Here is a 57,432-nt window from a genome sequence, read left to right as displayed (position 1 = left end):
GAGAGCCGGTCCTACCCATCCCCAGCGACCTCTACAACGAGATCGGCGAACTCGGCGACCGCGTGCGCGAGCTGCGCGAGGACATCGCCCGAATCCGCGGCCAGTACGCGCTGCTGGTGCAGTCCCCGAACTCCCTGCGGGTCGACGAGCTCGGCGCGCCGACCGACCCGCGCGAGGCCGCCATCCTCACCCACCAGGGATTGCGGGTCATGGACCGCGACCTGGAAACCGTCGAGAAGAGCATCAGCTGGGTCCGCGGCCCCGCGAGCCGCATCAGCCTCACCGACGCCGCCGCCGAGCACCGCGACCAGCAGCTCGCCGCGCAGCAGCAGGCATCGATCGAACGCACCCGATAACCCAAACCCTCTATCCCTGAAAGGAATTCATCACCTCATGTCCGAAATCGATGAGATCACCCAGCAGACCGGCCGCACCTTCCGCGACGTGCTCACCGTCGCGGGCCAGTGGCTGCGCACGTTGCGTGGCGCCGACGGCCGCACCCCGAAACTGACCCGTAAGCAGCGCCGCGAGTTGGGTGAGCAGATCATGGCCCAGGTCGGCGCCGAGAAGGTCAACGCCGCCTACTACACCAAGCGGGTCGCCGATTACCGCTCCGAGCACGCCGTTGCCCGGTTCCGGCGCGAGAACGACCCGCTCTACACCGACCACGACGCCGCCGCCGAGATCGAGCGTCTGGAGGCGATGCGGCTGCGGATCGAGGAAGGTCTGGGCACTTCGGCGCTCGGGATCGAGCAGCGTGGGCAGGTCGTGATGGCGTTGGACCGCGCCACCCGCGCCCCGTACACGATGAACGCCTCCATGGCCGCGGTGTTCACGCCGATGACCGAGCACGACCGGCGTGATGCACGTGCGGCTGCGGTCGAGTCTGAGCAGTGGGTCAGTGCCCGCACCCAGGAATGGGACCGTCGGGTGGCGTCGATGACCGTGGACCAGCCCGCCCAGCCGACCCGGTCCCCGCAGCCGGAGTTGACCCTCCAGCAGGAGGTCGCGATCGATCGCGATCATGCCCGTGCCAACGCGATCCAGGACATCCGGCACGTGCAGTACACGTGGCTGCGCGACCAGGCCAGCGGCCGCGGCCGCGACCCCCACGGTGAACTCGCGCGACGCCAGGCTGCCGAGCAGGCCCAGCGTGCGGGGATGACGACTGAGCAGGTGCGGTGGGAGTTCGCCAACGCCGAGGCCAATTCCCGTTGCCAGGTGTCGTTGGCCGCAAGCTCTCCCGACGGGTCCCGGCAGCTGATGCGCGGCTACTTCGCCACCGAGGCCGAAGCCGCTGCCTGGACGAACGACGCGGTCCGGTTCAACGACTGGAAGCCGGGAAGCTCGCTGACCGTGCGTGCCCGCGAGACCGGCCGCCGCTTTCCCTTCTACATGGCTGAGGGCAACCAGGTCGACATGGCCGCCAGCGTCGAGGGCTGGCACCGTGACCTCACGCCGGACAAGCCCCAGCCTCCCGACAAGGCCAGAACCAACGAAACCAGCACTCCTGCACAGGGTTCCGAGGATATGGAGCGGCGGGTGCTGATGTTGCAGCGTGGCCTGGACGCGGTGACCGCTGACCGCGACGGCCACAAGCAGCAGCTCGACGCGGTGCGCGGGGAGCTGGAGGCGATGAAGAACACGCAGCTGGGCCTGAACAAGGACTTGCGTGATCTGCGGGGCGACCTCGACGCCGCGCGCGCCGACCGTGACCGGTACCGCGGTGAACGCGACGAGGCCGTGCAGAAGATCCGGGCCGACCGCACCAGCCGTGAGCAGGCCACCAACGGTGCGGACAACCCGCGCCCGCAGATGAGCCGGTGATCATGCACCGCGAACACGAGGAAGCGATGCGGGCGGACTTCTCCGACCGTTTCGCGATCAGCCTGAACGCTCTGGCGCCCGGGGTAACCGACGAACAGGCCGACGAGATCCGCCGGCGGGTCGCCGAATACGACCAGCGGTGGCAGTCGGGACCGCACGCGCAGGAGTGGGCTTTCCTGCACGCCGCCTACACCGACTGGCGTGACTTCCCCGAGGACATGGGCGTCTTCGTCGAGGAGCTGCGCACCAATCCGACCGTCTACGCCGACTTCGGGCCTACCGGGGTGCAGATGCGCAGCCTGGACCAGGCCCTCAACATCGCCCGCGAAATGCGCTGCGCCCGACCGGCACCGACACCGTCCACACAGCGCGAGCCGATCAGAAGGGACCGGTGAGCAGCAATGCAGTCCGAACACGAAGAAGCCATGCGTTCCGACTTCCGCGAACAGGCCGCGTTGCAGCAGCGCACCTACCAGGCGGACGTGACCGAGACCGAGATCGGCGAGTGCTTCAGCAAGGCCCGTGAGATCCACTCCCGCTGGAACGACGGCCCCCACGCTGACCAGTGGCAGTACCTCAACGGCGTCTACGCCGACTTCCGCGACCGCCCCGACACCATGGACCGGTTCCTCGACAACGTCGAGCACAACCGGGCTCAGGGCTGGGACGGCGGACTCGACGACGTCCAGCGCCGCAGCCTGCACCAGGCCAAAGCGCTGACCGAACCGCATCGGGTCCGCTCGCGCGGCCAGGTGCAGCGGGAGCGCTGATCGGCATGAATCACGATCCGGCTCAGGGGCGTTCGTGGCAGCTGATCACCGCTGCCTTGACCGCCACGATGGGGCCGGGCCGGGACCGGGCACGGTGGACAGTGTTCCTGTGCCCGGTCCACGAGGCCGACGGCCAGCACCATGACCCCTCACTCGGGGTCCGCTACGACCCCGCCCAAGGCAAAACCATCGTCCGATGCTTCGCCCGCTGCGACGACAAGGACGTCCTCGACAAGGTCGGGCTCCGCGTGCGGGACATGTGGGATCGATTGCCCGAGCGCAACCCGAACCAGCCCTACCACCGCGCGCCGCGCCGCCCGCCGTCCCAGGCCCAGCAGGCCCAGCAGCAGCGGGTGTCGTTGGTGGACAAGGCAATCGACTACGCGCGGTTCGCTATCCGATCCAAACCCGATCTCGGTGAAGCGATCGGGCCGCCGCAGAACGTGTGCACCTACGTCTACCGGCACGCGGATGGGCGCATCGAGGGCGCGGTCACCCGCAGGTCGACGCCGCACGAGCTGGGGGACAGAAAGTCGTTCACCCAAGGTCGGTGGAACGGAACCGATTGGGAACACACCGGTTTCGCGCCGCTGCCCTACCGGCTGCCCGAGGTCCTCGACGCTGTCGGCAGTGGGCGGGAGATCTACGTGTGCGAGGGCGAGAAGGACGTCACCCGCGCGTTCGAGGCCGGTCAGATCGCCACCTGCAACGCCATGGGCACCGGCAGCTGGACTGCCGAGCACGCGAAATGGCTGCACGGGGCGGGGCGGGTGATTGTGGTCGCCGACCGCGACCGCCCCGGATACCTGCACGCCGCCAAGGTCGCCGACACCCTGCACGGCCGGGTCGGCGAAGTCCGAGTGCTCCAGGCCGCTGCGGGCAAGGACCTGTCCGACCACCTCGACGCCGGCCACGGCTTCGCCGACTTGGAGATGGTGCCCTACCTCGACCGTCACTACCGCCAACCACAACAGCAGCAGCGCACTCGCAGCCGCTGACCTCACGCAACCATCAACCACACAGGAGAAATCCAGTCATGAGCATCAACTTCGGTCAGCGGTTCATCAACGCCGCCAACAAGATCCCGTCCGCGTTTGCCAAGAACACCACGCCCGGCACCACCGTGTACGGGCGGATCACCAACATCGGCGAGCAGCCCAAGCTGAAGTTCGACGGCGCCCCCGGCGAGGTCGCCAAGGACCGCTACGGCAACACCATCATGCAGATGTTCATCACCATCGAAACCCCCACCGGGGCAAGGAATCTGTACCCGACCAGCCGGATGGAGCAGGCGATCGGCCAAGCGATGGCCACCGCCGGCGCGGCCAGTTTCGATGTCGGCGCGACCTTGTCGGTCACCTACACCGGCCCCGACCCCGACAACGACAAGGCCCGCCTCTACACCGCCGTCTACACCCCCGCCACGGTGCACGGCGGCAAGTGACCGGCAACGCCGCCGGACCGACCGTGGGGCACAACGGTGTGCCCCACGGTCGCACCCACCCGGACCCGGCGACGACCACACGAGGAGGGACCACGCCATGACCGCCACCGATACCAGCCCCGACCCGAAGCACCGTGTCACCGCCGACCATCTGCCCGCCGTGTCCTCGGCCGGACACGTCGACCCCACCCCGTGTCCTTCCGGTCCGGTTGGCGCGCAGCAGGACACGGACGCCGCCCGCCAGGACACACCCGCGCGAGCGGAGGACACATCGAACCGATTCCAGGAAACGGTGCGGGACACAGCGGGTCAGAACCGGCCCGCCCGCGATCATGTCGAGACCGCGGCGCTGATCGCCGTGATTTCGGTGTTGACCGCCGCGAGCGGATGGTCGGCTATCGCCCTGCACGGGCTCGCGCAGGCCGCCGGCATCACGTCGTGGCTGGCGTGGGGCGCCCCGGTCATCGTGGATGGGCCACTGATCCAGGCCGCTATCGCCCTGGTCGTACTGAAACGCCGCGAAAAGGGCGGCGCGACGATCGAACCCGGTCAGCGCGCGTTCTTCTGGTGGATGCTGGCCATGTCGGAGCTGGTCAGCCTGGTCGGCAACGGCGCCCACGCCTGGATGTCGACCACCCGCACCGTCGAGGGCTGGGCGGCGGCGGTCGTGGCGGGCGCGGCGCCGATCGCGGCCATGGCCGTCATGCACGGGCTGACAATCCTGATCGAGGTACTCGGCCAGGCTCTCAAAACCACACCCCACGCAGGTATCGCCGAGCGAATCACTCCCGCAACCGATTTCGAGACACCGCGAGCACTTACTAGTGGTGTGCCCTCGGGACACGCCCCCGTGTCCTCGGGTGTGTCATCGCCTGCGGCAGGACACACCCAGGACACACCCGCTGTGTCCTCAGTGGATTCAGGACACAGCGCAGGACACAGCCGCGAGGCTGCCGAGGACACAGCGGTGTCTCCCGAAGACCGCGACGCGACCATCTGGGCGATGCATTCGGCCGACGCCAGCCTGCGCGATATCGCCGCGGCAACCGGTCTGTCCTACGGCTATGTCGGCAAGGTCATCAAGCGGCTCAAAGCCGAACGCGGCGACACCGACGGCGACAACAACGGACCGGGGGCGACGCTCCACCTCATCCACTGACTCCACCCACATGCCGTCAGCACACCCACAGCACCAGCCCAGCCCCGCGTGAACGAGATGGATCATGAATGCCACCGGAATCGAATGCACCGAAACCACCTGGAACCCCACCACCGGCTGTGACCGCATCAGCCCCGGTTGCGACCACTGCTAAGCCCTGACCATGGCAAAACGGCTGCGCGCCATGGGATAGGCGAAGTGCCAGACCGACGGGCACCCTCGCACCAGCGGACCTGGATTCGGTCTTGCCCTGCACCCGCAGGCGCTGACCGAGTCACTGCGCTGGCGCCGCCCGCGGCGAGTGTTCGTCAACAGCATGAGCGACCTCGGCCACGCTCGAGTCCCCCGCGAGTTCCTGGCCGAGATCTTCGCCGTCATGGCCACCGCCCACCAGCACACGTTCCGGATCCTCACCAAACGCCCCGGACGCCCGGCGAAGATCCCGCGTCTATGGAATCGGCGCTTGCGTCCCGCCCACCGTGTAACTGCACCATTGCGGCTCTTGGGCCCCAGCCCGCGAATGGACTAGGGGCTCTGTCGTTTCGTACAACTCTCCCCAGTGTGCAACGGGACATGGTGTTCGAAGACCGCTAGAAGTGGTCGGTGAGTTTTGTGAGATCGTGCAGCACGGTGGTGCCGTATTTCTCGGCGAGGCCCTCTTTGTTGATATGAGCTGCCCACTGGCGTTCCGTAACGACGATGTCGCAGTAAGGGACTGCGATCGATAAGGCATTCACGTCGTTGAGGTCGTGGGGGTGCCAAGGCTGTTCCGGGTTCCGGAGCCGCACGCGTCGCAGTTCGCGCGATACCCAACGGCTGGGGAGGCTCTCCAAGAATCTGTGAATGCGCTCTTTACCCGTAAGCACCTCGTCCAGATCGATCGCGTTGCGTTTGCAGACTGCCATGAGTGCTGGCAGGAAGTCGGCGATCTCACTGGCCGTTGCCCAGTCGCTGAGGCGAGGCCCTCGCAACTTATTGGAAGCGACGTGGGCGGCTTGCATCGCCTGCGTATCGGCGAACATCTGGTCGCCGTCTCGAATGTTTAGCGCAGCTTCAAAGGTTCGGTTTTCGATTTCGCTTGAGATAGGCGGAACGGCGAGAGCGCCAAACTCGACAAGCCAGTCGAAGGCCTCGTCGAACTCGGTGCGCTGAAGCGGCGGCAAAGCTTCGAGTAGATCCGGGTCGATCCGACCGAAGCTTACGTTGGTCTTGAAGGCATGGTTGAAGCCCACACCAAACAGGTTCAGCTGGTCAGAGAGGGGGTCTCCGACCAGTGCCTCGTGAATCTCCGCGGGAACGATTGCATGCGGTGGCGCAATCGTGTGGAACCGGGAAAGCTCCGCCATTGTCCACGCAAGGTTGTAGCGACTCTCCAGTTTCGCCCGGCGCTGCGTCTCGAAGTAGTGAGCGCAGGACAGTACGAACGACACCCGGCCGCGCTCGACGAGTTCGGGCATCGTCTTGAACACGGTCTCGAACTTCTTGCCATCGGGGTGTCCTGCACGATATTTGGCTAGGTCGATCCACTTCGCTTGATCGAGGTAGACACGCAACATCTCCCGATTGTCCCAAGGCTGTCCACGGATTTTTGGCCGAGTTAGTCACGCAGTCGGCTGTTGGACGGCGTGTTAGCCGATGTCGTGCGGCCACCAACCTCTTGTCTCGAAGTCGATGCAGCTGCCGGCCTGTCGCCCTCGGCGGCGAGGGAAATATGTCATCTGTGAAGACGGCGCCGACCCAGACCTGGGTTCATCCCCGCACGTGGAGAGCGGTTCCGAGCGGGGCAATGCTGCGCATATTGCCGGGCTCACCCAAGCAGCACACACCGGGAACATTGCTTGAGCAGCTTCAGCATCAAAGCGTCGACGGGCCAGCGAGGAGATCCCTGAGTCTGACCCTCGCGAATGGGTTGCCGGTGTCGGCGGCTTTGCGGTACCAGGTTTCGGCTTCGGTCGGGTCGTCGCGGTTGGCGAGGAGATCTCCGAGCCTGATCATCGCGTATGTGTCGCCGGTGTCGGCGGCTTTGCGGTACCAGGTTTCGGCTTCGGTCGGGTCGTCGCGGTCGGCGAGGAGATTCCCGAGCCTGATCATCGCGGGTGGGTGCCCGGCGTCGGCGGCTTTGCAGTACCAGGTTTCGGCTTCGGTCAGGTCGTCGCGGTCGGCGAGGAGATTCCCGAGACTGACCATCGCGAATGGGTTGCCGTTGTCGGCGGCTTTGCGGTACCAGGTTTCGGCTTCGGTCGGGTCGTCGCGGTCGGCGAGAAAGTCTCCGAGACTGACCATCGCGTATGCGTTGCCGGTGTCGGCGGCTTTGCGGTGCCAGGTTTCGGCTTCGGTCGGGTCGCCGCGGTTGGCGAGATGGTCTCCGAGCCTGGCCATCGGGTATGCGTTGCCGGTGTCGGCGGCTTTGCGGTACCAGGTTTCGGCTTCGGTCGGGTCGCCGCGGTCGGCGAGGAGATCTCCGAGCCTGACCATCGCGGATGTGTCGCCGGTGTCGGCGGCTTTGCGGTACCAGGTTTCGGCTTCGGTCGGGTCGCCGCGGTTGGCGAGGAGATCTCCGAGCCTGACCATCGGGTATGCGTTGCCGGTGTCGGCGGCTTTGCGGTACCAGGTTTCGGCTTCGGTCGGGTCGCCGCGGTTGGCGAGGAGATCTCCGAGCCTGACCATCGCGGGTGCGTCGCCGGTGTCGGCGGCTTTGCGGTACCAGGTTTCGGCTTCGGTCGGGTCGCCGCGGTTGGCGAGATGGTCTCCGAGCCTGGCCATCGCGTATGCGTCGCCGGTGTCGGCGGCTTTGCGGTACCAGGTTTCGGCTTCGGTCGGGTCGCCGCGGTTGGCGAGATGGTCTCCGAGACTGGCCATCGCGTATGCGTTGCCGGTGTCGGCGGCTTTGCGGTGCCAGGTTTCGGCTTCGGTCGGGTCGCCGCGGTTGGCGAGATGGTCTCCGAGCCTGGCCATCGCGTATGCGTCGCCGGTGTCGGCGGCTTTGCGGTACCAGGTTTCGGCTTCGGTCAGGTTGCCGCGGTTGGCGAGATGGTCTCCGAGCCTGGCCATCGGGAATGCCTTGCCGGTGTCGGCGGCTTTGCGGCGCCAGGTTTCGGCTTCGGTCAGGTCGTCGCGGTTGGCGAGGAGCTCCCCGAGCCTGACCATCCCGGGTAGGTGCCCGGTGTCGGCGGCTTTGCGGTACCAGGTTTCGGCTTCGGTCAGGTCGTCGCGGTTGGCGAGGAGAACCCCGAGACTGACCATCGCGGATGCGTTGCCGGTGTCGGTGGCTTTGCGGTACCAGGTTTCGGCTTCGGTCAGGTCGCCGCGGTCGGCGAGGAGCTCCCCGAGGTAGTCCATCGCGTTTGAGTCGCCGGCGTCGGCACCTGTCCGATAGAACGTCTCGGCCTCCACCAGGTCGCCGCGGCCGCTGAGGAAAACCCCAAGTCTGACCATCGCGTATGTGTCGCTGTCGGCGGCTTTGCGGTACATGGTCTCGGCCGCGGGCAAGTCACCGCGTTCCAAGAGAAGGTCACCGAGGATAGCAGTCGATCGGACGTCACCGCCTTCGGCCAGTTGTCGGAATATGCGGATGGATTCGACAATGTTGTTTCGTTCGTAAGCCATGACGCCAATCGCGAACAAAGCTTCCTGACCGGCGTTCCGAGTTACCTTGTCCCAGAATTGATTCGGTATCAAACGTGGAGAATGATCTTGCCCGTCGTCTGCGGCGACGAGGTAGTCGAACGGGCGATAATGCCGGGAAGGTGTACTAGGGCCATCAGTGGGTAACCCGGGGCTGTCTGTGTCTTGAACGATCAGGAGTGCGGCAACCAGCCCAGCCCCTGGAGGTGGCGTACGGGCTTCAACGATGGCGTCGTGGAGTTGCTGATCGGTGATATCGAGATCAGGCCGAAGTGTTGCGAGTCGGTCGATAGTGTGGTCTCTCAAGGTAGCTTCGGTGATGGGGGCCGGATGCCCGATCCTTGCCCAGTCAATGGCGACCTGGATGACTGCGTGCAAGACGGGTGCGGCGACGCGGGCGTCGTCGTAGCGGGCTAGCAGTTCTGGGGCTCCGGCCAGGATCGCGCCCAGCCCGTAGTCTCGCAGGTTTCGGGTGGGATAAGCCGCCGCTGCGGCAGCCTGCTCGGTGGGATCGTCATTGGTGGCGGCGAGCTCTATGGTGACGGCTTGGCTCAGCAGGGTCCTGGTGTCGTGAGTGAACTCTCCTGTTTCGCGGCGCATCCGGTCACGTGCTTCGGAGCGAAGTGTGGCCACAATGAAGGTCGGGCCAGGACGGGATGACAACCAGGCAAGGACTCCTGGGGTTAGTGGATCGGCGTTGGTGAGGTAGCGGTCCAGATCGTCCAGCCACACCACGATCGAGTCGTTGGTCCCGGCAATCTTCTGATGCGCCGCTAGTCGGCCAATGGCGCCTGGTATTGGTGCTAAGAGACGAGCATTGGTCCGTGCTGCGCGGACAGCCTCAAACAGGGTGCGGGATTTGCCGGCTTTCGATGGCCCGACCAGAAGCACCATCCTGTCGCCTTTAACAGCTTGGATTAGTCGGTGATCGACCTCATTGGCAGTGCGGGGCAGATACGGATCCCCAACTCCGTAGCTCCCGGAATGCCCAAAGGCGGAGGGTGTCGAGCCCAAGATGTACGGGTTCAAGCTTGATGCCAGTGGCAGCTCGTCATCGACGAGCGGCGTCTCAACCAGTTCGGCGAGGCGCACATTGAGAGCTGAGGAACTACCTCCGATGGTCAGGTTTCCACCGACGGAGACACCCGATACGAGGGATCCAGCGATGCCGGTGACCGGCGCGGCCGTGCCCGGCGTTACTACCGCGCCGTGGAAGGGCCCGGCGGCTCCTGGAACCCCGCTCGCACATCTCCGATCTTCACATCTCCCTGGAACCTGCTGTCGGTTACCCGTACCCCACTGCCAGCAGATTCGATTCGACTGATCTCCAGGGCCTGAGCCTCGATCCCTGCCAGGTCCACACCTACAACCTCACCCGCGTCCGGCGCCTGCGCTCGTACTGCCGCGATCAGCTGCTGTGCTGCTACCAGGAGCTCGGTGTCTTGCCCAGCGCCAGCATCATCGAGGTCTTCGGCCAGTGACGCAAGCTTCGACTGGGAATCTGGCTTCTTCTCTACCGCAGCGACTTCCACCCGATAGCGCTGGACGATCAGTGCCTTCAGTCCACGGTAAGCGTCAACGATGGCCTGTTTGGTGGTATCGGTCAGTCCGGTCGCCGCACCCAGTGCGATCGCGGTGGCGACGATAGTCGTCAACGGTTCCAACTAGTGGTCCTCGATCCCCGGTCTGCAGTCCCTGCGGATCGACCTCAACCCGCGAGCCAGCTCTGAATGCTGTCGCCATCTACTGAAGCAAGTTCCGAGCGACACGGCAAGAGTCAAGCCGTGACATCTGACTGACCTAGACCGCGGGCAACCAGACCAAACGTGCACCGACAGAAGACGATCTATGACACTTGAGGCGACGCTCGTACCGCGGGTCGAGGACTCCCGTATCGCGAGCGTCGCTAGAAGGTGCTCCGGAGTGACTGCGGGACGACAGCACGCCAAGGCTGCAGACAATGCACAGTGCGGGCATCGAAGAGGCAATGGCGCCTTCAACGCCCCAACGGGGGGACTGCTCCGACATGCATTCTGCGTGGATGGATCTGGCAGAACCACCTTCGGCTAGCCGGAGGGGCGGTCGGTTTGTGGTGCATCACAGCGATTTTCGATGCGCACTGGTTTCGGAATGAATGCAGACTGGATGCGCAATGCGTGCACACAAGCGTTGCGATGAAAGTGCGATGCGAAATCGCTGTGACCTGTGGGTTTGGTGGTGGTCCGTCTGCTGCCCGATCCGCACTATCTCCCGCTTCGCTGAAGATAGTGCGGATCGGGCAGCAGACAAACCACCACCAAACAGTTGAGAGCAGAAGATCAGGAAGAGAGATCAGGGACCACAAGGGGGAGAGACCACAAGGGAGGGACCACAACGGGAGGGCTTGGCAAGGCACGGTGCGTTGGGAGGGCTGGGCGCGTAGGGGACGGACCACAAGGGGGCGTGCGAGGTCGCGTCGAGTACGGGGTGTCGACGTAGGACCACAACAGAGGGATCAGCCGGCGGTAGCGATCAGTTGATGCACTGGGTTCAACGCCTTGGGGCGCACGCATCAACCGGAGGGAGTCTGAACCGTTCTCGTGCAGTCGATTTGATGGGTAGTCGTCAAGTTCGTGATTGAGTTGTAGTCATCAAAAATGTTGTGGGGGAGTCGATTTCGGTAGAATTGATGGATAATCATCAAGTGCTGAGGGGCGTGGTATGACCGCCATCGCAGGTTCTCTGATCACTACTATCGAATCGATTTGGGGCCAGTTGAGTGCCCGGCATCCGGATGTTCCCGATGTCGTGGTGACCATGGCCGCCGGCTCCGTGGGCCGCAAAGGGTTGCGGTTGGGGCATTTCGGGCCGGCGCGCTGGAAACACGGCGCGGACCTGCTGCCGGAGCTGTTCGTCGGCGGGGAAGGGCTGGCGTTCGGGGCGCGGGAGGTGCTGGGCACCTTGCTGCACGAGGCTGCTCACGGCGCAGCCTGCACACGGGGGATCGCCGACACCAGCCGCGGCGGTGCGTACCACAACGGCAAGTTCCGTGAGATCGCTGCCGAGTTCGGGCTGGTGGTCGAACGCAGCACGGGCAGCGGCTGGTCGGTGACCGTCGTCCCGGACGCCACCGCCGCTCAGTACGGCCGCGAGATCGCCGCGTTGGAGCGGGTGCTGGTGGCGCACCGCCGCTCCGAACACGACCCAGTCGGGGTGAACGACGAAGGTTCCGGTGACCACAACGACGAGGAGGACGAGGGCGAGGAGGAGAAGGCGCCGCGCAACGGGCGGGCACTGGTGTGCATGTGTGTGCCGGTGCGGCGGGTGCGTGCCCGGCAGAAGACCATCGATGCGGGCCCGATCCTGTGCGGGGTCTGCCGCGAGCCGTTCACCATCGCGGAATCCACGCCACCGCAGCCGAACACGCCGTCCTCGGGCATTCAGGGGGCACGATGATCACCTACGCCAGTTGCTCGGCGACTCGGCGTCCGCGGCTGTTGGACTTGTTCTGTTGCGCCGGCGAAGGGCTACTACGACGCCGGATTCGACGTCGTCGGAGTCGATCTGGTCGAGCAGCCGAACTACCCGTTCGAGTTCCACCGCGCAGACGCCCTGGAATTCCTCGCCGCCCACGGCCACGAGTTCGACGCGGTCCACGCCAGCCCACCGTGTCAGGCATCCTGCATCCTCACCGCCGGCACCAACCGCGGCCGCGAGTACCCGCAACTCATCCCCGAGACCCGGGAAGCGCTGGGACGGCTGGGTGTTCCGACGGTCATCGAGAACGTTCAGGGCGCGAAGCTGCGCCGCGACATCACCTTGTGCGGGGAGATGTTCGGACTCGGAGTGATCCGCCACCGTTACTTCGAACTATCCGGCTGGACTATGCCCCAGCCCGACCACGTCCCGCACCGCGGGCGCGTCGCCGGGTATCGGCACGGCCGCCGCTACTACGGCCCGTACGTCGCCGTGTACGGCAACGGGGGAGGCAAAGGCACTGTGGCGCAATGGCAGACCGCCATGGGCATCGACTGGACCGACGAGCGGACCGAGCTTGCCGAAGCCATCCCGCCCGCCTACACCCAACACCTCGGCCGCGGCCTGATCGAGAGCTTGACCGGCCGCACGAACGGGCCCACGGTGCTCTCGGCCGGCGCGGGCCGCGGGCGCGACGAGCGGCAGCTGACCTTGTTCGGCTGAGCGTGGAATTGAAGCGTACTCATCAACTCGGCTGATTGAGGCGTACGCATCAACTGTCGCCGAGGATTGCTCCCTAGAGCATCTCACCGAACCGCCGCTACCGATCGAGGAGAGATGGTGCGCCGCAGCCGCTACCGACACACCGGCGTCGATTACGAATGGTGCACCGTCAATGGAACGGCCTGGAGATCATGCGGTGCCAGAACATGACCGGCCGTGCCTTCCGCCCCGCGCACAGAGCGCACCCGTCGCAATCGGCAATAAGCTCGGCCGGGTAGCTGAACTCCGCGCGAACATGTTTGGGGGACAGACGAATGACTCGCCGATACACAGTCCTGTCTTTGCTTCCGTTGCTGCTGGCCGCGGGCCAGGGCGCGGCGCTCGCGGCCCCGGGGCAGCCCGGGCTCGCGGTGCCCGGGGACGGGCAGCCCGGGATCAGTACCGTGCCGGTCTCGCCAGCCGCGCCGAGCCTGGCGGACTACGTTCCCGATCCACCCGCGCCTCCGCGCCGACCCAGACCACAGCAGCAGACCACCCCGCAGGTCGACACCGTGGTGCAGCAGCCACATGACGACCAGCCCGAGGGTGCTGCGCCAGAAGCCGTTCCGGCGAACCCCCATCTCTTGCGCGCGGGGAAGACCACGGTCGAGCTTCCGGGCTGGGTCGACGTGAAGACCCGCGACAAGGCCCAGAGCTATCTCGACTACGCGGAGTGGCAGATCGCTGCCGCGTACGACGGGCTGGGCTTTTCCCGCGAGGAGTCCGACCGGCGTGCCGCGTCTACTCTGGTCGGCACCGGGGTCGGTGCCTATGTCGGTGCAATCTCGCTGGCGCCCCTATCGCTGGCGGGGTGCGGGGTGGGAATGGTTGTGGGTGGTGTCGCCGGGGGCATCGCCGCCGGCGTTCCGACTGCGGGCGCTGCATCGGCACTCGGCGCGGCGGTAGGCATGCCCGTGGGCTGCATGGCCGGGGCAGTCATCGCCGCGGCTCCGGCCGTCGCGGTAGGTGCCACGGTCGGGGCCGTGATCGGCGGTGCGGGCGCGGATGTGCTTGGCGGCGGAGTGGATGTCCCGAAGCCCGCCGACCCACAGCCCCTGGCCGAAGTCCAGACCCCAGCGCTTCCCCTGGTGAGCGCGCTCGGTCAGCGGATATCAGAAACAGCCGACGCGATCGCCGCCACCAGCGCGCAGGCCGCTGAGGTCCTGGACTCGCTGCGGCAGGCCATCGCGTCTATGCCACCGCTCATCCCGGCGTAGGTATCCCCCTACTACTGGGGATCGATACGTTCGGGAACGTAGGAGAAGAAGCGTGCGTCTACCTGCGGCAGTCGGATTTCGCGTCGAATGGCGAAGATGAAGCGCTCGAATACTTCTCGCGCCGCTTTCCTCTCTCGCTGCCACCCTGCCACGTCGAGGTGGTACTCACTGACGCCTGTCTCCTAGCGGTGTGCGTGCTGTCGAGGTACAGATCAATGGCGTGCTCGGCGCGACCGGCCCCTTCTCCCCGCAGCCGATCGCAGAAGCGATTACTCGCCCGGAGCAGGACTGGACACCTCACGTGTCCCACGACGGCTGACATGCGACGATCGGTGCCCGCCGCAACGGCGGGCACCGATCGAAAGGCATCATTGCTCCGGAGCGGGACTCCATCCGGGCCCGCGGAACAGATATCCGAACGCTGCCCGCCGACTCGGCGCGGCGCGGAGATCCTGCAGAATCGCGGAGTATTCGTGCGTTGCCACACGGAGCGGATTGAAGGTTTCGATGTTCTTGGTCAAGCCGTAGACCACGCGCTCGCGTTCGGGTTCGAAGGTTCCGAACAGTCGATCCCAAATGATGAGGATGCCACCGTAGTTCTTGTCCAGATATTCGGCATTGGATCCGTGGTGCACCCGATGATGCGAGGGCGTATTCATGACGAATTCCACTGGACGCCAAAGTTTCCCGATGCGTTCGGTATGAACGAAGAACTGATACAGCAGGCTGATGGCCTGTTGCAGCAGGATCATCCACGGCGGGAAGCCCAGCAGCGCCAGCGGCGCCCAGTAGGGCAGCGCCGAGAACGGTGTCCACGTCTGCCGCAGGGCTGTCGAGAGGTTGTAGTGCCTGCTCGAGTGGTGCACGACGTGACTGGCCCACAACATGCGAACCGTGTGGTGGGTGCGGTGATACCAGTAGTAGGCGAACTCGTCGGCGAAGAACAACCCGACCCAGGTCAATGGGTTGTTCACCGGAAGATGCACCGGCGCAAGCAGATACAGGCCGGCGTAGACCGCGATCACCACCAGCTTCCAGCCGATGTTGATGACCGCGTTGCCGATGCCCATCGTCAGGCTTGTCCGGGTATCACGGATTTCGTAACCGCGTTCGGCGTCGTCGGCGAGCAACCGGAACGACAGCGCTTCCAGCACGATGCACAGGACGAAGACGGGGATGGCGTGCGCGATGAGGTCGAACATGATCGATCAAGCCTCCGGAGCGGCGTGGTCGAGTCTGGCGACGAAGTGAGACAGCAGCCGCTCGGCGTGCCGGTGGGCGCCTTCGCCGTCGCGGGCGGCGATCAGTTCCGCGAGGGCGATGCGCCCGGCGCGGTCGGCGTATTCGCCGCCGATCCACTCCGCGACGATCGGTAGCCCGAGCTCGTCGAAGGTAGCGACCAGTGAATTGAGTGCCAGCCGGTAGGCGAGATTGCCGCAGCCGTCGATCACCGCCACCCAGAAAGCGAGGTCTGCCTCGCCGTATTTCTCGACCGGGCCGTCTTCGGGGAAGTCGCGTGCGATGGATTCGATCCGCTCGAGCTGTTCGGTGGTGGCGTTCGCGGCGCACAGCCGCGCTGCGTCCGAACCGATCGAGCGGCGCATCACGGCGATATCGCGCATGATCTCGAGCGGTGGCACGACACCGGCGGCCACGATATCGCTCAGGGTCTCGAGCCTCGCGTTCTCGCGCCAATTCAGCACACGGGTCTTGCCGCCGTGTGCGATGCGGATCAGACCGGCCTGCTGGACCCGCTTGAGCGCCTCGCGGATCGCGTGTCGGTTCACCTGGAACGCCAACGCCAGTTCCCGCTCGGCCGGCAATGCCTCACCGGCCGGAACTCGGCCGCTCAGGATCTCCTCGACGATTCGTACGTAAGCGATATCTGGGACGGCCATGCGGCTGATAGGTGCGATATCCACCCCGCCAGCGTAGACCTCACGTGATTACACGTCAACTGGTTTGATCAGTTGACCCAGCTGCGGTACCTTGCAGATCCGTACCCCGAGTGTCGCGTGAGTCACATTCCCCGCCGATGAGTGGTCGCTCACGCGTCACCTTGCCCTGAACCACACGATCGATCCGAAAGCGCACCAATGACGTCCGCTCGAATACCCCGAACGATCCGCCGTTCTGCTCTCCTGTTCCACGCCCCGGCGCCACAGACCCGCCGCGCGCCGATCTCCCGATGGCATCGCACGCGCGCCGCGCGACTGTTCCTGGCCGTGGCGGTCACCGCGCCGCTGGTGACCCTCGCGCTGTACATGTGGGCGGGCTGGGATCCCACCCGCTCCCTCGATCGGCTGCCGGTGGCACTGGTCAACCTCGACCAACCCGCACAACAGGGTTCGACCACCCTCACCGTGGGAAACGACGTGACCAACAGCCTGCTGGCCTCCCACGCCCTCGACTTCCACACCGTCGACCACGACGCCGCGCTGGCGGGCCTGGCCTCGGGCCGCTACTACTTCGTCGTCGAGATCCCCGCCGACTTCAGCCGCACCCTGGCCGGCCTCGGCACCACATCGATGGCACCGGCGCTGATCTCGGTGGTCTACAACGACCGCACCACGGTCATGGCCTCCAACATCGGGGCGCGCGCCATGTCGGTGATCGATGCCGCGGTCCTGGAAGGTGTCGCGACCAAGACCGTCGCGACCTTGCTGACAGGGCTCGACGGTCTCGGCGGTGGCATCCGTTCGGCCGCACAAGGATCCGATCAACTGCACAACGGCCTCACCGAATTGGCCACCGGCACCGACACACTCGTCACCGGCATCCGCGAACAACTCGCACCAGGTGCCTCCGCGGCCGCCACCGGGGGCGCTCAACTCGCGGCCGGGACCGCCGCACTCGCTACCGGCCTGAACGGATTGCAAACCGGCACTGGTCAACTCGGCGACGGCGCGAAGCAAGTCGCGTCCGGCATCGATCGACTGGTCGCCACGGTGAACGTCGACAAACTCCAGCAGGCCCTCGGCGACCTCGCCGGCCAGCTGCCGCCGGGCGCACTGGATCAGATCACCCAGCTACTCGATGGGCTACGACAGCTGCAGGCGGGCAGCCATCAGGTCGCCGATCAGCTCACGGACCCGCACGCGGCATACCGCAGCGGCGTGGACCAGCTCGTCGCAGGAGGCGTCCAGGTGGACGCGGGTGCGGCGAAACTGGCTGCGGGCCTGCGGGATCTTGATACAGGCATCGGACAACTCGCAGCGGGCGCGGTACTGCTACAGCAGGGAGCGCATGCCGCTGACGACGGTTCCGGACAACTCGCCGACGGGCTGGCCTCCGGCACCCGACAGGTGCCCGACCTGAGCGACGCCAACCACCGCGACAGTCTGGCCCATCTGCTGTCGACGCCGGTGAACAGCCAACAGCGCAATCTCGCGCCGGCCCAGTTCGGAGGCCCCGGCGCGGCACCACTACTGCTGATCCTGGTCACGGCCCTGGTTCCGATCGTGGTGCTGATGTGCCTGCGAGCCCATCGCTTCGTTGCCGCGGACGAGCCACTGCCAGCCTTGGGCGTCGCGGTGCGCCGCACCATCGCCGCCGGGGCGTACAGCCTGATCGTTACCGGGCTGCTCGCGGTGGCCATCTGGCACGTGCTTTCTCCCGCCCCGACTGTGGCCTCGCTGCCGCACGTGATCGCCGCGGTGTCGGTCGCGACGATCATGAACACCGCGCTCGTCTCGCTGTTGTTCACCGGCCTGGGTTACGTCGCGGGCTCATTGGGATCACTTGCGGCACTGATGCTTCAAATCTTTGCCTACGGCGGTGTCTGGATGGTGCAGACGCTGCCCGCTCCGCTGCGGTGGCTGCATCCGATCGCGCCGATGACCTACACCCAGCGCGCCTTGGTCGCCTCCTTCGACACCGCGCCCGGATTCGCCGGGGCGCTGCTGGTCATCGTCGCGATCACCGCGGTCGCCGTAGCGGTCAACGTACTGATCTACCGCTCGGGTCGCGCCCAATGGCCGCACGCGGTACTCACCGAACCCGATACTCTCGCCGCGGCGGCGTAGCGCCGAGCGATGCAATCGGCACCGAGCCTTCCACCCGCCTATCGATTTCGACAATGAGAGAGCAATGCCGAATCGTCTCCACCACTCCACCGAAAACGTCACTCGTTTCATGGTGCGGCGGCTCGCCGCGCTGCCGCCGAGCGTGAAGCGCTGCTTCGCAGGCACACCGACGCGTATTGACGGCCAACAACTCGATGTTGACGCCCAGCTGGGCGCACGACTGCTGCGAGCCGTCTCGAGCGAGGACCTCGACCGTCAGCCGATCTCTCGAATCCGCGCCCGGCTGTCCACCGACGCGCGCATCCACGGAGACCGCCTGCCGATCGAAAACATCCGCGACATCACGATTCCCGGACCCGACGGCGAGATTGCGGCGCGTCTGTACCGGCCCGCCGGTCTCCTCGGCCGCACCCCAGCACTGGTGTACTACCACGGCGGCGGCTGGACACTGGGCGACCTCGACACCGACTCGGTGGCTCGATTCCTGGCCCATCACGCGGCACTGACCGTCATCTCCATCGACTACCGCCTCGCACCCGAGCACCCGTTCCCGGCGGGGGTGTCGGACTCGATCGCCGCATTCGACCATGTGGCAGCGCATTCCGACCTATACGACATCGACCCGGCCGCGATCGCGGTCGGTGGCGAGAGCGCCGGCGGCAACCTCGCGGCCGTCGTCGCGCAGCAAACCACCCTCGCCGCCCGCACCACCCCGACCCCGGTCCCCGCATTCCAACTGCTGTTCATGCCGGTCACAGACCTCTCCACCGAGCACGATTCCTACCGGCTCTTCGGCACGATCCCATTTCTCACCACCACCCACATGCGATGGTTCCGCGAGCAATACCTCACCGACCCCGCCCTCGACCACGATCCACGAGTCTCGCCCCGGCTCACCGAGGACCTGCGCGGCATGCCACCCGCCTACATCGCAACCGCAGGCTTCGACATCCTGCGCGACGAAGGCGAAGCGTACGCACACAAACTCGCCGCCGCCGGCGTGCCGGTAGCGCTGCACCGCCACACCGACATGACCCACGGACTGATCAACGCCACCGGCACCTCCCAACGTGCTCGCGACGCGCTCCACCAAGCCGCTGGCGCCCTCCGCGTCGGCATCACATTCCACACCAATCCGAAATCCAGCTGATCCGAACAATGCACCGTCATGCCGAATTGTGGGCACAACCTAGGTGTGTGAGGCCTGGACGTTGGTGACGCCAGCATGTAGGTGGCTGGCTGGTGGCCGATTGGCGTCGATGGTAGTTGTAGTGGACGTTCCGGATCTGCACGCCTGCCGGCGCTGCAGATCCGAGGTCCATTCACGGGCGTAGAGGAATTCCTCGGCCAGGATCCGGTTGTAGCGCTCCACTTTCCCGTTGCCGCGGCGAGTACGGAGTGACCCGCTGATGCCGGACTCCGAGTAGCACTTTCGCGAAATCCTTCGCCTTGTAGCAGGCGCCGTTGTCGGTGACGATCAGCTCGATCCTGGTGATGCCGTGCGCGGCGAGGAACGCCCGCGCCCGGAACACGAAAGCGATTGCAGTGACAGCCTTCTCGTCCGGCAGGGCTTCGGTGTAGGCCAGCCCCGAGAATCCGTCGACCGCCGAGTGCAGGAACACGTACCCGGGCCGGGGCCGCCGGTTGGCTGCGCGTGTGGCCTTGTGCTGGGCCGATCCGCGACCGTGGATCCGTCAGCCGCCGCCGTCGGGGATGTGCCCGACCTTCTTGATGTCGACATGCACCATATACCCGGGCCGGCGGGCGATGATGCGCTGCGGGGACCGGTTCACCTCGCCGCCCGGGTCCAGGAACCGGCGCCGGTTCAGCCCGAGCCGGGCCAGGTGCTGGCCGACGGTCAGGACCGATATCCGGCTTCCTTCGGCGGCCAGTTCGAGGGTGATCCGGCGAGCGGACCATTTACGGGTCCGCCGCAACACCTCGATCAGGGCCGCCACTCCCGCCCCGATCGCGGTCGGGTGACCGATGCGGGGCGCACCGATCCAGCAGACCGAGCTCACCGTGGCGGCGGAATCGGTTGACCCACTTGGACGCACATTGCCGCGGGATACCCATTTCCGCGGCGACATGGGCGATCGGGCGGTTCTGGCAGCGGTGCACGAGCCGGTGCCGGCCCTCGACGGTCAGTGGGGCACTACGGTGAGACACAGTGGTTCTTTCGGTCCGAAGGCGGCTGTGTGATTTGGCGCTTCACATCCTGCCGCCGAAAGAACCGCCCCTCAGCTCACCCCACCCACACCCGCGTCACCAACGTCACGACCCGCAACAGCTAGGCCACGTCGCCGGCGTGGACGGAGACGATCGAGTCCATGACGGACGGGTCGGCGAGTGTCTGGGTGTCGCCGACGTCGCGGCCTTCGGCGATATCGCGCAGCAGGCGGCGCACGATCTTCCCAGAGCGAGTTTTGGGGAGCCCCTCGACGATCAAGATCTGCCGTGGTTTGGCGATCGGCCCGATCTTCGTGCGCACGTGGTCGGAGAGCTCCCGTACCAGTTCCGCGTCGTCCACGCCGTTGTCCCCGACTTCGTCGAAGGCCGAGTCGCGCAGGATGACGTAGGCGACGACCGCCTGGCCGGTGACGGCGTCGGTGGCGCCGACCACGGCGGACTCGGCGACCTTGGGATGGGAGACGAGGGCCGACTCGATCTCCGCTGTGGAGAGGCGGTGTCCCGAAACGTTCATGACGTCGTCGACCCGGCCCAGAACCCAGATGTCGCCGTCGTCGTCCTTCTTTGCCCCGTCACCCGCGAAGTAGTAACCCTGCGGTTCGAACCGCGACCAGTAGGTGTCGACGTAGCGATCGTCGTCGCCCAAGACGGTGCGCAGCATCGAGGGCCACGGGGAGGTGACGACGAGGTATCCGCTGGACCCGTTCGGGACCGGGCGGCCGTCGTCGTCGACAACGTCGGCCTCGATGCCGGGGATCGCGGTCATGGCCGAGCCGGGCTTGCCTGCGGTCATACCCGGTAATGGAGAGATCATGACCGCACCGGTCTCGGTCTGCCACCAGGTGTCGACCACGGGGGCGCGGCCGCCGCCGATGACCTCGTGGTACCAGACGTAGGCCTCGGGGTTGATCGGCTCTCCCACGGAGCCGAGAATCCGCAACGAGGTCAGGTCGTAGTTGTCGGGGAATTCGCGGCCTTGCTTCATGAACGACCGGATAGCGGTAGGTGCGGTGTAGAGGATCGTGACCTTGTAGTCCTCGATGATCTTCCACCAGCGGCCCGGATCGGGCGAATCCGGCGTGCCTTCGTAGAGCACCTGGGTGGCCCCGTTCGCGAGCGGACCGTACACGATGTACGAGTGGCCGGTGATCCAGCCGATGTCGGCGGTGCACCAGTAGACGTCGGTATCGGGCTCGAGATCGAACACCGCGTGATGGGTGTAGGAAGCGCCGGTCAGATAGCCGCCGGTCGTGTGCAGGATGCCCTTGGGATTTCCGGTGGTGCCGGAGGTGTACATGACGAAGAGCGGATGCTCGGCATCGAACGCCTCCGGAGTATGGACCGTGGAGGCGCCGCCGACGGTCTCGTGCCACCACACGTCGATGTCGTCGTCGAAGGGCACATCCTGGCCGGTGCGGCGAACCACCAGGACACAGTCCACGGGACTGGCGCTGCCGAGCCGGGCCAGGGCTCCGTCGACGGTCGGCTTCAGCGCGGCCGCCGAACCTCGGCGGTAGCCTCCGTCCGCGGTCACCACGAGCTTGGCACCGCAGTCCTGGATCCTGCTCGCCAGCGCATCCGCGGAGAATCCGCCGAACACCACGGTGTGCGGGGCGCCGATCCGGGCGCAGGCCAACATTGTGACGATGGCCTCCGGGATCATCGGCATGTGGATCGCGACCCCGTCACCTTTGGTGACGCCGAGTGCGGCCAGGGCGTTGGCGGCCTGGCACACCTCGTCCTGGAGCTGACCATAGGTGATGTCACGAGTGTGCTCACCCGGGCTTCCTGTGACAGGTTCGCCGACCCAATGGATCGCGACCTTGTCACCTTTGCCGGCCTCGACATGGCGGTCGACGCAGTTGTAGGCCGCGTTGATGGTGCCTCCGGAGAACCACTTCGCGAACGGCGCGTTGGACCAGTCGAGGACCTGGTCCCACTTCGTCACCCAGGTCAGCCGCTCGGCCTGCTCTGCCCAGAAGCCCAGGCGGTCGGCCCTCGCGGCATCGAACGCGTCGGCCTTCACATTCGCGTTCGCAGCCAGTTCTGCCGGTGCCGGATACGAGCGTGATTCATTCATCGGTTCCTCAAGTCTTTGTCTGCCAACAGGTGATGCCGCCCCAGAGAGCGCCCGAATGGGCGGAGTCCGAGCGTGATCTCGGCTCGGCTCAGTGTTGCGGGGTGGGTGGTGGTCACAGGATGCGACGCAGAATCCGGAGTGCCGAATCGCTGTAGGGCGGATACATCAGTGAGAGATCGGGTTTCACGGACTTGGAGAGGACGGCTTTACGGTGGCTCAGGGTCTGGAATCCCCACTCGCCGTGGTAGGCGCCCATTCCGCTGGCACCGACACCGCCGAAGGGCAGTTGCGGCACCAGCAGTTGCACGGCGACGTGGTTGAGCACGGTGCTGCCGGCGGCGGCACCGTCGATGATGCGGCGGCCGGTCTCGCGTGATCGGGTGAACCCGTACATGGCCAGCGGCTTGGGGCGGGCGTTGATGAAAGAGAGGGCCGCGTCGAGTGAGTCGACGCCCAGGACCGGCAGAATCGGGCCGAAGATCTCCTCGGTCATTACAGCGTCGTCGGGGTGCGGGTCGACGATGACTGTGGGCTCGATCGTGAAGGCGTCACGGTCAGTGCGCCCCCCGCAGGCGATCTCGCCGCTGGTGGTAGCGAGATAGTCTGCGAGGCGGTCGAATTGGCGTTGATCGACGATCGGCATGCCCGGCGTGCTGTCGGCGCGGAACTCCGACATGTACTGGGCGATCCGTCGAACCAGTTCGGTTTTGATCGATTCTTCGGCCAGGACGTAGTCCGGGGCGACACAGGCCTGCCCGGAGTTGAGCATGCGGCCCCAAGTGATCCGTCGCGCTGCCACACCGAGATCGGCGTCGGCCGTGACGATCACGGGGCTCTTGCCGCCGAGTTCGAGAGTGACCGGGGTGAGAGTCGGTGCCGCAGCGGCCATGATCCGGCGCCCGACCGCGGTGCTGCCGGTGAACAGGACGTGGTCGACCGCGCGGGCCAGTAGGTCCTGGCTGGTTTCGGCGCCGCCCTCGACGACGAGCACTGCATCGGGGTCCAGGTAGAGAGGGACCAGCCGGGCCAGCAGATTCGAGGTCGCCGGGGCGAGCTCGGAGGGTTTGATCACCGCGCAGTTACCGGCCGCCACGGCCGCGACCAGCGGTCCCAGCGCCAGATACACCGGGAAATTCCAGGCGGAGATGATCAGCACGACACCGAGCGGTTCGTACTGGATCCATGCCCGTCCGGGTAGCTGAGCCACCGGAATGCGCTGTCGACGGCGCTTCATCCACGAACGGACATGACGACGCGCGTACTCGGCCTCCTCCACGGTGGTCACGATGTCGCCGATCCAGGCTTCGGCGGGCGCCCGGCCGAGGTCCAGGGCGAGCGCGGCCGCGATCTCGTCTTCACGCTCCCGGCACAGCTCGATGATTCCGTCGAGTTGCCGCTGCCGCCAGGCGAGGTCGCGGGTGCGACCGCTCGCGAAGCTGGCCTTGGCCCTGGTCAGTGGGTCAGGGAGTGCGTGCGCCGACGAGCGGCCGGTGACGGAGGTGGTCATGGTCGACTGTTGTCCTTCCACAAGATTTCACAGCCCCGGCGAATGCCCAGGCCTCCGCCGGCAGACCGGCCGACCTCGTCGACCTGGTCACGCAACGCGACCTGGCGGGCCTGGATGACCCGTCCTTTCGTCCCTGCTGCCCGTAGTGGCGGAGATCCGACGGTGGCCGGCGGCTCCGCGGTGACCGTTATCGACAACCTGCCCAACGCCTTACAGCCATGGGAGGGGGAATTGATCGTCGAGCGATTCATCTCGGTGCTGTGGCCCGCATCTGGGCGCTTGAGCGACAGCGGCATTTCACTTCCGGGTGGAGCGGTACCAGAGGTTGGCACCGGAGGCGACCGTGGTGGCTTCGATGACCAGTAGCCCCACCATGTTCGCTGGCGGTAGCCCGTCGACTGCGATGCTGACCAGCCGCCCGAAGGCTAGTCCCGCACACACGGCAGTGACCACGGCCAGCGCCGGGCGCCGGGCGGGAGCTCGAACAAGGCCGATCACGAGGATCGCGGCGATCGCCAACTGGAGGCCGCCGTAGTTGGCGCGGACTTCGTCGAACCCAGCGGTCGCCATGATCTGGAGGCCGATCCCGGCTGCCACCGTGGTCGGGTTCAGTAGTCCGTTCAGTCCGATGACTGCGAATGCGACTGCCGCAATTGCTAATTGGACTTGGATGAGCCGATCGGAGCGGGTCGCCGGATCGGCGGATCGTCCGGTCGCTGTCGCCTCCGGGCCGGGGTGAGGGTCGATGTCCACTCGGCCAGGCTAAGTCAACTGGTGTAACCAGTCAACCAATACATCAGTTGACCTCTATGCTTATGCTGGGAGCGTGCAAACTCCCGTTCATCTCGTCATCGGCGCCGGCCCCGGCCTCGGTGCCAGCATCGCCCGCCGCTTCGCCCGCGAGGGCTACCGTCCAGTACTCACCACCCAGCATCGAGACCGAGCATCGGGCCTGGCCGCGCAGTTGACCGGTGAGGGTTACACGGCAGCGGGTTTTGCGATCGACCTCATGGACCCCGCCGACGTGGCCCGCGTGGTGACGACGGTCGGTGAATGCTTCGGCCGCATCGATGTGCTGCACTTCAACCCCAGCGCGTGGCGGGAAAAGGACCCGCTGCAGCTGACCGCCGCCGAACTGCTCGACGACGTCATGTTGGGCGTCGGGGCGCTGCTGCCCGCGGTACAGGCCGCTCGGCCGTTCCAGCGCGCCGGCTCCCGGGTGCTGGTTACCGGTAGCGCGGCCGCGGACAAGTCGTGGCATCGCGCGGCCTCGCTGGGTGTGCAGAAGGCCGCCGTGCGGAATCTGGTGACCAGTCTCGACGCGACGCTGGCACCGGACGGGATCCGTGCGGTGGCAGTGCAGATCAACGGGATGCTGGCGGAGACCGGCCCCTTCTCGCCGCCGCCCATCGCCGAAGCGATGTGGCAGGCGGCGACGCGACCGGCGGAGTCCTGGACTCCGCACGTCGCGTACGACGGCTGACCCCGCGCGGCTACTCCGCAGGGGCCCAGCCCGGACCCCGGAAGAGGTAGCCGAACGCCGCCCGCCAGGTGCGGGCGGCGCGCAGATCGCGTGCGACGGAGGCGAATTCGTGGGTCGCCACCCGCAGCGGGTTGTAGGTGTCGATGTTCTTGGTGAGGCCGTAGACCACTCGGTCGCCCTCGGGTTCGAAGGTGCCGAACAGCCGGTCCCACACGATCGGGATGCCGCCGTAGTTCTTGTCCAGGTACTGCGCGTTGGAGCCGTGGTGCGCGCGGTGGTGCGACGGTGTGTTCATGACGAATTCCACCGGGCGCCAAAGTTTTCCGACCCGCTCTGTGTGGACGAAGAACTGGTAGACCAGGCTCACCGACTTGCTGCAGCAGGATCATCCAGGGCGGGAAACCCAACAGCGCCAACGGCATCCAGTGCGGGAGCGAGGTGAACGGGGTCCAGGTCTGCCGCAGCGCGGTGGACAGGTTGTAGCGCTGACTCGAATGATGCACCGCATGGGGGCCCAGAACATCCGGATCGTGTGGTGGGTCCGGTGGAACCAGTAGTAGGCGATCTCGTCGGCGAAGAACAGCAGGACCCAGGTCAGCGGGTTGTTCGCCGTTCGAACTCGTTCTACTCCAATGCGCCGGTTGACCTATCCGTCGCGGTTTGCGGTCGAACAAGCACAATGTCGCCACTCGGCTGGGCGCGTAGACCGGTCCGGTGAGCACAGACGCTCGACGGCGAGTGCGGAGCAAGATCGCCGAGTATCGTAAGAAGTCCGGTTAATCGGCTAGCGACCTTAGGCTCCGACAACCAATGTATTTTGTGACTAAGCTTGTCACCGACCACCGTTTTTGCAGCTCAGAACAGTGTTGAGCTCCTTTGATCTCATAATCCATTGGTCGCGGGTTCGAGCCCCGCCCGCCCCACAAGCCCCTCTGAACAGGGGTTTTTGTCGTTTCTGGAGAGGTTTCAATCCAGAACAGCGCCCCTCCGCGAATAAACTTTGGGGAGTAAGCGAGATCTTGTATTCGCTTCTGCGCGTGGCTATCTCGGCTCGATGTATCACGCTGGATCGGAGAACGAGCAGGCTATATCTGGCGGCTGTCTTTGATCAGCTTGGCCGCTGGGGATCGGCGATATGCGTAGATTCGAAGACCAATATGCGGACCTCGCCGCACGAGCGAAGCGAGTCCGCCGCTACGCGCTGGATAACACCGTGATCACGGGCCCCGAGCGAGACCCGGGACCGGGGCGTGACCTGCGCCGAGACCGGTAGATCGGTTGTCGGCCTTACCCACCACGCCGGTGCGCAGTCCGGAATGCCGAAGCGCCGCTGGGGCGTTCGGCATCCGGACTGCCTGTTCTCAGATGTGGTCGACCAGGCCTATGGCACCCTCGGACACGGCGCAGTGCACGCAGCAGAAGAATCTGCCCTCGGACTCCACGCCGTGTCCGATGATCTTGCAGTTGCAGTGCTCGCAGATGGGTGCCATGCGGTGGATCGCACATTCGAAGCAGTCGAAGACGTGCCGTACTCCCTGAGCTTCGACGACGATCGGCATGGCGTATTCGTTCCCGCAAACCTCGCATGCGCTCATTGACCGCACGCTACTCCGTGGGGCCGGTCCGGTGTTCCGGGTTCCGGCTTATGTGCCCCTCACCTGGGGCTCAAGGAGTGGTGAACGTTCCGAGTCCCGAGGACACGTTGGCGGCGACGCCGCCGGCGGTCACGATCGCGGCGATCCGGCCTGGTCCGGTGTTCACCGACACCGGGACCGGGGCGCAGTCGCAGGGCTGCTCCGCGGTTTCGCGAACGTCCATGTCGACGATGCCCGCCGCTCCGGTCGACAGGTTCGCCCACCAGATCCGGGCGGGCGAATCGAGCGGGTGCTTGCCGTCGAACGGCGGCGGGTTGGCGACACCGAAGGTGGTGACTCCGGGTTCGTCGCCGACGGTCGCCGTCAGGAAGATCGTGAATGATGCTGGGACACCCCATGATTGGGATACCTCCAGCAGCGGGAGTTGGAACGTGGTCGTCTCGGCGGCGTGCGCGACGGCGTGCTGTTCCAGAACCAACACACCGGCCACCACACCCGCGAAACCCAGCCTGCCGACCATGCCGGCCCGCTGAACCACCTTGCTCGTCACTAGCCCTCCTCACTGTTGATTCCTGCATGTGCATCGAGTGATTCCTGCGTGCATCGAGATCGGCGGTGCGATGACGATCGATCACGCGATCGCCGGATCGGCACGGCCGACATCCGCAAGCGCAGCGACGCCGGTGCATTCACCAGGGCGCCGTGATCGAGCACCTTGCCATCAAGGAACCCGAGATGCGATTTTCACCGCATCGCACCGCGCGTCGCTGCGCGTGTCGCTCAGGAGAAGTCGGCGAGATGGTCGGCTGCCCAGTCGGCGTAGGTGCGGGGAGCGTGGCCGGTGAGGTCTTCGATGACGGTGTTGAGTGGGGCGGGCTTGCCGATGGTTTCGGCCATCAGGTCGAACAGGGCGTTGATGAAGGCCGGGTCCATGAACTGGGCCATCTGGGCGCGTACCGGGACGTCGTCGAGTTCCTCGAAGGTGAGGGGACGGTTCAGGGCCGCGGCCAGGATCTCGACCTGCTCGGTCTGGGTGAGGGACTGCGGGCCGGTCAGGTCGTAGGTCTTTCCGGCGTGGCCGCCGGGCAGCACCGCGGCGGCCACCTCGGCCACATCGTTCTCGTGGACGACCGACGCCGCGGCCTGGCCGTAGGCGGCGCGGATGACGTCGCCGCCGGCCAGCTGCATGGCGAAGGTCAGGGAGTTGATGGCCGGGAACAGCAGGCGCAGGAACGTCCATTCGATGCCGGACGCCTCGATCGCGGCTTCGACGTCGCGGTGGTACCGGGCGATCACGTCGGGCTGGGCCTGCGCGCCGTCGACCACCGCGCCCGAAGACAGGAAGACGATGCGCCGCACTCCGGCGCGACGGGCGGCGGCCAGCAGGGGAGCGACCTCCATGCCGTAGGGGAGCACCAGGAAGATGGCCTGGACGCCTGAAACCGCCTCGGCCAGAGCGTCTTCGGAGGTGAGGTCGCCTGCGATCACCTGTGCGGCCGCGGGCAGCCCGGCGGTCTCGGGGCGGCGGGTCAGAGCCCGTGCCGGCAGGCCCGCGGTCAGCAGGGCGTCCACGGCCTGGCGGCCGAAGTGAGCGGTGGCGCCGACGACGAGGTACATGGGTTCTTCCCTTCGGATCAGCGACCCGGGGCGGTCGCATGCGGCGACAGTAGCAGAACGGAATGTTCTATTCCAATTCAATTTCGTACTTGATCCGGTCGGTGCCCTCTGCTTCACTGGAATGGAACAGATCATTCCGTTCTGATCAGGCAATCGGCGTCAGGAGACAGTCATGACCGTCACGGTCGACCATCCGCCCCTCGAAACCTCCACGACCACAACTGATTCCGCTGGACCGCTGCCGCGGCGGTGGTGGGGGCTGCTCGCCATCCTGGCCGCGACCCTGCTGAATCTGCTGGACGCCACCATCGTGAACGTGGCCGCGCCCGCCATCCGCGGTGAGCTCGGCGGGTCGGTGGCGACCGTGCAGTGGCTCAGCGCGGGATACACCCTGGCCATGGCGATCGGGCTGCTGACCGGCGGGCGGCTCGGCGACATGTACGGGCGCAAGCGGGTGCTCATGATCGGGCTCACCGGATTCCTGATCGCGTCGCTGCTGTGCGGGGCCGCCGGGTCCATCGAACTGCTGCTGGCCGGACGGGTGGTGCAGGGCTTGTTCGCGGCGGTCATGGTGCCGCAGTGCTTCGGGCTCATCCGTGATCTGTTCGGGCGCGAATTCGGTAAGGCCTATGCGGCTTTCGGGCCGTTGATCGGAGTCGCGACCATCGCCGGACCGATCGTGGCGGGACTGCTCATCGACGCCGACCTGCTCGGCAGCGGGTGGCGTGCCATCTTCCTGATGAACCTGCCGCTGGGCGTGGTGGCGCTGGCGTTGGGTGCGTGGATCCTGCCCGCCGCCGCCCCGCTGCCGGGTCTGACCTTGGACCTGCGCGGTGCGATCGTGGCCGGCGCCGGTCTGGGCATGCTGCTGTACCCGCTGGTCGAAGGGCGCGCTGCCGGGTGGCCCAGCTGGATGGTCGCCATGGCGATCGCGTCGATTCCGGTACTCGGACTGTTCACCCTGGATCAGGTGCGCCGCTCCCGCGCCGGGCGGGCCGCGCTCATCGAGACCAGCGTGTTCGCCAAGCGTTCCTACACCTCCGGCATCGGCTTCATCACCGTGTTCTTCGGCGGCGTCGGCGGATTCTCGCTCGCGGTCGGGCTGTTCCTGCAAATGGGTCTGGGCTTCAGCGCGCTGCGGGCCAGTATGACCATGGCGCCCTGGGCAATCGGCGCGTTCCTCGGGTCCGGAGTGAGCGCGGGCCTGGCTCCGAAGCTCGGCCGCAAGGTGCTGCACCTGGGCCTGGCCGGGATGCTGCTCGGCCTGATCGCGCTGTTCTGCGAGTTCAGCGGAGCCGCAATGCCGAGCGCGCTCGCCCTGGCCCCGGCCCTGCTCGCGTACGGGCTCGGGATGGGCATGATCTTCGTGCCGCTGTTCGGAATCATCGTCGGCGAGCTCGATGATCACGAAATCGGTTCGGCCTCGGGGCTGCTGGAATCCTTCCAGCAGGGCGCGGCGGCCCTCGGCGTGGCCATTCTCGGCACGGTGTTCTTCAGCGGCTTCGCGCTCGGCGACGGACCGGCGGTTGCGGTGACCGCCATCCGCGCCGTCACCGGGGTGGCGATCGCCCTCACCGCGGCTTCTTTCGCGGTCGTGTACGGCCTGCCGAAACAGGCTGCCGCGCAACCGCACTGACCGTCTGTCGAAGACAGGCCCGCCCGGCGCAATCCTGCCGGGCGGGCCTTCGTCGCTGCCCTGCTACCGGCTTCGCGTGGGCTGTGGCCAGGTCTTTTCCGGATCCGTAGGCGACATCTCCGTATCTGTTGAGAATGTAGATGGTCGACCGTATGCTTAGTTCATGACGACGATAGCGCAGCCTCTCACCGAGGAAACCGACCCTCACGTCCTGGCTCCGACCGACCTCGCCGCCCTGCTGTTCGGTGCTCCGTGGCGTCGCTACGCGGTGTTCGGGGACAGTCTCTCGGTCGGTGCGGGTGATCAGACGCCCGGTTACGAGAACCTGGGCTGGCCCGCGCGGGTCGAACGGGTGCTCCGCATGGTGAATCCGGATCTGGCCTACCTCAATACCGCGCGGATCGGCGCCACCACCGCGCAGTCGCTCGAGGAGCAAGGGCAGCGAATCCTCGACTTCAAGCCCGACCTGCTGCATGTGAACAGCGGGGCGAACGACATCGTGCGGCGCAATCCCGACTGGGAACAGATCGAGGCGGGTCTGCGGGAGATGTATCGGTTCGCGGCCGGTACCGGCGCCCAGCTCGCGGTGTTCACCCTCGGACGGGCCTTCGTGATTCCCGTCTTCCCGGACTGGTCCGAGCGGCTCACCCGGCTCAACGACCTCACCCGGAAGCTGGCCGCCGAGTTCGACGCGGTGCTGGCCGACTCCGAGGATCATCCGCTCAACGATCGCCCGAATCTGTTGAGCGAGGACAAGATTCACTTCTCTACCTCGGGTCAGGCGATCCTGTCGACGATCCTGGTACGCGAACTGGCGTTCAAGGCGGAGGCTGTGTCGTAGATCGTTACCCGGGACCGCTCCGGGCTGCGGGGCGGGTAACGTACGATCGGATGTATGTCTAGTTCGACGACGCCGGCCGTGGCTGCCACGGCATCGGATGCTGTCGGTGAGATCACCGACAAGCGACTGCTGCGCGGCGCTCGGACCAGGCAGATCGTTCTCGCTCACGCCGTGGACATGGCGTCGCTCGACAATCTCGAGGCGTTGAGCTTCGGGCGGCTCGCCGCCGAAGTGGGGCTCAGCAAGGCCGGTATCCAGACGCTCTTCCGGACCAAGGAAGCCCTGCAGCTGGCCACCATCGAGCATGCCCGCCGCATGTTCATCGACTTCGTGGTCCGCCCGGCGAATACGAAATCGCGTGGCGTGGAACGCTTTCGCGAATTGATCGAGCGGTGGATCACGTACGCCGAGCAGCCCTTGTTCGCGGGCGGCTGTTTCCAGGCGGCCAATCTCGCCGTCTACGACAGCCGGCCCGGTGTATTGCGTGACAAACTCGCGCAGTATCAGCAGGAATGGGTGGACGCGTTGTCCGCGGAATTGGCCTGCGCCGTGGAGCGGGGCGAAATCGCGCCGCTGGACACGGATCTCGCCGCGTTCCAGATGGACGCCGTACTGCGGACGGCGAACACCTCCATGCGCCTCGGTGACCAGGTCGTCGAGGACAAGATTCGCCGTGTCGCCGAGCATTTCCTGGTGCCCGCCGGCAAATAGTCCGTCACCGGTGCTTTTCGAGTACCGGCGCTTTGGCATGCCCTCGATCGGCAGCGCCGTATATAGCGCATCGATTCTCTCCGCGTAGTCATGTCAGCTGTGAGCTGAATGCGTTGGCGCGGAACGTTTTTCGGCCGATCGGGCCGATTCGGGAATATTTGAAACTTATCCATTTCGGCTTGACGTCCGACCCGTACTGCCGCATGATCAGATTCAGTCAGATTGTGACCGACCGAGAGTCGGTAAGCGAGCAGGGGTGCATCGTGACATCGCAGGGAATTCTGCTGCTTCGGCAGCTCATCAACGCTACGTAAGAGTCGCTGAAAGCGAATCGTACGACAAATCCGCAGCATTCTGTTTGCGGACAGGCGAAATAGCAATCAATTGCCATCGTGTGCTGATCTGCAGCTGACACGAGGGTTGATCGGCCGTGCCGATTTCAGGGACAGGGAACCTGCAATGGACAATGTGAACAGATTCGAGACCAAGACCACCCATGCCGTCGCACGCGCCGAGTGGGCACTGGGCCTGACCGCTGTCGCGGTCGTGGCCATCCTCCACCTCGACGCGATCAGCTGGCCCGCCTTCATCGGGTTGTTCCTGGTCATCGACCTGATCGGCTACATCCCCGGCGCGATCGCGTATCGGCGGAATCGCGATCACAGGATTTCGAAGGGCTATTACGTCGCCTACAACGTGATGCACAGCTTCCTCACCGCCGGCGCGATCGCGGCAGTGTGGTCGCTGGTTTTCGGCCCGGAATGGGCGCTCCTCGCCCTGCCGATCCATCTCTGTGGCGACCGTGCATTGTTCGGAAATACGATGAAGCCTTTCGGAATCTCTTTCGAGCCGGTGAAGCATCCCGAATTCGATGCTTTCGATCAGGCCTTCGGCCGCGCCCGAGTCTGAATTCAAATCTCGCGTAGTTTTATTCTAGAAAGGGTGCAAGGTGCGATTTCTTGCGCGCGAACGTGCGGTCTTGGAACGGTTTTTCCCCGGACTCGACGATGTGTTGTCCGATATTCCTTTGAGTGAACTGGAAAGCGCTGGTGCGCAGGGTATTTCGCTGCTGAAGGAGGCCGGTGGTCCTGGCCTGGTGATTCCGGTCGACTACCAGGGCAAAGGGGCGACCGCGTTGGACGCGGTGCGGGTCCAGCGTGCTCTGGGAGCCCGATCGCCGTCGTTGGCGATCGCCTCCACCATGCATCACTTCTCGGTGTCGAGCCTGGTGCTGCTGGCCGAAGCCGGCGGCAAGGAATGGTTGCTGCTCGAGGCGATCGCCAAGGGCAACATGCTGGTGGCCTCGGGTTTCGCGGAGGGACGGCCGGACGGTCGCATTCTGGCTCCGACCATGAGCTCCACCGTGACACCGGAGGGCGTCCGGGTCAGCGGCACCAAGCGTCCGTGCAGTCTGGCCAGGTCCATGGACCTGATGACCGCGAGCCTGCGGCTGCCGGCCCCCGACGGAAACGGCGATCGCCTGGCGGTGGCGCTCATTCCGGCCCGGGATCCGGGTGTCACCGTCACGCCGTTCTGGTCCAGCTTCGCGCTGGCCGGCGCCGAGAGCGACGAGGTGACCATCGACGACGTGCTGGTGCCCGACGACCTGGTGGTGCTCACCGAGGTCACCGAGCAGGGCCGGCTCGACGCCGTCCAGACGGCCGGCTTCGTGTGGTTCGAATTGCTCATGTCGGCTTCGTATCTCGGTGCCGCGAGCGCCCTGGTGGAGCAGGTGGTCGAGGCCGGCCGATCCGCGGAATCGGAACGACTGCACTTGCTTTCGCGCAGCGAGGCGGCCATGGCCGCGATCGAGAACGTCGCTCGCCAGATTCCGGATGCGCAGACCGATCCCGCCCTGCTGGTGGACACCCTGCTGGTTCGCTACGCCGTTCAGGACGTCATCGCCGAGGTGATGCCCAAGGCCGCCGAATTGCTCGGCGGACTGAAATTCATGACCGCGAACGACATCGGGTATCTGAGCGCCGCCGTGCACGGGCTCGGCTTCCACCCCCCGTCGCGGGGCCGTATGGCGGCGCCGCTGACGCGCTACTTCGCCGGACATCCGCTCGAAATCGCTTGAGGAAGAAAAGATTATGACGTGGCGTAAGAAGACCATCCTGCTCACCGGGGCCTCCGGAGTCGTCGGCCGGGCGCTGATCGACGAGCTGTCTCCCGATTTCGACATCGTGTGCATGCGAAACCGCACGCCGGTCGCGGACGTCCGGGTGAGTGAATTCGGCGGATCCTTCGCCGAGCCGCGTTTGGGCATGTCCCAGGGCGATTACTCGCTGCTGGCCAAGCGGGTCGACGCGATCGTGCACGCCGCGGCCGCGACCAGCTGGAAGGAGGACCCCGCCCGGATTCGCGAGATCAATCTGGGCGGCCCGACCGCGCTGCTGCGTCTGGCCGAGCAGGCGCAGGCCCCGCTGTACTTCCTCAGCACCGCCTTCGTGGCGAATCCGCCGGCGGCCAATGGGCATTCGCCGGGCGCGGGCGCCTACGTGCAGTCCAAGATCGAGGCCGAGGAGCTGGTGCGATCGCATCCGGCCGCCAGCGTGATCCTGCGGCCCTCGATCATCACCGGCGATTCGGCCGACGGCCGGATGGCCCAGTTCCAGGGCATCCACGCGGTGCTCGGCGCGATCGTGCGCGGCGCCGCACCGATGATCCCCATGCCGTCGGACGCGTTGATCGATTTCATTCCGCAGGATCTGGTGTCCGGCGTGATCGGCAAGATGCTGCGCGAGAACATCACCTCGGGCGAATACTGGCTCACCGCGGGCGATCAGGCATTGTGTGCCCGCGACATCATGGACTTCTGCATGGGGCTGGCCGGTGATCTGGGCCTCGCGATCAAGGAACCCAGGCTGATCCCGACCGAGGCCGTGGACCGCCTGATCATTCCGCTGCTGGAGGACTCGCTGCCGCCGAAGCTGGCCGCCAAGTTCCGGGATCTGCTGGAGTTCTCGTGGCTGTTCCAGACCGCGGAGCCGCTGCCGAATTCGTTGCCGGAGTTGGGATTCGCGGCTCGCGCCACCAAGAGCGCGCTGCACCGCGCGCTCTACAACTCCATGTACTACTGGGCCCAGGTGAAGGGCCTGGCGCCCGATGCGGGCAGGGGGCGGGTCGCATGACCGCCACCGCGCGGGCCCACACCGGCATCGAGGAGCTGTGCCGGGCGCACCAGGGCAGCGGCCGGGCGTCGCTGGGCCGGCTGCTGGGCGGTATGCAGGAGACGGTCTCCGAGGGCGCCTGGGTCATCGTCCACGACGGGCGGCGGTATCTGAATTTCGGCGGCCACGGGGTGTATCTGCTCGGCCACCGCCACCCGGAGGTGGTCGCGGCGGTCCACCGGCAGATCGATACCCACCCGATGTCGACCCGCGTCTTCTTCGAACCCGCCGGGGTGCTGGCCGCGGCCGAGCTGGCGTCGGTCACGCCGCCCGGCCTGGATCTGGTGCATTTCGTCAACTCGGGGGCCGAGGCCACCGAGGCGGCGCTGAAACTGGCTCGGGCGCACGGCAAGACGGCTGTCGTCACCACCCGCAACGGGTTTCACGGCAAGACGCTCGGCGCCCTGAGCGTGACCGCGCGCCGGATCTATCAGGATCCTTTCGAACCGCTCCTGCCCGATGTCAGCGTGGTGCCTTTCGGGGATCTGGCGGAACTGGAGACCGCGCTGGCAAGGGTGGCCGGGCGCGGGGTCTTCATCGTGGAACCGGTGCAGGGCGAGGGCGGGGTCATCCTGCCGCCCGTGGGATACCTGGCCGCGGCCGCGGAACTGTGCCGTCGTCACGACGCGCTGCTGATCGTCGACGAGATCCAGACCGGTCTGGGCCGCCTCGGAAGCTGGTGGGGCATCGACGAAGAGCGGGTGGTGCCCGACATTCTGCTGGTGGGCAAGGGCCTTTCCGGCGGCGTCGTGCCGATCGCGGCCATGGTGTCGAGCACCGAGATCTATCAGCCCTTCGCGAAGGACCCGTACCTGCATTCCTCCACCTTCGCCGCCTCGCCGATCGCCTGCGCCGCCGCTCGGGCCGCGATCACCGTCATGCGGGACGAGGCGCTGGTGGAGCGGGCGGCCGAGCTGGGAGAGCGGCTGTTGGGAGCGGTGCGCGCCGCGGTCGCGCCCTACTCCGGGAGCCATCGCATCGAGGTGCGCGGCAAGGGCCTGCTGATCGGCATCGAGTTCGACGAGCCCGGGCTGGTGGGCGAGCTGTACCTGAACCTGGTCGAGCGCGGTGTGCTGGTCAATCACTCGCTGAATTCGCCTACGGTGCTGCGGCTCACGCCGCCGGCCGTGCTGTCCGACGACGAATTGGACTTCTTCACAGTCACATTCGCCGAATCCCTGGCCGAAACCCTGTCCGTATGGGTGTCAGAAGAAGGAAATCGATAATGCGCAACGTCAACCTGTCCTTCATCGCCCCCGGTATCGACCCGGCCGCGGCCTTCGACCGGATCAGCGACTTCGAGAGCTACCCGAGCCTGACCGATGCCGTGGTGGCCGTCGCCCTGCAGCCGGGCGAGGGCGCGGGGGTCGTCTCGTCCTGGACGGTCAAGTTCCGCAAGGGCCTGCTGCGCTGGACCGAGCACGATCTGCTCAGCCCGGAGCAGGGCGAGATCGAATTCAAGCAGTTGGAAGGCGATTTCGAAGTCTTCGACGGTCGGTGGCGGGTCGGTGCGGCCGCCGAGGGCAGCGAGGTGGGCTTCGAGGCTCGCTTCGACCTCGGAATCCCCACTCTCGCCGACATTCTCGACCCGGTGGCCGAGGCGGCGCTGCGCGACAATATCGCCTTGATCCTGGCCGGGCTGTTCGGTGAGATCCGTGAAGTGACTCCGGCGGGGCTGCCGTGACCGTCACACCGGCGGCCGAACACGCTCGGACGCAACGCGACGTCCTGGCCGTGGTCCGTGAACTGGGCCAGAGTTCCTCGGTATTCCTCGCGCTCAACGCGGGAAACCGGTACTTCACCGTCGCGGACCGGCCGGGGCTCATCGCCTACCGGCCGGTGGGACGCCGCTACTGGGTGCAGTTCACCGGGGCGTGTGCCGCCCCGGGGGACCGTGCGGCTCTGGACGAGGCGTTCGCGGCGGCCGCCGCCGCGGCCGGAAAGCGGATCATCGCGGTGCAATGGGACCGCGAAGACGCCGGCCGGGCAGCGGCGAGCGGCTGGGTGGTGAATCAGTTCGGCTGTTCGTACAGCATCGATCTCACGGCGTTCAGCCTGCGCGGTCAGAAGTTCGTCAAGACCCGCAATATGATCGCCCGCTCGCGCCGTGAAGGCGTGACGGTCGGTGAGGCGACTCCGGAGCGGCTGGCCGATCCGGCCTTCGCCGCCCAGCTCGACGAGATCGACGCCCTCTGGCTGCGCAACAAGGGCCGCCACGTCAAACAGCTCGAGTTGATGATCGGTGAGCGCGGCGGCCCTGTTCAGGATCAACGGCGATTGTTCGTCGCGGAGCAGGGCGGCCGGGTGGTCGCCTACATCTCCTACTCGCCGGTGTTCGGCGAGCAGGCCGGATGGCTCTACGACCTGACCCGCCGTACCCCCGACGCGCCGCCCGGCGTCATCGAGCACATCTTCGCCGACGCGGCTACGACGCTGGGGGAGGGCGGCGCCCGGTGGTTGCACCTGGGGCTCACTCCCTTCGTCGGCTTGGACCCCGCGCACGAACTGCCGGGATCCAGCGGCCTGCTGGGCCGGGCGCTGGCCCTGATCGGAGAACGCGGCGCCGCCCTGTATCCGGCCAAGAGCCAGCTCGCGTTCAAGCTCAAATGGCGGCCGCATCAGGTGACGCCCGAATACATCGCATTTCCCCGCCGCATTCGCCTGCGAGACATCTGGTGTCTGGCGCGGGCGACGAATTCGCTCTGAAGGAAACAACAATGGTAGACGCAACCCGGTGCCTGGACACGGCGCCGATCTGGGTGCAGCTGAGCGACTATGTTCCCGACGCACCACGTCTGAGTGGGTCCGGACGGGCCGACCTCGTCATCGTCGGGGGCGGGCTCGCCGGGCTCGCCACCGCCTACTACGCCGCCAAGGCGCGCCCCGAGCTGAAGATCACCGTCCTGGAGGCGGGCCGGATCGGGGCCGGGGCGACCGGCGCCAGCACCGGCATCGTCGGTCCCGGCCTGAAGATGTCGATTCCCTTGCTACGCAAGACCTATGGCGATCAACTGGCGCGGGCGGCGTTCGACGCGTCGCAGCACGGTGTGGATCTGCTGCGCGAATTGATCAAGGCCGAGGGCATCGACTGCGATGCCCGCGAGGAACCGCACACCCTGGCGGCCATCACCGCCCGGCAGCGCGACCGGATGGCCACTCATCTCTCGCATCTCGAGCAGCTCGGTCGCCGGGTCGACTGGCTCGACCCGCAGGAGTTGGTCGAGCGGGCCGGACCGGGCTATGTCGCCGGATTCTCCTACGACAACGTGCTGCTGGTGGACCCGTACCGGCTGCTGGTCGGACTGGCCGCCGTGGTGCGCGGGCTCGGGGTCGAGATCCACGAGTACAGCCGGGTTCTGGAGATGCGCACCGCACGCGGTGGCACCACGACGGTGTCGACCGCGGGCGCCGACATCACCGCCGACCGGGTGCTGATGGCCCTGGACGGGTACGCCGGGCCGCTCAATCCGTTCCCGCGTTCGGTGGTCCCGATCCGGGCCCACCTGCTGGCCACGGCCCCGCTGACCGACGAGCAGGCGGCGCGGCTGGGTTGGAACGGGCGCGGCGGAATCATCGACCAGCGCAACTATTTCAACTACTACCGCATGACGGCCGACCGCCGGCTCGTCTTCGGCGGTGGCCCGGTGCTGGTGCCGACCGGTGATCCGGTTCCCGACGCCCGCAGTGCCGATGCCGTTCACGACCGCTTGCTGCTCGAGATGGCGGCCCGGTTCCCGGCGCTGCGGGATATCGACGTGGTGGCGCGCTGGACCGCGCGGGCCGGAAGCACCCAGGACCGGCTTCCGGTGGTCTCCGAACTACCCGGGCGACCCGGGGTCTTCTACGCGGGCGCGTGGTGCGGCCACGGCCTGTCGCTGGCCGTCGATTCGGCGTGGCGATTCGGCGGATTCCTCGGCGGCCGTACCGATTCCGCGCTGCCGTGGACGCGGCCCCGCCGGTTCGGGCTGCCCAGGCCCGCGCTCGAGACAGGTACCCGGCTGTACCTGCGCATGCTCGACATCGCCGACTGGCACGACATCCGCACCGGGGCGTCGACCGCGCCGCCGACCCCATCCACGCAGACCCTGCGGACGAAAGAGGCTGCCCGCTCATGAGCGAGACCACCCAGAACACCACGACGGCCGAGGCCTCGCCCACGGTCGAGAAGGCGAAGGCGCGGCCCTCGACCCGGCGCAAGGCCGTCGCCGCGCCCGCGGCGACGCCGGAAGTCGTGTCCCGACCCCGCGAGGAAACCGCCGACATCGTCATCGTCGGAGCGCGAATCGCCGGCTGTGCGTTGGCCATTCGCTTCGCCCAGGCCGGTAAGCGGGTCGCGCTGCTGGATCGCGGCGAGCGCGAGACCGACGTGCTGTCCACCCACTATCTGCAGGATCTGCGGCTCTGGGACGAGCTGGGCCTGCTGCACGAATTGCACAAATTCGGCGCGCCCCCACTGCATTCCACCCGGACGGTCATGGACGGCGTCGACATGTCGGTCCATCACCCGCAATGGCCGCGGATGTGCGTGCGCCGGGCCGGGCTCGACGAGATGCTGCGCAAGCGGGTCGAAGAGGTCGGCGTGGAGGTGCGGACCGGAATGACGGTCGGCAAGCTGCTCACCGAACGCAACGGCCGCGTCAGCGGCGTGGTGGCCACCGGTCCGGACGGGGCCGAGACCCGGATCTGGGCGCCGCTGGTCGTCGGCGCCGACGGACGGAACTCGACGATCGCCAAGCTGGTCGATGCGGCCAAATACGCGACCACGGTCAACGATCGTGACGCGATCTGGCGCTACTACCGCAATCTGCCCGTGCCACCGGAATTCCAGTTGGTGCGCGACGGCCGGGACATCTACTTCATGGTGCCCTGCGACGACGGGCTGACCCTGGTGGTCGCCCAGCCCCCGCGCGACGACACCCGCGACTACCGCGACAAGGCGGTCTTCGAGGAGAACGCGCAACGCATCATCCCCACCCTGCGCGGCCTGATGGCCGGCGCGGAGCAGGTCGGGGACGTACGACAGGTCCGGCGCATGAACGGCTACTTCCGTGAGGCGGCCGGTCCGGGCTGGGTATTGGTCGGCGACTCCGGGCATTTCAAGGATGTCATCACCGGCCAAGGCATCTCCGACGCGCTGCGTCAGGTCCGGATGCTGACCCGGCGGCTGCTGCCCGAATGGGGCAGCCCGCGCACCATCGACCGCGCCACACAGCGCTGGTGGAAGGACCGCGACGCCGAGGCGCGGCCCATGTACTACTTCTCACGATCCATCGGCCTGGGTCTGCCGACGAACTCCATCGACGTGGAGTTGTTCCGGTACATCAGCGCCTCTCCGCGCCGCCGCGACAACCTCACCCTGATGCTGCGCCACGAATACAACCCGCGCCGACTGATGGGTCTGCCCGCGGCGATCTCCATGGTCAAGGCGATGAGCCGCCCGCACAACACGCCCGCGACCGTGATCAAGGACGCGCAGGCCTCGTTGTACCGGCAGTTCGGCCGGAAGCAGGCCAGGTGAGCACCGTGACCGGCGAACGATACGAGAAGGGTTGGCGTCATCCGGATCTGGGTGCGCCGGGCGGCGTGCGGATCGCCGGGGGCGCGGTCCGCTATTTCGAGCGGGGCTCGGGTGAACCGATCGTGCTCGTGCACGGCGCCATGGTCAACGCCAACCTGTGGCGGCAGGTGGTGCCCCGGCTGGCGAAGCAGTTCCGTTGCGTGACATTGGATCTGCCGTTCGGCTCACACGACAGCGCGGTACCGGACACGGATCTGTCCGCGCCCGGAATCGCGCGGCTGGTCATCACGGCTCTGGAGACGCTGGGTCTGGGCGGCGCGACCCTGCTCGCCAACGACACCGGCGGTGCGGTGGCGCAATTGGTCGTCGCCGAACGTCCGGACCTGGTGGGGCGCTTGGCCCTGACCTCCAGCGACGCGTACGCCGACTTCCCGCCGCCGGCGTTCGGCTTCCTGAAAGCGGCCGCGGCCGTGCCGGGTGGTCTGCTGCCGGTCCTGGCGCCGTTGCGCCTGCGGGCCTTGCGCCGGCTGCCGATCGCGCAGGGCTGGCTCACTCGCCGTCCGCTCGCGGCTCCCGTCTCGGATTCCTATGTGCTGCCGTCGATTCTGGATCGAGGAGTGCGCAAGGATCTGGCGCGGGTGCTGGTCGGACTCCGGTCCCGGCACACGCTGGCCGCCGCCGAGCGGTTCCGCGACTTCGATCGGCCGGTGCTGCTGGCCTGGTCGCGCGAGGACCGCTTCTGCCCGCCCGCCAATGCCCGGCGGCTGGCCCGTGACTTCCCGCACGCGCGACTGGAGTGGATCGAGGATTCCTACACCCTGTCGCCGGAGGACCGGCCCGACCGGGTCGCCGACCTGGTCACCCGGTTCATCACCACGACCCACCCAGGAGTGGCTCATGTCCGATAACTCCCGTGCCTGGTGGCGGCACCGCAATCTCGGTGTGCGACACGAACTTCGGCTGTCGAGCGGACGGCTGGCATATTTCGACGTCGGTGCGGGAGCGCCGCTGGTGTTCCTGCACGGCCCGCTGACGAACGCCAACGTCTGGCGCAAGGTGATCGGCGCGCTGTCGAGCCGGTACCGGTGCATCGTGCTGGACCTGCCCTTCGGCTCACACGCCATTCCGATGCCGGCCGCCGACCTGTCCTTCGGCGGTCTGTCCCGGCTGGTGGCCGAGGCGCTCGACGAGCTCGACGTGCGTGGCGCCACCGTGATCGGCAACGACGGCGGTACACCGCTGGCCCAGTTGCTCGCGATCTCGCGCCCCGACCTGGCGGGTCGGCTGGTGCTGACCGCGGGCGGTGCGTACGACAACGCTCCGCCGCGCGCGTTCCGGCCGATCCTCGCGGCGGTCGCCTACGCCCCGGCGGCTCGCCTGTTCGTGCTCGGCCCGCTGCGTTTGCGCGCCATGCGGCGGCTGCCCGTGTCCTACGGCGGACTGACGCGACGACCCGTGGAGCCGGCTACCTCCGATTCGTGGGCGCTGCCCGCGCTCGTGAACGACGATATCTACGCGGATCTGCGCCGGATGCTGCGTGCACTCGACGGCGCCGAGGTCGAGGCGGTGTCGCGGCGACTGCACGAATTCACCGGCCCGGTGCTGGTGGTGTGGTCCAAGCCGGACCGGGTGTTCCCCCACGCTCACGCCGAGCGCCTGGCCTCGGACTTCGCCGACTCCCGGCTGGCGTGGATCCCCGACTCGGGCTCGCTGATCCCCGAGGAGAAGCCCTTCGAATTGTCCGACCTGATCGCGAATTTCGCTCCCCGCCCCTCCGCTCGACCGGCTGTCGCGGACCGGCAATCCCTCCCTAGCAAAGGCTGAACAATGCTGCACATCAGTAAGACCGAAGTCGGCGACGGCAACCGCACCTTCGACGTGGCGATCATCGGCGGCGGTATCGGCGGAACCGCGTTGGCCTCGATCCTGGCCCGGCACGGCGTCCGCGTGGCGATCATCGAGGCGGGCGGGCATCCGCGGTTCGCGATCGGCGAGTCGACCATTCCCGAGACCATCGTCGGACTGCGGGTGCTCTCACGCCGCTACGACGTCCCCGAGCTGGGTTATCTGGCGGGCCATCACACGTTGCGCCGCAAGGTGAGCGCCTCCTCCGGAGTCAAGCGGAACTTCGGTTTCGCCTACCACCGTGAGGGCGAGCCGTTCCGGGCCGAGGAATGCACCATGCACCCCACCTGGAGTCCGCCCATCGGGCCGGACTCGCACTTCTTCCGCCAGGACATCGACGCGTATCTGTTCCAGGTGGCGTTGTCCTACGGCGCGACCGGCCTCACCTACACACCGGTCACCGATGTCGTCTTCGATTCCGAGGGCGCCACCATCAAGACCGCCTCCAGTGGCGAGTACCGCACCAGCTTCGTGGTCGACGCCGGCGGCATGCGCAGCCTGCTGGGCGAGAAGCTCGACCTGCGGATCGACCCGGCCCCGTATCAGACTCGTTCGCGCACCATCTTCAACCACTTCGTCGGCGTGGAGCCGTTCGACCGGGTGGCGCCGCCGCGCAGCGAACACCACATGCCCAGTCCCTTCTCGCAGGGCACCCTGCACCACCTGTTCAAGGGCGGCTGGGCCTGGATCATCCCGTTCGACAACCACATCGGCGGCACCAGCAACTTGTGCAGCGTCGGCATCAACCTGGACATGGACGCCTATCCGAAGCGTGACGACGAAACGCCGGAAGCGGAGTTCTGGGCGCACGTCAACCGGTTCCCCACCTTCCAGCGTCAGATGAGCAAGGCCCGTGCGGTGCGGCCCTACACCTCGTCGAACCGCAGCCAGTTCGCGTCCAAGCAGATCATCGGCGATCGCTGGGCGCTGCTCCCGCACGCGTCGGACTTCATCGATCCGCTGTTCTCCAGCGGCCTGGCGGTGACGATGATGATCCTCAACGCGCTCGGTCACCGGCTGATCGACGCGGTCCGCGAGAACGACTTCGCCACCGAGCGTTTCGAGTACATCCAGACCTGGACGAAGAAGTCGTTCGACTACTACGACAACCTGGTCGGCTACTCCTACACCTCCTGGGACGACTTCGATCTGTGGAACGCCTGGCACCGCGTCTGGTGCGTCGCCACCATGTACGGCGCGAACTCGCAGATGCAGACGGTGTTCGAGTACGAGAAGGCCAAGGACAAGCGGGTTTTCGACCGCCTGGAACAGGCGCCGTTCCGGGGGCTGCAGGCGATGGACAACCCGCGGTTCGCCGCGCTGTTCGAATCCGCGTGCGCCGCCATGCAGGCATACCGCGACAAGCACATCGAGGCTCCCGAGGCCTGCGCTCGGATCCACCGCGCCCTGCGCGAGAGTGAGCTGGTGCCCTCGCCGCGCTGGACCGGCTGGCGGGCCCTGGACGCCGACAACCGGGTTCCCACCGGCACGTTCACCTTGTTCAACATGACGCGAGTGCTGTTGTGGGGCAAGTTCGCCAGCCCGGATCACGTTCGCGGCACCTACTTCACCAACGGGTTCGCCGGGGTCTCCAAGGAAGCCGCCAAGCTGTACCTGTCCGAGGTCGGGCACGGCGCGGGACTCGGCTTCCAGGTGGCGCGCGACATGGTGGCCTATCGCAACCGCGACTGGCGCCGCGTCGGCGGACTGGACTAGGGCCGCGGCGATGACGCTCGCGCTCGAGTCCTTCGCGCCGCTTCCGGCGCACGGGCTGCTGACGTTCCTGGTCGAGGTCGCGGTCCTGCTGGGCTGTGCCCGGCTGCTGGGGGCGGTGTCGCTGCGGGTGGGGCTGCCGGCCATGGCCGGTGAACTGCTCGCCGGGGTGATCCTCGGCCCGTCGGTGCTCGCGCATCTGGCGCCGGGCCTGTGGCATTGGCTGTTCCCGCCGCAGGCCGCTCAGATCAATCTGCTGGACGCGACGGCCCAGCTCGGCGTGGTGCTGTTGGTCGGACTGGCCGGCATGCATCTGGACGTGGGGCGTTTGCGCAAGCGGGCGCGGGCGGCCGCGACGATCAGCGTGTTCGGTCTGGTCATCCCGCTCGTGCTGGGCGTCGGGTTCGGCTGGCTGGCTCCGGTTCCGTTGCGCCCGAACGGAATCCATCAGAACATCTTCGCGCTGTTCATCGGGGTGGCGGTGTGCGTGACCGCCATCCCGGTCATCGCCAAGGTGCTGATGGAGCTGAAGCTGACCCACCGCAATGTCGGTCAGCTGATCATGACCGCCGCCATGATCGACGACGCGGTCGGATGGTTTCTGCTGTCACTGGTCTCGGCCCTGTCGACAGCCGGTGCGTTGACCCTCGGCGGGGTCTTGCGGCCGATCGGATTCCTCTGCGGCGTAGGTCTTTTCGCGACCACCGCGGGTCGGTTCCTGGTCAGGTGGATCATCCGCCGCGCCTCGTCCGCCGCGGATCCCGCCGCGGTCCCCGGCGCGGTGGTGGTGTTGCTCGTCGCCGGTGCGGCGGCCACGCACGCCATGGGGCTGGAAGCGATCCTGGGCGCGTTCGTGGTCGGCACCCTGATCGGGACCAGCGGTGTGCGCCCGGCGGCGTTGATGCCGCTGAACTCGGTGGTCATGTCGGTGCTGGCGCCGGTCTTCTTCGCCACCGCGGGACTGCGGATGGATCTGTCCACGCTGGGCGATCCGGTCGTCCTGGGAGCGGGCGCCGCCCTGCTGGCCGTCGCGATCGCCGGCAAGTTCGCGGGCGCGTTCCTCGGCGGCCGGCTCAGCGGATTGAACCGGCACGAATCCCTCGCGCTGGGAGCCGGAATGAACGCGCGGGGCGTGGTTGAGGTGATCATCGCGACGGTGGGCCTACGGCTCGGTGTGCTCGGCACCGAGGCCTACACGGTGCTGGTCCTGGTCGCCGTCGTCACCTCCCTGATGGCCCCGCCCATCCTGCGTCGGGCGATGGCGCGGTCCGAACTCACCACGGAGGAGACCCTGCGCGCCGAGCGGATGAAAGACCTGGTCGGACCGGAGCACCCGGCCGCATCGGATCACCCCACTCTCGAGGAAGCCTCATGACTGTCTCCGACATCGAAATGCCCGGCGGCACCGCCACATTGCCGCCCGGCCCGAAACTCCCGGCGCTGGTGCAGACCCTGCTGTTCACGCTGGCCCGCCACCGGATCTATCCGGTGTTCCGGCGCCGATACGGCGACACCTTTCTGATCAAGCCCACCGCGCCCTACCGCACCATGGTGGTGCTCGGCCGGCCGGAGGACATCAAGACCGTCTTCGCCGGTAGCCCGGCGGTGTACCACGCCGGTGAGGGCAACGCCATCATGCGGCCGGTCATGGGACCGCACGCGGTCCTGGTGACCGACGAGAACGACCACAAACGGGTACGCAAGCTGCTGACGCCCGCGTTCAGCGCGCGCGCTCTGCAGGGCTACAAGGACAGTGTCACCGAGCTGGTGCGCACGCAGGTGGCGCGCTGGCCGGTCGGCCGGCCCTTCGCGAGCCTGGACAAGCTGCAGGACCTCATGCTCGAGGTGATCCTGACGGTGGTGCTGGGCGTGACGGCAGAAGAACGGCTGGCGCAGTTGCGTCCCGCCATCCGGCACATCACCGAGATCGACCCGATCACGCTGATCGGCTTGCACTATCCGAAGCTGGCGCGGCTGCGACCGTGGAGCGTGCACTGGCGTCATCAGCGCAAATTCGACGAGATCGTCTACACCGAGATCGCCGAACGACGCGTGGCCGCGGACCTGCACGAGCGCACCGATGTGCTGTCCCGGCTGGTGCAGGCCGCAGTGGACGACGAGGACGGCGGGCTGAGCGACGCCGAGTTGCGTGACCAGCTCATCTCCTTGCTGTTGGCCGGGCACGACACCACCGCCACCGGATTGGCCTGGGCCATTCACGAACTGGTGCGCCGACCGGACCAGTGGGCGGCGGCCCAGCGCGCGGCCGACACGGGCGACGACGAGTACCTCGGCGCGGTGGTGAAGGAGGCGCTGCGCCTCAAACCGGTCATCCAGGATGTCGCCCGCCAACTGACCGAGCCGGTGGAACTGGGCGGCTACCGGCTGCCCGCGGGCATCACCGTGCTGCCCGCGATCGGCCTCGTCCACGCCGACCCGGGCCAGCACGAGGATCCGGCCGAGTTCCGGCCGCAACGCTTCCTGGGCGCCTCGCCCGCCCCCAACACCTGGATTCCGTTCGGCGGCGGCGTGCGCCGGTGCCCCGGAGCGGGTTTCGCAGCGATGGAGATGATCGTGCTGCTGCGCGAAGTCCTGCGGACCTACGACTTGCGACCCGCGCACCCCGCCCCGGAGAAGCAGAAGGCTCGCAACATCACGACGGTGCCGGCGGCGGGCGCACGCGTCCTGGCCTACCCCCGTCACGACCGGAAAGGAGTGACACGATGAGTGTCGATATCTTCGCGGGCAAATCGATCGTCGTCACCGGTGCGGGTTCGGGGATCGGGCGCGCGCTGGCGGTCCGGCTGGCCGACGAGGGTGCACGACTCGCCCTGTCCGACATCGATGAGGACGGAGTGATCGAGACCGCGGCGCGCTGCCGGGCGCGCGGCGCGTGGGTCCGCGCCGACACCCTCGACGTCACCGATCGCGGTGCGGTGCTCCGATACGCGAATTCGGTGGCGACGGAATTCGGCGTGGTCCACCAGATCTACAACAATGCCGGCATCGCGTTCTTCGGGAGCGTGCTGGACTCGGAGTTCGAGGACTTCGAACGGATCATGGCGGTCGACTACTGGGGAGTGGTCCACGGGACGAAAGCCTTTCTGCCGCATCTCATCGCCTCCGGTGACGGGCACATCGTCAATATCTCCAGCTTGTTCGGCCTGCTGTCGCTGGGTGGCCAGAGCGCGTACAACTCGGCGAAATTCGCGGTGCGCGGGTTCACCGAGGCCCTGCGACAGGAGATGCTCGCCGAGAAGCTGCCGGTGCGTGTGACGTGCGTGCATCCGGGTGGAATCAAGACCGCGGTCGCGCGCAACGCCACCGTCGCGAAGGGGCTCGATCCGGTGGCGGTATCCACCGTCTTCGACCGGAGAATGGCGTTCCATTCGCCCGAGATGGCCGCGGCCGCGATCGTCAGCGGCGTGCGTCGCCGGCGGCCGCGGGTGCTGATCGGCTGGGAGGCGCGGGGATTGGATCTGGTGCAGCGGATCGCGGGCGCGCGGTATCAGCGCCTGCTGGCCGCGACCAATCCGTTCAACGCGGTGCGCCGGGGGCGGGCATGAACTCGATCGAGCACCATGACGTCGTCATCGTCGGGGCGGGTCTCTCCGGCATCGGCGCGGCGTGCCGATTGCGCACGGAGTTCCCGGACCGGACATTCGTCGTGCTGGAGTCCCGGGCGGCCCTGGGCGGGACCTGGAGCCTGTTCAATTACCCCGGTGTGCGGTCGGATTCGGATATCTTCACGCTCAGCTATCCGTTCAAGCCGTGGCGTGGAGCCGACTCCATCGCCGACGGCCGTTCGATTCTCGAATACCTCGAGGAAGCCGCCGTCGAGTCGGGGATCGATCGGAAGATTCGATACTCGTCCAAGGTCGTCGCGGCCGAGTGGGATTCGGCGAGCTCCCGATGGACGCTGACCATCGAGGGTGTGGGCGGTCCCGACGACGGCCGGGTGCGCACCATGACGTGCGACTTCCTGTACGCCTGCGCCGGGTACTACGACTACGACCAGGGTTACACACCGGAGTTCGAGGGAATCGACACCTTCACCGGCACCGTGGTGCATCCGCAATTCTGGCCGCCCGCACTGGATTACGCGGACAAGCGGGTCGCGGTGATCGGAAGCGGCGCCACCGCGATAACGCTGGCCCCGGCGCTGGCCCGAGCCGCCGGGCACGTCACCATGCTGCAACGCTCGCCGACCTGGATCTTCCCGGTTCCGCGCCGGGACGTCTTCGCGGACTGGATGCGTGCGATCCTGCCGGATCTGGTCGCGCACCGGGTCGTCCGCGCCAAGAACATCGCATTCACCGGAGGTCTCTATTGGTTCTGTCGCAGATATCCGCGCGGCGCGCGAATCCTGCTGCGGGGGATGGTCTCTCTCGCGCTTCGGGACCGTGCCCTGGTCGCGGAGCATTTCACTCCCAGCTATGCGCCGTGGGATCAGCGGCTGTGCGCGACGGTGAATTCCGATCTCTTCACCGCGATTCGGCGTGGCGACGTATCGATGGTGACCGATCAGGTGGATTCCTTCGTTCCGCGCGGTATCCGGTTGAGCTCCGGCCGCGTGATCGATGCCGATGTAGTGGTCACCGCGACCGGCCTGCGTATGCGGGTCTTCGGCGGCATCGAATTCGCGGTGGACGGCCGCCCGGTGAAGATGTCCGACGAATTCCTGTGGCAGGGAACGATGGTCACGGGAATGCCGAACTTCGCGGCCGGAATCGGCTACGCGAACGCGGCCTGGACCTTGCGGGCGGACCTGAACTCCAGGTTGGTCGGCCGGGTGCTGCGTCATATCGATCGCCATGGCGGCGCACCGGTCACACCTCGGGTGGAGGGGCCGCTCGGCGAACGTCCGTTCCTGGACCTGTCCTCCGGGTACATTCAGCGGTCGATCGCGGACTTTCCGCGGCAGGGCGATCGCGCCCCCTGGCGGGCGACGCACTACCTGCGCGATTCCCTGGCCGTTCGCACTACTCGGTTGTCGAGAACCTTGCGACGGCTGGTCTCCGCGGACGCATCGAACTGATCCGGGATCCGCGCGTTCCGATTCCATGCGGGTTGGGGGTGGTCGGGGGGTCAAGTACCCTCGGCCAGTGTGAGTTCGGCGAAGATGAATAGGCGGACTGTCTACGCGGCCATGACCCGGGCCGCAATTCTGAACGCCGCCCTGGAACTCTTCGTCACCCGGGGGTTCGAGTCCACCACGGTCGACGACATCGCCGAGCTGGCCGATGTCAGCAAGGGCGCGGTATACCACCACTTTCGCGACAAGAGCGAGATGTTCGTGGAGGTGTACCGCGACTCGACCCGATCCGTGCTCACCGGGATCGCACGCATGGTGCAGATGGATGATCGCTCGGCCTGGGAGCGGGCCGAGGACGGGGTCCGCATGGTCATGCGGACCTACGTCACCGATCCGGTGGCGTGCGTGCTGTTCCGGCAGGCGCAGCAGGCGTTGGGGGCCGAACGCCTGCAATCGATTCACGCCGAGACGGCGTTGCCGATCATCCGGGGGCTGGTCGGCGAACTCGACGCGGCCGGCGAGCTGGTGCCGGTCGACCTCGAATCCACTGTGCAACTGGTGTTTCTGGTGTTGTGCGAGGCCGCCACCCTGATCACTCTGCATGCCGACCCCGCGGCGGCCAGCCGGAGCACCGAGCCCGTGGTGCTCCGGCTCATCGGGGGACTGCGGAATCCTCTGCCGCGCTAACGCGGATCCTCCGACACCACCTCCGCTGCGGCGGATCCGGTGCGGCGGACACAACTTCGCCAGCTGACTTGATCGAACTATAGTCAGCATTTACGATACCTAACTATGGTAGAAACAAGTCAGGTTGTGTCCGCTGGCCGAGAGGTACAGCCCCAGGTACGTGACCGTTCGAATCTCATCCTGTTGGTGCTGTGCTCGGCGGCATTCATGGCGATGCTCGACACGTTCATCGTCAATGTCGCCTTCAAGGCGATCGGCGAAGGCTATCCGGGCTCGACGCTGTCGAACCTGAGCTGGATCCTGAACGCGTACACCATCGTGTACGCCGCTCTGCTCATTCCCGCCGGCCGGCTGGCCGACCGCTTCGGCCGCAAGCGTGGATTCCTGATCGGGCTCACGGTCTTCACCCTCGCCAGCGTGGCCTGTGCGGTGGGTCCGACGCTGTGGTGGCTGGTCGGTTTCCGCGTGCTGCAGGCGTCCGGCGCCGCCCTGCTGACCCCGACCAGCCTCGGCCTGCTGCTCACGGCGCTCCCGGCCGAACGCCGCGCGGGTGCGGTGAAGATCTGGGCCACCTCGACGTCCCTGGCCGCCGCGATCGGACCGGTCGTCGGCGGTGCGCTGGTCAAACTGTCGTGGCAGTGGGTGTTCCTGGTCAACGTCCCGGTCGGCGTGATCGCGCTGATCGGCGCCATCGCGCTGCTGCCGGAGACGAAAGACGCGACGGTGACCCGGATTCCCGACCTGTTCGGCGCGCTGGTGCTGGCGATCGGGCTCGGTGCGCTGGCACTGGCGCTGGTGAAGGGACAGGAGTGGGGCTGGAGCGCGAGCTCGACTCTGATCGCGTTCGCGGTCGCGGCCGTCGCGGTGGTGCTGGTCGTGGCCCGGGTGCTCACCCATTCCGCGCCGATCATCGATCCGGCGCTGATGAAGGTGCGAACCTTCTTCTGGGCCAATGCGACCGCGCTGCTGTTCTGCACCGCATTCGGCGCGGTCCTGCCTTCCATCGTGCTCCGACTGGAGACCACCGCCCACTACAGCGCCCTGGTCACCGGTCTCGCCGTCGCGCCCAGTCCGCTCATGGTGCCGATCTTCGCGGCGGTCGGCCAGCGCCTGAGCAAGCGTGGCTGGCCCGCCAGTCATATTGTCGCCCTGGGCAATTCGCTGGTCTTTCTGGGCGCTGTGGTGCTCGCTCTGAGCGCCCGGACCGAGGTCGATTACCTGACCCAGGTGCTTCCCGGCTGGCTGATCGTGGGTGTGGGTGTCGGCTTCTCGCTGCCCAGCCTGCTGGCCTCGGCGACGGTGGATCTCCCGCCGGCCCGCGTCTCCACCGGTAGCGGCATCGTCAACACCAGCCGCCAGCTCGGGTACGTGCTGGGCGTGGCGATGTTGGTCGCTCTGCTCGGCACCCTGACCGCCTCCGGCGCGGACGCGCTGAGCGGATTCACCCACTCGTGGTGGGCGATCGCCGCGGTGGCCGCGGCGAGCGCGGTCACGGCGCTCGGCATCACCGCGCGACGTCCTCGGGCCGCGTGAGCGCACCCGTCGGCACACCCTCCGGCTGCCCGGCGTCCGCTGACGCCGGGCAGCCGTCCGCACTTCGACAGCCACGTCGCCGTTAGGAATCTCTATGCGTCAGATGGACATCCCGCTGCCCACGGCACGGGCCGCGCTCGGCCCGGTCTTCCGGGTGATGATGTATCACCGGCTGCCCTTCACCGTGCAGCGGGTGCTGATGGAACTGGTGGCCTCGGCGCGGCGGCTGCCGCGCGGCTCCACCATCGAATCGATCCGGCTGGGCGGCCGGCCGGCCGAACGCGTCACCTGCGGACCGGCATCGTCCACGCGTACCCTGCTCTACCTGCACGGGGGCGGCTACACGATCGGCTCCGCACGCACCCATCGGGCGCTCACGGCCTTGCTCGCGCGGGAGATCGGTTGCCCGGTCCACGTTCCGGACTATCGGCGCGCGCCCGCGCATCCCTTTCCGGCCGCGCTCGACGACGCCGAATTCGCCTTCCTGGAACTGGTCGAGAGTGGCTATCGGCCCGAATCCATCGCGATCGCCGGTGATTCGGCCGGCGGCGGTCTCGCGCTCGCGTTGGCGCAACGCCTGCGGTCCAGCTACGGGTTGACGCCCGCGGCGCTGGGATTGATCGCACCGTGGGTGAATCCCAACCTGGTTCCCGACCGCGACCGCGACCTCGTCATCGGCAAGGCCTGGTCCCGCGACTGCGCGGCCGCCTACCTCGCCGGCGGCGACGGCGCGAATCCGGGCTACGCCCCGCTGCTGGGCGATATGCGTGGCCTGCCACCGACCTACGTGCAGGTCGACTCGAGCGAGCTGTTGCGCGATCAGTGCCGGGACCTGGTCGCGAGGCTACGCGGCTCCGACGTCGAGACCAGGTATACCGAGAGCAGCGGACTGTGGCATGTGGCCCAATTGCAGGCCCCGCTGTGCGCCCCGGCCGCAGCGCTGGCCGCCGAACTGGCCGAATTCCTACGCCGTGCGATCACCACCGGGCAGGCCCGTTCGCCGCGGTAGAGGAGTCGTGGCCGCCATGGACATGGACAGCGCTGATGAACCGTGGTGCTCGATCGAGCGCAGCCTGCGGGTGCTCGAACCGCGGTGGACATTGCTCATCGTCCGCGAGATCTTCGCCGGAAAACACCGATTCACCGAGATCCAAGCGAGCCTGGGGATCTCGTCGAACCTGCTCAGCGTTCGTCTCAAGGCGCTGATCGACATCGGGGTGCTCGACAAGCTCACCTACCGGGAGCCGGGCAGTCGCCCCCGCGACGGCTACCACCTGACCCCCGCCGGGGAAGAGCTGTTGATCATCCTGGGCGCGCTCCAGCAGTGGGGTGACCGGCACCGGCCGCACCCGGCCGGGCCCGCGCGACTGCGGCGTGAGCGAGCCACCGGAAATCCCGTGCACATCGGCTTCATCGTCGGAACCGACGGCCGTGAAATCCCCTGGGACGAGGTCGAATTCCTCCATCCGTTCGACGCCCCGGACGTGTGAGGCCGAGTGCGGGGCGGCGGTGTCGCTGCCGCGAAAATCAGCCGATCTCGACGACACGGGCCCAGGATGGGGGCTTGTCGGGGATGTAGCCCGTGTCGTCCTCGGTCCGGGTGATGGGTCGGCGGAAGAGGCCGACCACGGTTCGGGCGGAGGGACACTGCTTGGGCCAGGGGGTCTGGCCGTCGGTGAGGACCACCAGGACATCCGGGCGAGGTTGGGCGCGTGCGGCTTTGGCGAAACCCGCACAGAGGTCTGTGCCTCCGCCGCCGATCAGCGGAATGCTCTCGGACTGGCAGAAAGGGCCTGCGATGTGCGCCGCGGCATCACAGGAGATGACGGTCAGGAGGTCTTTGCGGCCGCCCAGGGTGCGGGCTATGGCGGCGGTTTCCAGGAGGGCGCTGCCCAGTTCGGTGTCGCTGACCGAGGCCGAGGTGTCGATGATGACGGTGACGTGGGGTGGGGTGCGGCGCAGCGTCGGGAGGATGGTTCGGGGGAGGGCGGTGGCACGGCGGGAGGGTCGCGAGTAGGTGTGGGTTTCGCCGAGGCCGGGGGCGGAGGCGGCGGCGCGGAGGGCCGCGCCGAGGAGGTCTCGCCAGGGCTGGGGCGGATGGAGGGCGCGGTCGGCCCAGCGGCGCCAGCCTTCGGGGGCGTCGCCGGGCCGGCCTGCGATGCCCTGGGCGACACGGAATTTGACGGCGTCCCGCTGCTGGTCGGTCAAGCCGTCGGCATCGCCGGGGCCCAGATCCCACTCCCGGTCGAGACCGTCGGCGCCGCTGCCGCAGTCGAGCCAGGCCAGGTGCTGGGCGTCGACGGTGAGGCGGAACTGGTGGAGGTAGTCCTCCATGAGCTCGCCCGGGGACAGGCCGAGGGTGGCGGGGGTGACCGCGTCCTCGGGCTGGATCAGGCCGTCGCCGAACGCGTCGTCGTTGATCTCGGCGTCGGCGGCGATGTTCATGCGGAGCCGCTCGGCGGGGCCGGACAGGTTGTGGGCCTGGGCGAAACGATCGCTGCGGCCGTGGTGATCGCGGAGCAGATGGGAAACCTCGTGCACGAGAATCGATGCCAGGTTCTCGACGGGGGTGTGGTCGACGAAGGCGGGGGAGACGTAGCAGCGCCAGTAGCGGTCGACGGCCATGGTGGGGACCCGGCGGGATTCGACGATGTTCAGGGCGTAGAGGGCCGTGGCCAGGTAGGGGCGGGCACGGACGGCCAGCAGGCGGGCGGCGAAGAGCTTCTCGGAGTCCAGGATCGGGGTCATCGGCCCACCTGCGCGGTGACGCGGGCGGCGGCGCGGTCCGCGCCCTGGGAGACCGAGACCATGCCGGTGAGGCGTTCGATCGAGGCGGGGACGTCCCAGGTTTCGTGGCGCAGACTCGCGAGGGTGGTGGCCGGGACGACCACCAGGTCGGGCGCGCCGGTTTCGGCGGCCTTCGCCAGCAGCACCCAGGCGGCGTCCCAGCGGACCTTGGTGCGGCGGCTGCGCACCGCCGCCACCACGGCGTCGAGAGCCGCCTGCCGCAGGTCGCCGCGGGTGGGCAGGTCGGCGGCGTCGGGATCGGCGAGCAACAGCTCGGGATCCGGGAGATCCATGCGGTCGATGCTGGTGAGCAGCTCGAAACCGGGTCCGTCGCCGACCGAGCCACGGACCAGCAGTGACAGCACGTCGCGGCCGGCCCCCGCGGCGGTGGCGAAGGCGATCAGCCGCACCGTCATCTCCCAGCTGCGCGGGGACGGCCACGCACCGCCGCGACGAGCCTCGCTGCTGGGCAGCTGGTGCACGAGCTTCGGGCGGCCCGCGAGCAGGCCGCACACCGCGCGCCGAGCGAAATCGACTGCCTCCGGGAACTTCTCGGGATCGAGGGTGGGCAGTGTCGCATACGGCCAGGTGCCGCCGAGGCCCCGCACCACCACCTCATGGTCGTGCACCCAGTTCAGGTGGACGAAACGGTTGGCCAGCGGCGGGCTCAACTCCCAGCCGTCGGCCGCCGAGGAACGCGGGTTGGCAGCGGCCACGATACGGACCCCCGGCGGCAGTCGCAGGGTGCCGATCCGACGTTCCAGCACCAGGCGGAGCAGGGCGGCCTGGACGGCGGGCGGCGCGGTGGACAGCTCGTCGAGGAACAGCAGGCCACGCCCGGCGCGCACCGGGCGGACCGCCCACTCCGGCGGCGCCATGGGGACACCCTGGGTGGCGGGATCGTCGCCGATGATCGGCAGGCCCGAGAAGTCCGACGGCTCGTGCACGCTGGCGATCACCGTGGTCAGGGGGAGGTCGAGGGCATCCGAGAGTTGGGTCAGGGCCGCGGTTTTGCCGATGCCCGGCTCGCCCCACAGCAGGACCGGCAGGTCGGCGGCCACGGCCAGGGTGAGGGCTTCGAGCTGAAGATTGGGCCGGGGCTCGGTGGCGACATCGCCCAGCAGGGTCAGCAGGTCGCCCGCGATGGCGAGTTGGGAGTCGGAGTGGGTTGCAGTAGGCATGCGTGAATCACCTTGGGAGTTCAGAGGAATGGGGAAAGGCGCGACGGCCGCGGATCAGCGGGAGGTCGCGTTTCGCGGATGGGCTCGGTGCTTCGGCCGGGGCAGGCACGGGAACGGCTTGGCCAGGCCGGATCGGAACAGGCCGTAGGTGATCCGCTGCCGCGCGGCCGCCTCCAGCTCGTCGCGCAGCGCGCCCTCGCGGAGCGCCGCGCCGGGACCGAGCGCACGTTCGACAACGGTCAGCGCGCCGGCGGTGTCGCCGTGCATCAACCGTTCCCGGACATCGGACAGCCAGTCCGGTCGCCGGTGGGCCCGATCGATCGCCTGGAGACAGGGCAGGGGAGTGCCGGTCAGGGCGACCAGCAGCTCCTCCCGACGGACCTCGGCGGGATCGTGATCCAGGGCAGCCAGCACCCCGTCCACCAAGGCCACGCGATGCAGCTCGCCGCGGCACTCCACCACCAGCGTCCGGCCGTCCTGACCTGTGCCACCGGAGGTTTCGGCCCTCGAATGGCCCGGTTCCAGCGCCGACGCGACCAGTGGATGCAGCCGATCGGCCGTGATCGCACCCGCGCGCAACAGCTCCAGATCGGGCAGCGTCCAGGTCGCGGCATCAGGCAGCACGGGTAGCCCGGACATCTCGCCGCGCGGATATCGCTCGGTGATTCGGACATCGGGCGGATCGCCTGCGTGCGAAGGAAATTCGAGGACCAGCCGCCGCCGCACCCCCGCCCGCACCAGCACCCGGCCGCCCGTATTCCCTTCGGCGCGCAGCAGAATCCCTGCTTCGTCGGCCCACCGGTCCACGGCGCAACCGGGTGGGGCCGCGCCCGAGAGCTGGGTTTCGATGTCATTGGGGATATCGAGTCGCACTGCCCCGGAACGTATTCGGAACTCGTCGCTTCGCCGCGCATCCCACAGGTGACGATGAAGATCCAGCCGATACCGCCGGTCCGGCCGGGGATGCGGATGCAATGTACCGACGTCCCGGTCACCGGATCCGTCCCACAGCGCGAGGCTCACCCGCTGACCGGCATCCGCCCACGCGGGAGCGGTCCGCGCCACCAGATGAACCGAATCAGCTGCGCCGCAACCACTTCCGCGCTCGTCGTCTGCGTACCGAGCCAGCGAGATCGTCAGCCCGGGCCGCAGCAATCCGTCGGGAGCGACCCGCGGCAGATGCCAGCGCAGCAGATCCGGCGCCAGACCGCGCAGATCGTCTCGAACGCGGGCCGTAAGCCCTTGCCCATGGATGCGGGCCACCGCCCGCAGATCGATATCCACCTCGAAACCTGCTGCGGCACAAGCCCCAGCCCAATCCCCGGCACGACGCCGAGCGGTAGCGGTCTCGATCATGGAGGGCGGCACGGCGAACTCCCGCACGCGCAGCCAGAATGAATGTCGGGAAGTCGTCCCGTTCGCGGTGGATGGGTGCATCAGCACTCACCAGAAGCGAACGAGACCCCCAATCCTTGCATGGAATGAGTAATCATCGAGCCGATCATAACGCCCCACCCCGATCCGGGCCACCCGGCCGGATCCAGGGGTGGTCGGCATCCGATCGGGAGATCAGACGACGGTGCAGTGGGGCGGGGGTCCGGTTTCGACGGCGGAGCTGGTCATGGTGCCGCCTTTGAGCTGGCAGAGAAGCATTTTCAGGCCCAGGTCGGCGACGGTGGCCGAGCCCGAGGCGGAGCCGCTGTCGGCGACGGGGGTCGCGGACGGCTCGGTTGCCGCGGCGGCGGTGGCGGCCAGCGGGCCGAGAGCGAGAAGTGCGCTGGTGGAGGCTGCGGCGATGAATCGATTCACTGAGGGTCCCTTTCGACGGGACGAACAGTAGTTGCGGTCGTTCCGTTTGGAACGACCGCCAAATTGTGGGGGAGGCGGCCCAACCACCGGGGTGAGCACGCCCGGGGGGGGGGGGGCCAAGGCGCCGGGGAGGCCCCCGGCAAACGC

The 57,432-nt window shown here is 67.2% G+C and carries 53 protein-coding genes and 2 pseudogenes (1 of these 55 only partly in view); 37 read left to right on the top strand and 18 right to left on the bottom strand.

Going from position 1 to position 57,432, the window contains the following annotated elements; translation table 11 throughout:
- The 8 genes and pseudogenes from ABZ382_RS09080 to ABZ382_RS09045 all read left to right on the top strand — a co-directional run.
- Positions 1 to 356: the 3' portion of a hypothetical protein gene (locus ABZ382_RS09080; protein WP_357086090.1), read on the top strand. It extends 16 nt beyond the left edge of the window; only the last 356 of its 372 coding nucleotides appear in the window; its start codon lies beyond the left edge, outside the window; the stop codon is at positions 354 to 356.
- A gap of 37 nt (positions 357 to 393) precedes the next feature.
- On the top strand, positions 394 to 1,827 hold the full coding sequence (locus ABZ382_RS09075; protein ID WP_357086088.1) for a hypothetical protein: 1,434 nt from the start codon (positions 394 to 396) through the stop codon (positions 1,825 to 1,827).
- Entirely contained in the window at positions 1,824 to 2,222 is a 399-nt protein-coding gene (locus ABZ382_RS09070; protein WP_357086086.1) for a hypothetical protein, read from the top strand. The genes ABZ382_RS09075 and ABZ382_RS09070 overlap by 4 nt, the downstream gene beginning before the upstream one ends.
- A 30-nt stretch (positions 2,223 to 2,252) precedes the next feature.
- On the top strand, positions 2,253 to 2,597 hold the full coding sequence (locus ABZ382_RS09065) for a hypothetical protein (protein WP_357086084.1): 345 nt from the start codon (positions 2,253 to 2,255) through the stop codon (positions 2,595 to 2,597).
- A gap of 5 nt (positions 2,598 to 2,602) precedes the next feature.
- A complete protein-coding gene (locus ABZ382_RS09060) occupies positions 2,603 to 3,595 on the top strand; it encodes a toprim domain-containing protein (RefSeq protein ID WP_357086082.1) in 993 nt (330 codons plus the stop codon).
- 38 nt (positions 3,596 to 3,633) lie between these two features.
- The gene (locus ABZ382_RS09055; protein ID WP_357086080.1) at positions 3,634 to 4,041 is read left to right on the top strand and encodes a hypothetical protein; all 408 of its coding nucleotides are present in this window, start codon (positions 3,634 to 3,636) and stop codon (positions 4,039 to 4,041) included.
- A 97-nt stretch (positions 4,042 to 4,138) separates the two neighbouring features.
- Positions 4,139 to 5,200 (top strand): DUF2637 domain-containing protein, encoded by a 1,062-nt coding sequence (locus ABZ382_RS09050; protein WP_357086078.1) that lies wholly within the window; start codon positions 4,139 to 4,141, stop codon positions 5,198 to 5,200.
- Positions 5,201 to 5,261: 61 nt separating this feature from the next.
- Positions 5,262 to 5,630: pseudogene (locus ABZ382_RS09045) on the top strand (DUF5131 family protein); the annotation flags it as partial.
- 160 nt (positions 5,631 to 5,790) lie between these two features.
- Here the strand turns inward: ABZ382_RS09045 and ABZ382_RS09040 are convergent.
- From ABZ382_RS09040 to ABZ382_RS09030, 3 genes are all read right to left on the bottom strand, one after another.
- The gene (locus ABZ382_RS09040; RefSeq protein WP_357086076.1) at positions 5,791 to 6,756 is read right to left on the bottom strand and encodes a hypothetical protein; all 966 of its coding nucleotides are present in this window, start codon (positions 6,754 to 6,756) and stop codon (positions 5,791 to 5,793) included.
- A 298-nt stretch (positions 6,757 to 7,054) separates the two neighbouring features.
- Positions 7,055 to 9,916: a tetratricopeptide repeat protein gene (locus ABZ382_RS09035; protein ID WP_357086074.1), complete on the bottom strand. Its 2,862-nt coding sequence runs from the start codon at positions 9,914 to 9,916 to the stop codon at positions 7,055 to 7,057.
- A gap of 107 nt (positions 9,917 to 10,023) precedes the next feature.
- Entirely contained in the window at positions 10,024 to 10,488 is a 465-nt protein-coding gene (locus ABZ382_RS09030; protein WP_357086072.1) for a hypothetical protein, read from the bottom strand.
- A gap of 1,036 nt (positions 10,489 to 11,524) precedes the next feature.
- On the opposite strand from ABZ382_RS09030, the gene ABZ382_RS09025 reads away from it, so the two are divergent.
- Entirely contained in the window at positions 11,525 to 12,259 is a 735-nt protein-coding gene (locus ABZ382_RS09025) for a hypothetical protein (protein ID WP_357086070.1), read from the top strand.
- Here the strand turns inward: ABZ382_RS09025 and ABZ382_RS09020 are convergent, their stop codons facing one another.
- On the bottom strand, positions 12,260 to 12,460 hold the full coding sequence (locus tag ABZ382_RS09020) for a hypothetical protein (protein ID WP_357086068.1): 201 nt from the start codon (positions 12,458 to 12,460) through the stop codon (positions 12,260 to 12,262).
- 228 nt (positions 12,461 to 12,688) lie between these two features.
- Here ABZ382_RS09020 and ABZ382_RS09015 point away from each other — a divergent pair, with 228 nt between their 5' ends.
- The 3 genes from ABZ382_RS09015 to ABZ382_RS09005 all read left to right on the top strand — a co-directional run bounded on the left by ABZ382_RS09015 (position 12,689) and on the right by ABZ382_RS09005 (position 14,578).
- Positions 12,689 to 13,003, top strand: coding sequence for a hypothetical protein (locus ABZ382_RS09015; protein ID WP_357086066.1), 315 nt, complete (start codon positions 12,689 to 12,691; stop codon positions 13,001 to 13,003).
- A 341-nt stretch (positions 13,004 to 13,344) separates the two neighbouring features.
- Positions 13,345 to 14,259: a hypothetical protein gene (locus ABZ382_RS09010; RefSeq protein ID WP_357086064.1), complete on the top strand. Its 915-nt coding sequence runs from the start codon at positions 13,345 to 13,347 to the stop codon at positions 14,257 to 14,259.
- 190 nt (positions 14,260 to 14,449) lie between these two features.
- A complete protein-coding gene (locus ABZ382_RS09005) occupies positions 14,450 to 14,578 on the top strand; it encodes a hypothetical protein (RefSeq protein WP_357086062.1) in 129 nt (42 codons plus the stop codon).
- A gap of 49 nt (positions 14,579 to 14,627) precedes the next feature.
- Here ABZ382_RS09005 and ABZ382_RS09000 read toward each other — a convergent pair whose 3' ends face one another.
- Both ABZ382_RS09000 and ABZ382_RS08995 read right to left on the bottom strand, forming a co-directional pair.
- Complete coding sequence (locus ABZ382_RS09000; RefSeq protein ID WP_357086059.1) at positions 14,628 to 15,461, bottom strand: sterol desaturase family protein; 834 nt, start codon at positions 15,459 to 15,461, stop codon at positions 14,628 to 14,630.
- Positions 15,462 to 15,467: 6 nt separating this feature from the next.
- A complete protein-coding gene (locus ABZ382_RS08995; RefSeq protein ID WP_357086057.1) occupies positions 15,468 to 16,181 on the bottom strand; it encodes a GntR family transcriptional regulator in 714 nt (237 codons plus the stop codon).
- A 174-nt stretch (positions 16,182 to 16,355) separates the two neighbouring features.
- Between ABZ382_RS08995 and ABZ382_RS08990 the strand changes: the two genes are divergently transcribed.
- Both ABZ382_RS08990 and ABZ382_RS08985 read left to right on the top strand, forming a co-directional pair.
- On the top strand, positions 16,356 to 18,284 hold the full coding sequence (locus ABZ382_RS08990; RefSeq protein WP_357086054.1) for a YhgE/Pip family protein: 1,929 nt from the start codon (positions 16,356 to 16,358) through the stop codon (positions 18,282 to 18,284).
- A gap of 64 nt (positions 18,285 to 18,348) precedes the next feature.
- Positions 18,349 to 19,434 (top strand): alpha/beta hydrolase, encoded by a 1,086-nt coding sequence (locus ABZ382_RS08985; protein WP_357086052.1) that lies wholly within the window; start codon positions 18,349 to 18,351, stop codon positions 19,432 to 19,434.
- Between the two features lie 39 nt (positions 19,435 to 19,473).
- Here the strand turns inward: ABZ382_RS08985 and ABZ382_RS08980 are convergent.
- The 4 genes and pseudogenes from ABZ382_RS08980 to ABZ382_RS08965 all read right to left on the bottom strand — a co-directional run bounded on the left by ABZ382_RS08980 (position 19,474) and on the right by ABZ382_RS08965 (position 24,814).
- Positions 19,474 to 20,453, bottom strand: a pseudogene (locus ABZ382_RS08980) (IS481 family transposase).
- Between the two features lie 121 nt (positions 20,454 to 20,574).
- A complete protein-coding gene (acs, locus tag ABZ382_RS08975; RefSeq protein WP_357086049.1) occupies positions 20,575 to 22,554 on the bottom strand; it encodes an acetate--CoA ligase in 1,980 nt (659 codons plus the stop codon).
- 112 nt (positions 22,555 to 22,666) lie between these two features.
- Complete coding sequence (locus tag ABZ382_RS08970) at positions 22,667 to 24,061, bottom strand: aldehyde dehydrogenase family protein (protein WP_357086046.1); 1,395 nt, start codon at positions 24,059 to 24,061, stop codon at positions 22,667 to 22,669.
- Between the two features lie 297 nt (positions 24,062 to 24,358).
- Positions 24,359 to 24,814 (bottom strand): DUF4345 domain-containing protein, encoded by a 456-nt coding sequence (locus tag ABZ382_RS08965; protein ID WP_357086043.1) that lies wholly within the window; start codon positions 24,812 to 24,814, stop codon positions 24,359 to 24,361.
- Positions 24,815 to 24,887: 73 nt separating this feature from the next.
- Between ABZ382_RS08965 and ABZ382_RS08960 the strand changes: the two genes are divergently transcribed.
- Entirely contained in the window at positions 24,888 to 25,544 is a 657-nt protein-coding gene (locus ABZ382_RS08960; RefSeq protein ID WP_357086041.1) for an SDR family NAD(P)-dependent oxidoreductase, read from the top strand.
- A gap of 10 nt (positions 25,545 to 25,554) precedes the next feature.
- Here the strand turns inward: ABZ382_RS08960 and ABZ382_RS08955 are convergent, their stop codons facing one another.
- The 4 genes from ABZ382_RS08955 to ABZ382_RS08940 form a co-directional block, all read right to left on the bottom strand.
- Positions 25,555 to 25,911, bottom strand: a complete 357-nt coding sequence (locus ABZ382_RS08955; protein WP_357086038.1) for a sterol desaturase family protein — start codon at positions 25,909 to 25,911, stop codon at positions 25,555 to 25,557.
- A 994-nt stretch (positions 25,912 to 26,905) separates the two neighbouring features.
- Positions 26,906 to 27,139 carry a hypothetical protein gene (locus tag ABZ382_RS08950; RefSeq protein WP_357086035.1) on the bottom strand — a complete coding sequence of 78 codons (234 nt, stop codon included), beginning with the start codon at positions 27,137 to 27,139 and terminating at the stop codon, positions 26,906 to 26,908.
- Positions 27,140 to 27,209: 70 nt separating this feature from the next.
- On the bottom strand, positions 27,210 to 27,689 hold the full coding sequence (locus ABZ382_RS08945; protein WP_357086033.1) for a hypothetical protein: 480 nt from the start codon (positions 27,687 to 27,689) through the stop codon (positions 27,210 to 27,212).
- Positions 27,690 to 27,919: 230 nt separating this feature from the next.
- Positions 27,920 to 28,756, bottom strand: coding sequence for an NAD(P)H-binding protein (locus ABZ382_RS08940; protein ID WP_357086031.1), 837 nt, complete (start codon positions 28,754 to 28,756; stop codon positions 27,920 to 27,922).
- A 172-nt stretch (positions 28,757 to 28,928) separates the two neighbouring features.
- On the opposite strand from ABZ382_RS08940, the gene ABZ382_RS08935 reads away from it, so the two are divergent.
- The 22 genes from ABZ382_RS08935 to ABZ382_RS08830 all read left to right on the top strand — a co-directional run bounded on the left by ABZ382_RS08935 (position 28,929) and on the right by ABZ382_RS08830 (position 52,998).
- The gene (locus tag ABZ382_RS08935; protein ID WP_357086028.1) at positions 28,929 to 30,392 is read left to right on the top strand and encodes an MFS transporter; all 1,464 of its coding nucleotides are present in this window, start codon (positions 28,929 to 28,931) and stop codon (positions 30,390 to 30,392) included.
- Positions 30,393 to 30,555: 163 nt separating this feature from the next.
- Complete coding sequence (locus ABZ382_RS08930) at positions 30,556 to 31,233, top strand: SGNH/GDSL hydrolase family protein (RefSeq protein WP_357086025.1); 678 nt, start codon at positions 30,556 to 30,558, stop codon at positions 31,231 to 31,233.
- Positions 31,234 to 31,287: 54 nt separating this feature from the next.
- A complete protein-coding gene (locus tag ABZ382_RS08925; RefSeq protein ID WP_357086022.1) occupies positions 31,288 to 31,944 on the top strand; it encodes a TetR/AcrR family transcriptional regulator in 657 nt (218 codons plus the stop codon).
- 459 nt (positions 31,945 to 32,403) lie between these two features.
- Positions 32,404 to 32,853 (top strand): hypothetical protein, encoded by a 450-nt coding sequence (locus tag ABZ382_RS08920; RefSeq protein WP_357086019.1) that lies wholly within the window; start codon positions 32,404 to 32,406, stop codon positions 32,851 to 32,853.
- A gap of 118 nt (positions 32,854 to 32,971) precedes the next feature.
- The gene (locus tag ABZ382_RS08915; protein ID WP_357086017.1) at positions 32,972 to 34,024 is read left to right on the top strand and encodes an acyl-CoA dehydrogenase family protein; all 1,053 of its coding nucleotides are present in this window, start codon (positions 32,972 to 32,974) and stop codon (positions 34,022 to 34,024) included.
- 13 nt (positions 34,025 to 34,037) lie between these two features.
- Complete coding sequence (locus ABZ382_RS08910; protein WP_357086014.1) at positions 34,038 to 35,078, top strand: SDR family oxidoreductase; 1,041 nt, start codon at positions 34,038 to 34,040, stop codon at positions 35,076 to 35,078.
- Entirely contained in the window at positions 35,075 to 36,343 is a 1,269-nt protein-coding gene (locus ABZ382_RS08905) for an aminotransferase class III-fold pyridoxal phosphate-dependent enzyme (protein ID WP_357086011.1), read from the top strand. The genes ABZ382_RS08910 and ABZ382_RS08905 overlap by 4 nt, the downstream gene beginning before the upstream one ends.
- Positions 36,343 to 36,801, top strand: coding sequence for an SRPBCC family protein (locus ABZ382_RS08900; RefSeq protein ID WP_357086008.1), 459 nt, complete (start codon positions 36,343 to 36,345; stop codon positions 36,799 to 36,801). Before ABZ382_RS08905 ends, ABZ382_RS08900 begins: the two co-directional genes overlap by 1 nt.
- Complete coding sequence (locus ABZ382_RS08895) at positions 36,798 to 37,823, top strand: DUF2156 domain-containing protein (RefSeq protein WP_357086005.1); 1,026 nt, start codon at positions 36,798 to 36,800, stop codon at positions 37,821 to 37,823. The genes ABZ382_RS08900 and ABZ382_RS08895 overlap by 4 nt, the downstream gene beginning before the upstream one ends.
- Before the next feature lie 11 nt (positions 37,824 to 37,834).
- A complete protein-coding gene (locus tag ABZ382_RS08890; RefSeq protein ID WP_357086002.1) occupies positions 37,835 to 39,232 on the top strand; it encodes an FAD-binding oxidoreductase in 1,398 nt (465 codons plus the stop codon).
- Complete coding sequence (locus ABZ382_RS08885) at positions 39,229 to 40,635, top strand: NAD(P)/FAD-dependent oxidoreductase (protein WP_357085999.1); 1,407 nt, start codon at positions 39,229 to 39,231, stop codon at positions 40,633 to 40,635. Before ABZ382_RS08890 ends, ABZ382_RS08885 begins: the two co-directional genes overlap by 4 nt.
- Positions 40,636 to 40,640: 5 nt before the next feature.
- Positions 40,641 to 41,543: an alpha/beta hydrolase gene (locus ABZ382_RS08880; protein ID WP_357085997.1), complete on the top strand. Its 903-nt coding sequence runs from the start codon at positions 40,641 to 40,643 to the stop codon at positions 41,541 to 41,543.
- The gene (locus ABZ382_RS08875; RefSeq protein ID WP_357085995.1) at positions 41,533 to 42,459 is read left to right on the top strand and encodes an alpha/beta fold hydrolase; all 927 of its coding nucleotides are present in this window, start codon (positions 41,533 to 41,535) and stop codon (positions 42,457 to 42,459) included. Before ABZ382_RS08880 ends, ABZ382_RS08875 begins: the two co-directional genes overlap by 11 nt.
- A 3-nt stretch (positions 42,460 to 42,462) precedes the next feature.
- On the top strand, positions 42,463 to 44,256 hold the full coding sequence (locus tag ABZ382_RS08870; protein WP_357085992.1) for a tryptophan 7-halogenase: 1,794 nt from the start codon (positions 42,463 to 42,465) through the stop codon (positions 44,254 to 44,256).
- Between the two features lie 10 nt (positions 44,257 to 44,266).
- Positions 44,267 to 45,628 (top strand): cation:proton antiporter, encoded by a 1,362-nt coding sequence (locus tag ABZ382_RS08865; RefSeq protein ID WP_357085989.1) that lies wholly within the window; start codon positions 44,267 to 44,269, stop codon positions 45,626 to 45,628.
- Positions 45,625 to 46,980, top strand: a complete 1,356-nt coding sequence (locus tag ABZ382_RS08860) for a cytochrome P450 (protein ID WP_357085987.1) — start codon at positions 45,625 to 45,627, stop codon at positions 46,978 to 46,980. Before ABZ382_RS08865 ends, ABZ382_RS08860 begins: the two co-directional genes overlap by 4 nt.
- Complete coding sequence (locus ABZ382_RS08855) at positions 46,977 to 47,819, top strand: SDR family NAD(P)-dependent oxidoreductase (RefSeq protein WP_357085984.1); 843 nt, start codon at positions 46,977 to 46,979, stop codon at positions 47,817 to 47,819. Before ABZ382_RS08860 ends, ABZ382_RS08855 begins: the two co-directional genes overlap by 4 nt.
- A complete protein-coding gene (locus ABZ382_RS08850) occupies positions 47,816 to 49,291 on the top strand; it encodes an NAD(P)/FAD-dependent oxidoreductase (protein WP_357085982.1) in 1,476 nt (491 codons plus the stop codon). Before ABZ382_RS08855 ends, ABZ382_RS08850 begins: the two co-directional genes overlap by 4 nt.
- An 84-nt stretch (positions 49,292 to 49,375) precedes the next feature.
- Positions 49,376 to 49,975, top strand: a complete 600-nt coding sequence (locus ABZ382_RS08845; protein WP_357085980.1) for a helix-turn-helix domain-containing protein — start codon at positions 49,376 to 49,378, stop codon at positions 49,973 to 49,975.
- Positions 49,976 to 50,080: 105 nt separating this feature from the next.
- Positions 50,081 to 51,508, top strand: coding sequence for an MFS transporter (locus ABZ382_RS08840; RefSeq protein ID WP_357085978.1), 1,428 nt, complete (start codon positions 50,081 to 50,083; stop codon positions 51,506 to 51,508).
- Between the two features lie 94 nt (positions 51,509 to 51,602).
- Positions 51,603 to 52,517: an alpha/beta hydrolase fold domain-containing protein gene (locus ABZ382_RS08835; protein WP_357085975.1), complete on the top strand. Its 915-nt coding sequence runs from the start codon at positions 51,603 to 51,605 to the stop codon at positions 52,515 to 52,517.
- 16 nt (positions 52,518 to 52,533) lie between these two features.
- Positions 52,534 to 52,998 (top strand): helix-turn-helix domain-containing protein, encoded by a 465-nt coding sequence (locus tag ABZ382_RS08830; RefSeq protein WP_357087300.1) that lies wholly within the window; start codon positions 52,534 to 52,536, stop codon positions 52,996 to 52,998.
- Positions 52,999 to 53,035: 37 nt separating this feature from the next.
- Here the strand turns inward: ABZ382_RS08830 and ABZ382_RS08825 are convergent, their stop codons facing one another.
- From ABZ382_RS08825 to ABZ382_RS08810, 4 genes are all read right to left on the bottom strand, one after another.
- Positions 53,036 to 54,256, bottom strand: coding sequence for a VWA-like domain-containing protein (locus tag ABZ382_RS08825; RefSeq protein WP_357085972.1), 1,221 nt, complete (start codon positions 54,254 to 54,256; stop codon positions 53,036 to 53,038).
- Positions 54,253 to 55,476 (bottom strand): MoxR family ATPase, encoded by a 1,224-nt coding sequence (locus ABZ382_RS08820; RefSeq protein ID WP_357085969.1) that lies wholly within the window; start codon positions 55,474 to 55,476, stop codon positions 54,253 to 54,255. The genes ABZ382_RS08825 and ABZ382_RS08820 overlap by 4 nt, the downstream gene beginning before the upstream one ends.
- A gap of 54 nt (positions 55,477 to 55,530) precedes the next feature.
- Positions 55,531 to 56,913 carry a hypothetical protein gene (locus ABZ382_RS08815; protein WP_357085966.1) on the bottom strand — a complete coding sequence of 461 codons (1,383 nt, stop codon included), beginning with the start codon at positions 56,911 to 56,913 and terminating at the stop codon, positions 55,531 to 55,533.
- Positions 56,914 to 57,045: 132 nt separating this feature from the next.
- Entirely contained in the window at positions 57,046 to 57,285 is a 240-nt protein-coding gene (locus tag ABZ382_RS08810; RefSeq protein WP_357085964.1) for a hypothetical protein, read from the bottom strand.
- Positions 57,286 to 57,432 lie beyond the last annotated feature (147 nt).

The sequence above is a fragment of the Nocardia sp. NPDC005825 genome (assembly GCF_040630175.1).
Classification (GTDB): domain Bacteria; phylum Actinomycetota; class Actinomycetes; order Mycobacteriales; family Mycobacteriaceae; genus Nocardia.
This window is presented reverse-complemented; position numbering and strand designations above follow the sequence as displayed.

Excerpts from the sequence above, each read along its gene's own strand:
- ABZ382_RS09075 (WP_357086088.1), top strand. The coding sequence starts at position 394 with ATGTCCGAAATCGATGAGATCACCCAGCAGACCGGCCGCACCTTCCGC.
- ABZ382_RS09065 (WP_357086084.1), top strand. The coding sequence starts at position 2,253 with ATGCGTTCCGACTTCCGCGAACAGGCCGCGTTGCAGCAGCGCACCTAC.
- ABZ382_RS09060 (WP_357086082.1), top strand. The coding sequence starts at position 2,603 with ATGAATCACGATCCGGCTCAGGGGCGTTCGTGGCAGCTGATCACCGCT.
- ABZ382_RS09055 (WP_357086080.1), top strand. The coding sequence starts at position 3,634 with ATGAGCATCAACTTCGGTCAGCGGTTCATCAACGCCGCCAACAAGATC.
- ABZ382_RS09050 (WP_357086078.1), top strand. The coding sequence starts at position 4,139 with ATGACCGCCACCGATACCAGCCCCGACCCGAAGCACCGTGTCACCGCC.
- ABZ382_RS09040 (WP_357086076.1), bottom strand. The coding sequence starts at position 6,756 with ATGTTGCGTGTCTACCTCGATCAAGCGAAGTGGATCGACCTAGCCAAA.
- ABZ382_RS09025 (WP_357086070.1), top strand. The coding sequence starts at position 11,525 with ATGACCGCCATCGCAGGTTCTCTGATCACTACTATCGAATCGATTTGG.
- ABZ382_RS09015 (WP_357086066.1), top strand. The coding sequence starts at position 12,689 with ATGCCCCAGCCCGACCACGTCCCGCACCGCGGGCGCGTCGCCGGGTAT.
- ABZ382_RS09000 (WP_357086059.1), bottom strand. The coding sequence starts at position 15,461 with ATGTTCGACCTCATCGCGCACGCCATCCCCGTCTTCGTCCTGTGCATC.
- ABZ382_RS08990 (WP_357086054.1), top strand. The coding sequence starts at position 16,356 with ATGACGTCCGCTCGAATACCCCGAACGATCCGCCGTTCTGCTCTCCTG.
- ABZ382_RS08985 (WP_357086052.1), top strand. The coding sequence starts at position 18,349 with ATGCCGAATCGTCTCCACCACTCCACCGAAAACGTCACTCGTTTCATG.
- acs (WP_357086049.1), bottom strand. The coding sequence starts at position 22,554 with ATGAATGAATCACGCTCGTATCCGGCACCGGCAGAACTGGCTGCGAAC.
- ABZ382_RS08970 (WP_357086046.1), bottom strand. The coding sequence starts at position 24,061 with ATGACCACCTCCGTCACCGGCCGCTCGTCGGCGCACGCACTCCCTGAC.
- ABZ382_RS08950 (WP_357086035.1), bottom strand. The coding sequence starts at position 27,139 with ATGAGCGCATGCGAGGTTTGCGGGAACGAATACGCCATGCCGATCGTC.
- ABZ382_RS08940 (WP_357086031.1), bottom strand. The coding sequence starts at position 28,756 with ATGTACCTCGTCGTCGGCGCCACCGCTCACTTCGGCCGCCAGGCCGTG.
- ABZ382_RS08935 (WP_357086028.1), top strand. The coding sequence starts at position 28,929 with ATGACCGTCACGGTCGACCATCCGCCCCTCGAAACCTCCACGACCACA.
- ABZ382_RS08930 (WP_357086025.1), top strand. The coding sequence starts at position 30,556 with ATGACGACGATAGCGCAGCCTCTCACCGAGGAAACCGACCCTCACGTC.
- ABZ382_RS08925 (WP_357086022.1), top strand. The coding sequence starts at position 31,288 with ATGTCTAGTTCGACGACGCCGGCCGTGGCTGCCACGGCATCGGATGCT.
- ABZ382_RS08920 (WP_357086019.1), top strand. The coding sequence starts at position 32,404 with ATGGACAATGTGAACAGATTCGAGACCAAGACCACCCATGCCGTCGCA.
- ABZ382_RS08910 (WP_357086014.1), top strand. The coding sequence starts at position 34,038 with ATGACGTGGCGTAAGAAGACCATCCTGCTCACCGGGGCCTCCGGAGTC.
- ABZ382_RS08905 (WP_357086011.1), top strand. The coding sequence starts at position 35,075 with ATGACCGCCACCGCGCGGGCCCACACCGGCATCGAGGAGCTGTGCCGG.
- ABZ382_RS08900 (WP_357086008.1), top strand. The coding sequence starts at position 36,343 with ATGCGCAACGTCAACCTGTCCTTCATCGCCCCCGGTATCGACCCGGCC.
- ABZ382_RS08890 (WP_357086002.1), top strand. The coding sequence starts at position 37,835 with ATGGTAGACGCAACCCGGTGCCTGGACACGGCGCCGATCTGGGTGCAG.
- ABZ382_RS08885 (WP_357085999.1), top strand. The coding sequence starts at position 39,229 with ATGAGCGAGACCACCCAGAACACCACGACGGCCGAGGCCTCGCCCACG.
- ABZ382_RS08875 (WP_357085995.1), top strand. The coding sequence starts at position 41,533 with ATGTCCGATAACTCCCGTGCCTGGTGGCGGCACCGCAATCTCGGTGTG.
- ABZ382_RS08870 (WP_357085992.1), top strand. The coding sequence starts at position 42,463 with ATGCTGCACATCAGTAAGACCGAAGTCGGCGACGGCAACCGCACCTTC.
- ABZ382_RS08865 (WP_357085989.1), top strand. The coding sequence starts at position 44,267 with ATGACGCTCGCGCTCGAGTCCTTCGCGCCGCTTCCGGCGCACGGGCTG.
- ABZ382_RS08860 (WP_357085987.1), top strand. The coding sequence starts at position 45,625 with ATGACTGTCTCCGACATCGAAATGCCCGGCGGCACCGCCACATTGCCG.
- ABZ382_RS08855 (WP_357085984.1), top strand. The coding sequence starts at position 46,977 with ATGAGTGTCGATATCTTCGCGGGCAAATCGATCGTCGTCACCGGTGCG.
- ABZ382_RS08850 (WP_357085982.1), top strand. The coding sequence starts at position 47,816 with ATGAACTCGATCGAGCACCATGACGTCGTCATCGTCGGGGCGGGTCTC.
- ABZ382_RS08845 (WP_357085980.1), top strand. The coding sequence starts at position 49,376 with ATGAATAGGCGGACTGTCTACGCGGCCATGACCCGGGCCGCAATTCTG.
- ABZ382_RS08840 (WP_357085978.1), top strand. The coding sequence starts at position 50,081 with ATGGTAGAAACAAGTCAGGTTGTGTCCGCTGGCCGAGAGGTACAGCCC.
- ABZ382_RS08835 (WP_357085975.1), top strand. The coding sequence starts at position 51,603 with ATGCGTCAGATGGACATCCCGCTGCCCACGGCACGGGCCGCGCTCGGC.
- ABZ382_RS08830 (WP_357087300.1), top strand. The coding sequence starts at position 52,534 with ATGGACATGGACAGCGCTGATGAACCGTGGTGCTCGATCGAGCGCAGC.
- ABZ382_RS08825 (WP_357085972.1), bottom strand. The coding sequence starts at position 54,256 with ATGACCCCGATCCTGGACTCCGAGAAGCTCTTCGCCGCCCGCCTGCTG.
- ABZ382_RS08820 (WP_357085969.1), bottom strand. The coding sequence starts at position 55,476 with ATGCCTACTGCAACCCACTCCGACTCCCAACTCGCCATCGCGGGCGAC.
- ABZ382_RS08815 (WP_357085966.1), bottom strand. The coding sequence starts at position 56,913 with ATGCACCCATCCACCGCGAACGGGACGACTTCCCGACATTCATTCTGG.